This window comes from Bradyrhizobium sp. 132 (assembly GCF_023074185.1).
GTDB lineage: Bacteria > Pseudomonadota > Alphaproteobacteria > Rhizobiales > Xanthobacteraceae > Bradyrhizobium.
On sequence record NZ_JADPKY010000090.1, the window covers coordinates 1 to 56,615 of the forward strand.

Below are 56,615 nucleotides of genomic sequence, written 5' to 3' on the forward strand. Positions count from 1 at the left end.
ACGGCACGCCCGAGGAAATCAAGTCCAACGCCGCCGTGCAGGAAGCCTATCTCGGCGGTGTTCACGGAGAGATCGCCGCATGAGCCTGATCGAGGTCAACGGCCTGAACAGCTATTACGGGGACTCCCACATCCTGTTCGACGTCGCCATGCATGTGGAGCGTCATGAGGTGGTGGCGTTGCTGGGCCGCAACGGCGCCGGCAAGAGCACCACGCTGAAGAGCCTGATGGGCGTCGTGACGCCCCGCAGCGGCAGCGTGAAGTTCGACGGCATCGACATCGCCGGGCGCAAGAGCCACAGAATCGCGCAGGCCGGCATGCAGCTCGTGCACGAGGAACGCCGCATCTTCGGCGGCCTGTCGGTGGAGGAGAATATCATCCTCGCCGGGATCACTGCGCCGAAACGCTGGCCGCTCCAGCGCATCTACGAAATGTTTCCGCGGCTGAAGGAGCGGCGCAACAACCGCGGCACCGAGCTCTCCGGCGGCGAGCAGCAGATGCTCGCGATCGCACGGGCGCTGGTGCGCGATCCCAAGATCGTGCTGCTGGACGAGCCGTTCGAGGGGCTTGCGCCCGTCATCGTCCACGATCTCGTCAAGGCCTGCCGCGAGCTCGCGGCCGCCGGCCAAACCATCGTGCTGGTCGAGCAGAACCTGGCGGCCACGCTGGCGCTGGCGACGCGGATCTACATCATCAACAACGGTCACATCGTGCACGAGGGGCCGGCGCAGGAGCTCAAGGCCCAGCCGGAGCTGCTCCAGCGCTATCTCGGCGTCTAGATCGCGGCGATCATTCGCCTGGCGTGATCGGCGAGCACGGCCATGTCTTCCTTGCGCGTCTGCGCCGGCAGCAGCTCGATTCCGGCCCTGACCGGCATGACGTGCATGTGCAGGTGAAAGACCACCTGACCACTGGCCGGCTCGCTGAACTGCTGAAGGATGATGCCTTCGGCGCCGAAGGCCTTCATCGCGGCAATCGCGATCCGCTTGGCGGTTCGGGCGACCCCGGCGAGGTCGTCATCCGCGATATCGAGGATGCCGCGCGCCCGCGCCCGGGGAATGACCAGCGTGTGTCCGGGCGAGCGCGGCATGATGTCGAGGAAGGCGAGGCTGCGCTCGTCCCTGAAAACCTCGAAACAGGGTATCTCGCCGCGCAGGATCTTCGCGAAAACGTTCTGATCATCATAGGGCGCCATGGATCCCTCCTTCGCTGCGAGGCGCGATCTGACGCGCTCGTTTCCGTTGACGCAAGCAAGCCCGGCGATCTATCCACGGTGCCAGGCAGGATGGTTCCATTGGCGGCCGATTTCGAACCCGGACACAGTATCGAGAGTGCGCGGCGCGCGCTTGCGGCACGGCTGCAATCGGCCGGCATCGAGCAGCCCGCCCTTGATGCGCGCCTGCTCGTCGGAGCTGCGCTGAGGCTTGATCTGACCGGCTTGGTCACGCAGGCGGCCCGGCAACTCACAGCTGAAGAGGCCGCGCGGATCGAAGCATCCGCGAAGCGCCGGCTCGCCCATGAGCCGGTCGCCCGCATTCTCGGCGCTCGGGAATTCTGGGGCCTGCCGTTCCAGCTATCCGAGGCGACGCTGGTGCCGCGGCCGGACACCGAGACCGTGGTCGAACTGGCGCTCGAGATCTTTCGCGGCCTCACGATATCGGGGCCGCGCCCGCGCATCGCGGATATCGGCACCGGATCGGGCGCCATCCTGCTCGCGCTGCTGCACGAAATTCCCGGCGCCTTCGGTGTCGGCACCGATCTCAGCTTGACCGCGCTCAAGACCGCCAGAGACAACGCCGCAGCTCTGGGCCTCGCCGACCGCGCCAGCTTCGTCGCCTGCTCCTACGCTGCGGCGCTTCGCGGCCCGTTCGACCTCATCGTCTCGAACCCGCCCTACATCCCGTCAGCCGAAATTCCGAAACTGAGCATCGAGGTGCGCGAGCACGATCCGCATCTGGCGCTCGATGGCGGCAATGACGGTTACGACGCCTATCGCGCCCTGACCCCGCAGGCCGCCGAACGTCTCGCCCCCGGCGGAGCACTGATCGTCGAGGCCGGACAGGGCCAGGCCCGAAATATTGAAACCTTGATGACGGCTGCTGCGTTGGTGGTGGACAGTTCGCCCAAGGTCGATCTGGCGGGCATCCCGCGGGCGGTTTCGGCCCGAAAAATGCCCCCATAAAAGCCGGATTGGGCTGCAAAAAACCTCTTGGAATATCCCTTGGGAACGACTACCTTCCGATCAACAGATCGGTGCCGGCCCCGTAGACCTACGGGCGAAAGCCGGGCTCTCTCGAGCGAGAGCCTACCGATAAAGGTTCCAAACCGCAGGTCCTGTTGAGCGCGATGGCCATTGAGCTGCGCTGCTTACCGACCGCAACGTGAACGAAAGCCTGATATTGAGCTTTAAGACTTACGCAACAAAGCTAGGCTTGTTTCGGCAGGCGATATGAATGGGTTCGCTGGCGATAGATGCTGGCGGTGGGGAACGCGTCTTTGTTGAACGCGACGGTCGACGAACATCGGCAGGGATCAATCTGTTTGCGTGCGGTGCGCGCGAGCGATGTGAACCGCTGTCATCAGGTCACTCTCAGCAATCAGTGATGCGTGCAACCTTTAGGGCTGGAATTAAAGGCAGGACATGAGAAACGGTCAGAACAAGCAGCGGATGCGCAACCGCAACAACAATAGTAGCAACAATAACAACAACAATAACCGGCGCGGCCAGAACCCGATGACTCGGGTCTACGAGTCCAACGGACCCGACATCAAGATCCGCGGCACGGCTTCGCATGTCGCTGAAAAGTATCTTCAGCTCGCGCGTGACGCGCGCTCCTCCGGAGACCCCGTTGCGGCCGAGAACTACTACCAGCACGCCGAGCATTATTTTCGCCTGATCGCGACCGCTCAGGAGCAGTTCCGCCAGAACCAGCAGCCTCGCGGCGACGAGCCCATCAGCAACAGCAGCGGCGACGACAGCGAAGACGACGGCGAGAATTTCTCGAATTTTGGCCAGGAGCCGGGTTTCGTCCCGCAGCCGCCGCAGCCGACCTTCGTGCGCGACCGCGATGGCCAGCGAGATCATCAGCCGCGAGATCATCAGCCGCGCGACAACCAGCCTTATCAGCGCGACAACCAGCAGCCGCGCGAACATCGCGAGCGTGACCATCGTCCGCAGCCGCAATATCAACCGCAACCGCAGAACCAGCCGCAGCCCGTCGTCGTCGCCGAGGCTGGCAACGTCGATCGTCTTCCCTCCTTCATCACCGGCCCGCAGCCGCAGTTGAACGGCCCCCCGGGCGCCGGCCTTGAAGGCGCTGCTGGCGGCGAACGCTTTCCGCGGCGGCGCCGCCGGCCGAATGGCCCGCGCCCCGAGCGCGAAGCCGCTCCGGCGGCCTCGAGCGACGAAGTGGCCCCCGGCGAGTAAGCCGCAACCGTTTCGCCAGATATTCTGACCTGTATCGTCCCGGCCTTGCCGGGACGATTTTTTTAGAGCGTTTTCGAGCGAAGTGGATACCGGTTCGCGTAAAGAAAACGCGTCGAAACAAGAAACTAGAGCTCCGTTCCGATGCAATCGGAACGGAGCTCTAGCTGCGCGTCACGCTTGTCGAGGACGGCACCAGCACCGGTTTCGCCAGCGAGGGAATCAGCCGCGCCCGCTCGCGCTTGGCGGGGATCGCGCGGTAGACCTGCTTGGTCGCCTCGACGATGTGCACGCCCGCGAAGGGCAGCGACAGCGCCGCGCCGGCGCGCTCCCACATCTGTGCGGATTTCAGCACCCAGCCGCCGGCATAGGGCGGCATGAACAGCGCCTCGCCCCATGCGGTCGGGGTAAACCAGGTCTGGCGCAACAGGTCGGTGATCTGCGAGCGCGAATAGGGCCGGCCGTGACCGAACGGCGTGCTGTCGGTGCGGGTCCACACCCCGCGCCGGTTCGGGATGACCGCGATCATCCGGCCGGACGGCGACAGCACGCGCCAAGCCTCGCGCAGCAGCGCGGCCGGATCGTCCGACATTTCCAGCGCGTGGACCAGCAGGATGCGATCGACCGCGGCGTCGGGAAGCGGCAACGAGAATTCATCCACCAGCGAGGCGAGCGCCGGCCGTCCGGTCGGCCATTTCAAGACGCCCTGCGCCGACGGCATGAAGGCGATGCAGCGCTCCGCATCCTCGCGGAACAACCCGAGATAGGGCGTGGGATAGCCAAAGCCGAGCACGCGCTGGCCCTCGATACGCGGCCAGCGCTCCCTGATGCCGCGATTGATCATCTGCCGCGCCACAATCCCGAGGCGGCGGGAGTAGAACTCGCGGAGGTCGACGACATCAATGGTCATGAGGGCAATGTAACATGCACGAGGCGGACCCTGCGCGCTGAATATTGCATTGCCTGCGCAACGTTAACGCCATATTTGTCTGGCGGGGCTGAGCGCGAGGAGATGACATGGCTGCCGAAATTCGTACTTTCACCTGTTTAAACGACAATTTCGGTTATCTGATCCACGATGTGGAAACCAAGGCGACGGCGTCGATCGACGCGCCGGAGGCCGGTCCCATCCTGAAGGCGCTCGAGCGCGAGGGCTGGCAGCTGACCGACATCCTGATCACCCATCATCATGGCGATCATGTCGGCGGGGTGGCCGAGCTCAAGCAGAAATACAATTGCCGCGTCGTCGCGCCGCATGACAAGACGACTAAGATCGCAAACGTCGACTTGCGCGTCGCCAATGCCGAGATCGTCAAGGTCGGCAGCTTGCTGGGGCGCGTACTGGAGACGCCCGGCCACACGCTCGACCACATCTCCTACGTGTTCGACACCGAGAAGGCGCTGTTCGCCGCCGACACGCTGTTCTCGATCGGCTGCGGCCGCGTGTTCGAGGGCACCTATCCGATGATGTGGGATTCGCTTTTGAAGCTGCGTGCCCTGCCCGACGACTTCAATCTCTATTGCGGCCATGAATACACGGCATCCAACGTCAAGTTCGCGCTGGCCGTCGACCCCGACAATGCGGCGCTGCAGGCGCGCGCGGCGGAGGTGGCGAAGCTGCGGGCCGAGAACAAGCCGACCGTTCCCTCACTGCTTGGTGACGAGAAGCGAGCAAACGTGTTCCTGCGCGCCGACGAACCGTCGGTCGCAGCCAGGCTGCACATGAAAGGCGCGGATGCCGCCGCGGTGTTCGGCGAGCTGCGCGAGCGCAAGAACAAGTCTTGAAGATCAAATCCTGACGGGAATCGATGCCGACCGCAGCCGAGATCATCGCGCGCCTCGAACTCCGCCCGCATCCCGAGGGCGGGCATTACCGCGAGACGTTTCGCGACCAGACCACGGACGCCAGCGGCCGGTCGCGTTCGACCCTGATCTACTTCCTGCTCGCGCGCGGCGAGCGCTCGCACTGGCATCGCATCGATGCAGTCGAGGTCTGGCACTATTACGCCGGCGGCGCGCTGACGCTGCGGATCGCCCATGACGGCTGCTCCCAGCATGAAGTGCGCCTCGGCACGGACCTTGTGAGCGGTGAGCGGCCGCAGGCGATCGTGCCGGCGAATGCCTGGCAGACGGCCGAGACCACCGGCGAGTGGACGCTGCTCGGCTGCACCGTGGCGCCCGCCTTCGAGTTCGCAAAGTTCGAGCTCGCGCCCAAGGGCTGGGAGCCTTAAGGCACCACCGTTCCGGCTTGCCCCGGCATGACGCTACCGCTTCCGCAGCACCATGTCCTTTGCCGCGATCAGGCCGCCGCCGGCGATCAGGATCGCGGCGATGGCGATGTTGGCGCTGGCTTTTGCAAAACCGGCGGCGATCAGGAAGCCGGTCGAGAGCAGCGGCGTCGCGTAGGACGCGGCGCCGAGCACGCGGATGTCGCCGCGCTTCATGCCGATGTCCCAGGCGTAGAAGGCGGCACCGACGGGGCCGATGCCGAGCGCGATCACCGAGAGCCATTGCAGCGTGGTGTCCGGCCATACCGTGGTTTCAAGCAGGCCATGCATCAGCGCGGCAAGCACCGCGGTGGCGAGGCAGAATCCCGCGACCGCATCGGTCGGCACCGCCTTCAATCGGCGCGACAGCACCGAATAGGTCGCCCACACGAAGGCTGCGATGAAGGCCGCAGCCAATCCCGGCAATTGCTCCTGCGCGAAGCCGGAGGTGCTTCCGGCGAACAGCAGCACGGTGCCGGCGAGGCCGAGCACGGCGCCGACGATGTGATGCACGGCAAGCCGCTCGCCCGGCAGCAACGACGAGAACAGCACGATCAGGAGCGGCCACAGATAATTCAGCAGGCCGGCTTCAGCCGGCGGCGCGAAGCGCAGTGCGAGGAAATACAGCGCGTGGTAGCCGAACAATCCGCCGACGCCGACGGTCCACACGACCAGTGGCTGACGCAGGCTTTTGGCCGCCTCGCCGCGGCCGATCCAGGTGAGCAGACCGACCAGACCGCCGATCGCGAACGTCATCGCGGCCAGCTGGAACGCCGGGATCGTTCCGGTCGCCACCGTCATCACTGACAGCAGCGACCACATCAGGATCGCGGTCAATCCGATCAGCGTCGCAGTGCGGGCGGTCATCAATCGAGGGCTCTGAGGACGCGGATGCCCGGCACGAGGCCGGGCATGGCGTCTTCATTATAGTCTTGTTGCGCCAAACGCCATATCAGGCGTGGTACTGGCCGCCGTTGATGGTCAGCGTCGAGCCGGTGATGAAGCCGGCCTCGTCAGCTGCGAGAAACACCACGGCGCGCGCGATTTCCTCGGGTTCGCCAAGACGATTCACCGGGATCTGCGGGATCACGTTCTTTTCCAGCACGTCCTTGGGCACGGCCTGCACCATTTCGGTATTGATGTAGCCCGGCGCGATCGCATTGACGGTGATGCCGCCCTTGGCGTTCTCGATCGCAAGCGCCTTGGTGAAGCCGATGTCGCCGGCCTTTGCGGCGGAATAGTTAACCTGGCCGAACTGGCCCTTCTGGCCGTTGATCGACGAGATCGAGATGACGCGGCCGAACTTGCGGGCACGCATGCCTTCGATCACCTGGCGCGTCATGTTGAACAGCGAGCCGAGATTGGTGTTGATCACGGCGTTCCACTGGTCGAGCGTCATCTTGTGGAAGGCGGTGTCACGGGTGATGCCGGCATTGTTGACGAGCACGTCGATGGGACCGAGATCTGCCTCGACCTTCTTCACGCCTTCGGCGCAGGCGTCGAAATTGCTGACATCCCATTTGTAGACGGCGATGCCGGTCTCGGCCTTGAACTTCTCCGCCGCGGTGTCATTGCCGGCATAGCTCGCCGCGACCTTGTACCCCGCCGCCTTCAGCGCCTTGCTGATCGCCGCTCCGATGCCCCGCGTACCACCCGTCACCAATGCAACTCGTGCCATATCGTATTCCTTCCCTTGGACTCTTCCGACGTTTCTGAGTGATCGTTTTTAGTGATGGATTATGCGGCTGGTTGAACGAACATCAAGAACAAAACGCCCGGCGTTGAGCCGGGCGTTTGTATTTAGTCGAGGCTTGCGCGGTTGCGAAGAATATTTGATTTGCAACCGCTGCCTTTTTAATCGCGTGCAACGCACTCAGTCACGTGTGCAGCGCACGCGCAAATTACGCGTCAGTTACGCGTAAGCTATCTTCAGTCGCGCGCCAGACACATCGCGATACCCATGCCGCCGCCGATGCACAGCGTGGCGAGGCCCTTCTTCGAGTCGCGCTTCTGCATTTCGTGCAGCAGCGTCACCAGCACGCGCGCGCCGGAGGCACCGACCGGATGGCCGATCGCGATCGCGCCGCCATTGACGTTGACCTTGGAGGTATCCCAGCCGAGGTCCTTGTTGACGGCACAGGCCTGCGCCGCGAAGGCTTCGTTGGCCTCGATCAGGTCGAGATCTCCGACGTTCCAGCCAGCCTTCTTCAACGCGGCGCGCGAGGCCGGGATCGGGCCAGAGCCCATGATCTTCGGATCGACGCCCGCCTGCGCCCAGGACACGATGCGCGCGAGCGGCGTCTTGCCTTCCTTGGCGGCCTGCTTGGCAGTCATCAGCACCACGACAGCAGCGCCGTCATTGATGCCGGAGGCCGAACCCGCGGTAACCGTGCCGTCCTTTTCGAAGGCGGGACGGAGCTTCGCCATCGCATCGACCGTTGCGCCATGGCGCGGATATTCGTCGGCGCTGACGACGACATCGCCCTTGCGTCCCTTGATGGTGACGGGAACGATCTCGTCGTTGAATTTACCGGCCTTCTGCGCGGCTTCGGCCTTCTGCTGCGAGGCGACCGCGAACTCGTCCTGCTGGGCGCGGGTGATCTGCCACTGCCGCGCAACGTTCTCGGCGGTGTTGCCCATGTGATAGCCGTTGAAGGCGTCCCACAGGCCGTCCTTGATCATGGTGTCGATGAACTCGACCGCGCCCATCTTGACGCCGCCGCGCAGGTACTGGGCGTGCGGAGCCATGCTCATGGATTCCTGGCCGCCGGCGACCACGATCTCGGAATCGCCGTTGAGCAGCGCCTGGTAGCCGAGCGCGACCGTGCGCAGGCCCGACCCGCAGAGCTGGTTGACGCCCCAGGCCGGGCTCTCCACGGGAATGCCGGCCATGATCGAAGCCTGGCGGGCCGGGTTCTGGCCCTGAGCTGCGGTCAGGATCTGGCCCATGATGACTTCCGAAACTCGACCGGGCTCGATGCCACCGCGCTCAAGCGCGGCCTTGATGGCGATCGCGCCGAGATCATGGGCGGGAAGGGTCGCGAACGCTCCGTTGAAGCTTCCGACCGGGGTGCGGGCGGCGCTGACGATAACGACATCGTCTGACATGGGCATCTCCTGGGGGTTGAATGGGGGCAGACGGGGCTGGGGAAACGGCTCGCCAGTCTCGAACGGCATCCTGTTAACGTCGTTGAGGCAAGTCAATCGGCCGGCGGCCGAATTCATGCCGCAGCGCATTCAAAATAGCGTTCTTGGTGCTTTCGCAAGCACGTTTTTGCCGCCCGATTAACCGTGGCGTACAAAACGGTAGCGTGACCCCTTTGAAAATGCTTATTTTGTTGCGTTGCGTACTCTTCCCGCCCTGCGGCATTGCCCGACAGGTTCCCGTTCTCCGCGCTTGCAAGTGAGAGCCCATGGCGAAATCAGACCAACCCACCACCATCAAGAAATACGCGAACCGCCGGCTCTATAATACCGGGACGAGCACGTATGTGACGCTGGAAGACCTCGCCTCCATGGTCAAGGACGGGGAAGATTTCCTGGTCTACGACGCCAAGACCGGCGACGATATCACCCGCTCCGTGCTTGCCCAGATCATCTTCGAGCAGGAGAACAAGGCCGGCCAGAACCTGCTCCCGACCACCTTCCTGCGCCAGCTGATCCGCTTCTACGGCGACAGCATGCAGATGGTGGTGCCGAAATATCTGGAGCAGGCAATCGCGTCGCTCACTCAGGAGCAGGAAAAGTTCCGCAAGCAAATCGCCACCTCGCTGTCCGGAACTCCGTTTGCGCCGCTGGAGGAACAAGTCCGCCGCAACATGGAGTTGTTCCAGCAGACCTTCTCGATGTTCAAGCCTTTCGCGCCCACTCCGGGCCGCCCCGCGGGTTCCGCGGAGCCGGGCCCCGATGCGACCCCCGAAGTGCCAAAGGACAGCAATATCGACGATCTGCGCCAGCAGATGAAGGACATGCAGGAGCGCCTCGAGCGGATGTCGAAGAAGGACGAGTAGATCGTTCTTATGCGCCGGCTCCCCGGCAGGCCGGAGGACGCACGATGTCCGACCGAAGCACGCATTGGGACAATGTCTACGCCACCAAGGGCGAAGCCGAGGTCAGCTGGTTTCAGAACACTCCGGCGACCTCGCTCGCGATGATCAGAGCGGCCAATCCGGACCGCGAGGCCGCCATCCTCGACATTGGGGGCGGCGCATCGCGGCTGGTCGATGCTCTCCTGCTGGACGGATATCGCGACGTCGCCGTGCTGGATCTCTCCGCCAATGCGCTTGACGCGGCCAGGAAGCGAATCGGCGCAGCCGCTTCAATGGTCGACTGGATCGTTGCCGACGCCACGACATGGCGCCCGGCGAAGACATACGATCTATGGCACGATCGGGCGGCGTTTCACTTCCTGACCGAGTCCCCCGACAGGACCGCTTACATCGAGCGCCTGCGGTCGGCGGTTGCGCCCGGCGGCCACGTCATCATTGCGACGTTTGCGCTCGGCGGCCCTGAGAAGTGCAGCGGCCTGCCAGTGCAGCGTCATGATAGCGCGAGCCTTGCGGCGGAGCTCGGGCCGGCGTTCGAACTGGTCGAAACGCGCAACGAGGCGCATCAGACGCCATGGAATTCGACGCAGGCGTTTCAGTTCAGCCGGTTTAAGCGACGCAGCCAGCTCCCGCCGTTGCCAAGCCTGCCCCGGGCATGACGACGGAAAGTGCGGATCAAGCCGCCAGCTTCACCGCATGGGCAAAGTCCCAATAGAGCTTGCGCGCGCGAGTGTAGAGCGGGCCCGGCTTCAGCTCGCGATCGTCGATGCGGATCACTGGCGCGACTTTCGCGAAATTGCCCGTAGAAAAGATCTCGTCGGCGGCGAGGAAGTCGGCATAGCGCAGCGTCTTCTCGACCACGGTGACGCCGTCGGCACGAAGCAGGCTGATGACGCGCTGGCGCGTGATGCCGTTGAGGAAGGTGCCGTTCGGCACCGGCGTGCAGACCACGCCGTCCTTGGCCATGAACACGTTGGAATTGCCGAACTCCGCGACGTTGCCGAGCATGTCGAGCATCAGCGCGTTCTGGAAGCCGCGCGAGGCGGCTTCGGCCAGCGCGCGCGAATTATTCGGATAGAGGCAGGCGGCCTTGGCCTCGACCGGGGCGCATTCGGCGGTGGGCCTGCGGAACGGCGACAGCGTGATTGCGTTGCCGACCGGTTTTGGCATCGGCGCCTCGTAGATGCACAGGCACCAATCGGTGGTCTCGGGGTCGAACAGCACGCCACCGCCCGAGCCGTTCCGCGCCCAGTACATCGGACGGACATAGAGCTCGGCATTCGTCGCGAAGCGCGCGATGCCCTCGTTTGCGAGTGTCAGCCAGGTGCCGGTATCGACCACCGGCTTCAGGCCGAAGTTGATCGCGGATTGATTGGCGCGGGCGACGTGACGGTCGAGATCGGGCGCGACGCCTTCGAACGCACGCGCGCCGTCAAACACGACCGAGCCGAGCCAGGCCGCATGCGTGCGCGGGCCCATGATCGGCACATTGCCGTCATGCCATTTGCCCTCGAAGAAGGTCCAGCTCGGCGAATATTCGATGGGCTTTTTGATCTCGGCCATGACTGGCCCTCACCTTGGAGTCGTGCCGTATTATAGCGCCACTATTGGGCGCAATTTCTAAATGATTCCCTGCGGGAAAATGATGAGTTACCCTCTCCCACAAGGGAAACGGAAGCACCATGCCGCTCGATCCGCTCGCAAAGCGTTTGTTGACCATGATGGCTGCGGCCGCGCCGCGGGCGCGGAGCCGGCCGAGCGTGGAGGCGCGGCGCCAGTCATTGGCAAAGCTGATGCAGTTCGCGCGCACTGATGCACCTGACGTTACGACGTCGGACGGCGTGCTGCCCGGTCCCGGCGGCGCGCTGCCCTACCGCCTCTATTCACCCGCGAGCGCCGGTGATCACGCGCCCGGCTTCGTGTTCTTTCACGGCGGCGGGCTCGTTGCCGGCAGCATTGCCACGCATGACCGCATCGCGGCGGCGCTGGCGCATGCGACAGACTGCCGTCTCGTCTCGGTCGATTACCGGCTGGCGCCCGAGCACAAATTTCCTGCCGCCGTGGACGACGCGATCGCCGCGACCGAATGGGTGGCGCGCGAGGCCTCATCGCTCGGCATCGACGCCGAGCGGCTGGTGCTCGGCGGCGATTCCGCCGGTGCAACGCTCGCTGCGATCGTATGCCAGGAGGCGGCGCAGACCGCAGGCCTCAGCATCGTCGCGCAGTGCCTGATCTGTCCGGTGCTGGATTTCGAAGAGGCCTCACCTTCTCGCGAGGAATTCGCCGAAGGTCATTTGATCGATCGCGCCACCATCGAAGCCGACCTCGCCGACTATCTGCCCGAGGGCTTGGATGCCGCCGATCCCCGCATCTCGCCCCTGCGCATGACACGGCTCGCGGGTCTGCCGACCGCGATCATCCACACCGCCGAGTTCGACCCGATGCGCGACGAGGGCAATGCCTATGCGCGCAAGCTGCTCGCCGCGGGCGTCGCCGTCGAGCACGTCTGCCACGACGGCATGGTTCACAATTTCCACGCCATGGGCGCAATTTTGCCGCAGGCACAGCTCGTGCTGTCGCAGATCGGCGAGCAGATCAGGCGGGCGGTGGCGAAATAAAAGCGCGAATCAAACGCGCGCGTCGAGCACGGCCCTCGCTGCCACAACATATTCAGGCCAATGCGCGTCCGCATAACGCTCGGCCTGCCGCGCGCAGGTGACGTCGGGCGCATGCGCCGCCGCAATCACGCGCGCGAAGCGTTCTTCGGCAACCGTCACGTCACCAGGTTCGGCCGACGGTACTGCGGCGGCCACGGCATTCGGAGCGACAGCGAGGCCAGCCAGACCAGTGAGCAGGATGCGGCGTGACGTGTTCATGGCTGTCGTCCTTCCAATGTCCGGCCTGCACTCCGGCCGGCGAGTGTGTCGATGTGATCACGATAGGGTAACCGCGCGCAACCGCGCAGTCCACCGCTAGCGGATGATGCTTGACCAGACGCGTGATCACGTTCCATCTATCGAACGATTCCGTCATTAGGGCGTCAGGCGTCGGATTGTCACGTGTCCTATCATAGCCGATCGCGGCTTCAGACCATGCGCGCTGCCGCGACGGGACTGTTTTGTCTGACGATGTCGGCAGGCGCCGCCATTGCCGCCGATGAGGAAGAAGATGCGCCGGCAAAGCCGGCTGTGCCGAACATCTATCTCGATCTCCGCACGATCTATGCAACGATTCCCGCGGGCACGCTCGGGCTCGGCTTCGGCAGCACATCCTTGTCGGCTGCATTCGAAGCGCTGGCGGCGCGCCGGGGCGCGACCTTGCCGAGCGGCTTGCCGGCTGCGAAATCGATTGCCGTCGATCTGCCGCTGACCGTCGACGTCAGCGATCGCGTGTCGCTGTATGGCGGCGTGTCCGGCTCGACGACGGACCTAGGCGGCGGCTGGTCGGCGTTCGACGTCACGAGCTGGAACATCGGTGTGCAGGCCGATCTCTACCAACAGAACGGCGGGACGATCCCGACAATCACGTTGCAATCCACCCTGACGCAATCGGTGCCCAACGAGCAGGGCATGACGAATTCGTTCAACAACATCCTGGAGTTCGACTACGCGCTCGACGAGGACGAGACACGCGGATGGCTTGCCGGTGTGCAATACACCTACACCGACATTGCCAGTCCGGTCGTCCGCATCCGGCCGGACACCATCCTCTATGCCGGCGGCTACTACCAATGGCCGAGCAACTGGAAATTCACCGGACGCCTGGGCGTGCAGTCGTTCGGCGGGGCGCAGGTCGCGGGCCGGACGCTGGCGGCGCCCTTCACCCAGCCGATCCTGCGCCTCGATCTCGACCGCATGGACGACAACGACAACCGCCTGTTCGGCATCACCGCGCAGATCGCCTGGCTGCCGAAGCCGTCCTACCAGGTGACGTTGCGCACACCGCTCTACGCGGTGCGCAACTAGCCGCCTCGGTGGCGCGTCGTCTACTCCGGCACCGGCACGTCGAAGGTGTTCAGCGTGACCGAGACCATGCAATAGACGCCGACGAGATAGGACAGCTCGGCCGCGCCGTGCTCGCCGAACTCCTTCACCGCAGCCCGCCAGGTCAGTTCCGGCAGCACGCCGCCGCTGACCAATGCGGACGCCACGTCGTAGGCGACGGCCTCCTGCTTGGTGAGATCGACCGGCCGCTGTCCGGCGACGATGGTCGCGAGCTTCTCGTCGGAAAGGCCGCGCTGCTCGGCGACCAGGACATGCGCATAGAGCTCGTAGCCGGAGCGGAAATGCGAACCGGTGACGAGGATCGCGACCTCGCGCACCGGCGCCGGCAGCAGCGGATTCGCCGCGATCGCCTTGACCAGGTCCCACACCGGCTTGCCGAAGCGCGGCTCGCGGATCCAGGGATTCCACGGCCCGAGCAGCGCGCCGTCGTCGCGCATGTTCACAAAGCCCTTGAAGTGGTCCGTGATACCCGCCCGCATGTCGTCATAGAGCGGCTTCTGTTCGGCACTCAGGTCTTTCGGATCGAGAATGGGAAGGCGCACGGCGGGATCTCCTCGTTGAGAAGTGCTGACACTCACCTACGTTGTTGTGTGGAGCAAGTGAAGTTGCCGTGACGGCCGTGCGATTTTGCAAGTGGTGTAGAGACACCAGCACAACTGCTATGTCCCGTAATCTCTCATTGGCGAGGCATATGATCTCGAGAAACGAGGATGGAAAGAGGTCGCAAAAACCGATGCATGGCACGAAGGCGGGAGCTATCTGCTCCACTGTACACGTCTGGGTGGGCCGCGCGCGACCCACAGCAGGCGTCGCCCCTAATCGACGGCTTGCACATCCGTCTGTCAAAATTCCAGCGGCGCGTTGTCGACGACTTCCTTCATCACGAAGAAGGTGCGGGTCTGGCGAACGCCGGGCAGCGCGATGAGTTGCTCGCCATGGATGCGGTTGAAGTCCTCCATGTCGCCGACGCGAATCTTGAGGAAATAGTCGAAGTCGCCGGCGACGAGATGGCAGTCGAGCACGAATTTCAGCCTGGTGATCGCCTGCTCGAAGATCGCAAAGCTCTCCGGCGTCGAACGGTCGAGCACGACGCCGACCATCACCAGCGTGCCCTTTGCCACCTTCTTCGGCGCGACGATGGCGCGGACGGCTGCAATGAAGCCGTGCTCGAACAGGCGCTGGGTGCGGCGATGGCAGGTGGCGGGGCTGATGGCGACGGTTTCCGCCAGCTCGGCGTTGCTAAGCCGGCCGTTATTTTGCAGCAATCGCAACATCTTAAGGTCGATGCGATCGAGACGAGTGGACATGGAAGAAACTTCCGCCGTTAGGGCCAATCTCGAAAGGAATAGCACCCTTTGACGCCGGCTGTGCAAGATAGAGTGCGGTACAGACGCAATATTTGAAAGCACCTTTTCGCAGTGCGATGGTAGCCAATTTCCAGACACCAACGCCAATCGGGATGACCTGACGATGCTCGAAGAATTCGCGCGCTATCCGCTGACCTTCGGTCCGACCCCCATCGAGAAGCTGGAACGGCTATCAAAGCATCTCGGCGGCAATGTCGAGGTCTATGCCAAGCGCGAGGACTGCAATTCCGGCCTCGCCTATGGCGGCAACAAGCTGCGCAAGCTCGAATACATCATCCCCGACGCGATCGCCTCCAACGCCGACACGCTGGTGTCGATCGGCGGCGTGCAGTCCAACCACACTCGCATGGTCGCGGCGGTCGCCGCCAAGATCGGCATGAAGTGCCGCCTGGTGCAGGAGGCGTGGGTGCCGCATGAGGACGCCGTCTATGATCGCGTCGGCAACATCATGCTGTCGCGCATCATGGGCGCCGACGTGCGCCTGGTCGACGACGGCTTCGACATCGGCATCCGCAAGAGCTGGGAAGAGGCGATCGACGAGGTGAAGGCGGCGGGCGGCAAGCCCTACGCGATTCCCGCCGGCGCCTCCGTGCACAAGTTTGGCGGCCTCGGCTACGTCGGCTTCGCCGAAGAAGTGCGCAAGCAGGAAGCCGAGCTCGGCTTCAAGTTCGACTACATCGTGGTCTGCACCGTCACTGGCTCGACCCATGCCGGCATGCTGGTCGGCTTCGCCGCCGATGGCCGCGCGCGAAAAGTGATCGGCATCGACGCCTCCTTCACCCCGGCGCAGACGAAGGCGCAGGTGCTCTCGATCGCGCAGAACACGGCCAGGCTCGTCGAGCTCGGCAAGGATCTCGTCGCAGACGACGTCGTGCTGATCGAGGATTACGCTTATCCCGCCTATGGCGTGCCGTCGGAAGAGACCAAGGAGGCGATCCGTCTCACCGCGCGTCTGGAAGCCATGATCACCGACCCCGTCTACGAGGGAAAGTCGATGCAAGGCCTGATCGACCTTACGCGGAAGGGCTATTTCGAGAAGGGCGCGAAGATCCTCTACGCCCATCTCGGCGGCGCTCCGGCGCTGAACGGCTACGGGTATGCGTTCCGGAACGGGTAAGGTAGGCCGCACCTCGCGCCTCCACTCCGCTGTCGTCCCGGACAAGCGTAAGCGCAGATCCGGGACCCATAACTACAGGGAGGTGTTTGGCGAAGACTTGCAGCTCGGTACTCCTACCGATCGCAACCGATAAATCACGCGGTATGGATCTCGGATCTGCGCTCCGCTTCGCTGCGCTTGTCCGGGATGACGGCTGAGGTGTGGCGCGGCTACCGCGTCCTGACAATCTGCAGCAGCTCGTCGCCGTAATGCTCGAGCTTCTTGTCGCCGATGCCGGGCACATTGCGCAACTCGTCCAGCGTGGTCGGCCATGCGCGGACGATGCCGTCGATGGTGGCGTCGTGCAGCACGACATAGGCCGGCACGCCGCGCTCGCGGGCAATGTCCGAGCGCCACGCGCGCAACCGCGCGCGCAATTCAGGATCGACATCCCCCTGCGACGCGTCGGCCGCCGGCGCCAGATCACCGCGGCGGGCTTTCGTGCGGCTGCCACGGCTGCGGGTGGCGGGCGCCTCCTCGCGCAGCCACACCTCGGTCTCGCCGCGCAACACGCCGCGTGACTGTTCAGTCAGCTTGAGCGCCCCAAAAGCCTCGCTGTCGCTCTGCAAGTGCCCCATCGCCACGAGCTGCCGTAGCACCGTGCGCCACTGCTTCTCGTTGAGCTCGCGTCCGATGCCGAACACCGTAAGCTTGTCGTGGCCGAACTGCGTCACCTTCTCGGTGAGGCGTCCGATCAGCACGTCGATCAGGTGCATCGCGCCGAAACGCTGGCCGGTGCGGTAGGCGCAGGACAGGAGTTTTTGCGCCAGCACCTTTCCGTCGCGCATTTTCGGCGGCGTCAGGCAATTGTCGCAATTGCCGCAGCTATCGCCCATCACGATCTCGCCGAAATAGGCGAGCAGCCGCCGGCGCCGGCAGTGCGCTGTTTCGGCGAGGCCGACCAGCGCATCGAGCTTGCCGATCGAGACCCGCTTGAAGTCGTCGGAACCGCTCGACTCGTCGATCATGCGGCGCTGCTGCACGATGTCGGAGAGGCCATAAGCCATCCAGGCGGCCGATGGCTTGCCGTCGCGGCCGGCGCGGCCTGTCTCCTGGTAATAGGATTCGATGCTCTTGGGCAGGTCGAGATGGGCGACGAAGCGCACGTCGGGCTTGTCGATGCCCATGCCGAAGGCGACGGTCGCGACGATGACGATGCCGTCCTCGTTGAGAAAGCGATCCTGGTTGCGCGAGCGCACGCTGCTGTCGAGACCGGCGTGATAGGGCAGCGCCGCAATGCCGGCGTCCGCGAGCGCAGCCGCAACCTCCTCGACCCGTTTGCGGGACAGGCAATAGACGACGCCCGCATCTCCCGCGTGACGCTCCCGGATGAATTCCTTCAGTTGCGACACCGCGTTGCGCTTGTCGACGATCTCGTAGCGGATGTTGGGCCGGTCGAAACTGGAGACGAATTGCGGACTGTTCGCAAGCTTGAGCCGCTCGACGATCTCCTTGCGGGTCAACTCGTCCGCAGTCGCGGTCAGCGCGATGCGCGGCACGCCGGGAAAGCGCTCGGCGATGATCGAGAGGCCGACATATTCGGGGCGGAAGTCGTGACCCCATTGCGAGACGCAATGCGCCTCGTCGATCGCAAACAGCGCTACCTTCGCCCGCGCCAGCAGCGACAGGCAGCGCGGCGTCACCAGCCGTTCCGGCGCGACATAGAGCAGGTCGAGATCGCCCGCGATCAGGCGCCGCTCGATGTCGGAGGCTTCCTGCGGGGTCAGCGACGAGTTCAGCGCGGCGGCGTTGACCCCGGCTTCGAGCATGCCGGCGACCTGGTCGCGCATCAGTGCAATCAAGGGCGACACAACGATACCGCAGCCTTCACGCAGCAGCGCCGGCAATTGATAGCACAGCGACTTGCCGCCGCCGGTCGGCATCAGCACCAGGCAATTGCCGCCGTCGGTGACGTGCCGGATGATCTCGCCTTGCGCGCCGCGGAACCCGGGCAAGCCGAACACCGAATGCAGCACCGACAGCGCATCGCGGCCCTGGGCCGGCGCAGGCAGCTGAGCGGTGGAGGGAGAGGACATGGGCGTGATGAGACGTTGAGATTTCGGTCAACGCCAGTCGCATGCCGCTGGGGTCATGACAAGACTATTCGCGCGGCATCGGGCCTTCGTCCCCTCTCCACAAGGGGAGAAGGAAGAAGAAGCTACGCCCCGATCCTTCGCAGCGCTTCCGCGACCGTCACGATCGGCATGTCGCGCTTCCCGGCCGCCTGCAGCGCATGGCGCATCAGGTGCGGCGTGCAGCCATACGGGCTCGGCGCGTTGGCGACGTCATGACCGTAGAAGATCAGCCATCCGCCGCTGTCGACCGCCTCGTCGAAATAGCGATCGACACCCGCAACATCGATCTCGCAATCGACCAGGGGCGAGGCGCGCAGGAACTGGAGATCGATGACGTCGCGATTGACGCCGGGAAGGATGCCGCGCGCCGAGCGGAAGGTTTTGGCGAGCTGCGGTTTGCGCCAGACCGAGGCAATACCATAGGGGTAAGCGAAATTTTCCAGCGTAATCGAGGAATCAATATCGCGAAAATGGCCGCGGTTCCGGTCGATCTCGCGGGCCATGGCGGGCTCGTCGAGATTGACCGCACTCTGGTGCGAGAAGGTGTGGCAGGCGATCTCGTGCCCGGCGCGGTGAAGCCGCACCACGGCGTCGTTTGACAGGCCGTGCCAATGGTCCGAGGGGCGATCGACCAGGCTACCGGCGAGATAGAACGTGCCGCGGCCGCCATGCTGCTCCAGAAGCTCGGCGCCCTCGCCTGCGGCGCTATCGGGGGCGTCGTCGAAGGTGAAGCTCACCATGGGCGCATGCGCGGGCAGGCGGTGCGGCGCGGCACGGAAATGCCGGGCCAGCCGATTGCTCACGCGTCCCTGGAGTGCCGACCACACGAATCGCTTTCCCTGTTTGTGCCGCCCCGTCACTGAAGCATTCGTTCGCTGCTTGAGGCAAGCTTCACACTTGGTTAGTCCTAACGTCGAACCCGTTGTCCAGACCTAACGCACGAGCACCGACGCGTCGGCCTCGGCGCCGAGATATTGCAGCCAGTTCCGAAACAATGCCGCCGCGGCGCTGCCGGCGTCGATATCGGCACGCAAATTCAGCGCAGGCAGATCGTTGCCGAGCGTGGGGTGGCGCTGGTGCCTCGCCTGCTTCTCGAAGCGGCCAAGCTTCTCCTCGGTCGCAACGTCAAAATAGCTCGCGGGCAGATGCGGATAATTGTCGCGCTCGCGCGCGAGATAACGGCCGATGTCGCGCAGATATTCGCGCTGAAGCGACAGCGCGTCATATTCAGGGTGGCCTTGGAAAAACACGAAGCGGCTGGCATATTGCCGGACGAAGACATCGACGCCGACCTTTGCCGAACGGGTCAGCACCTGGTAGCCGGCCTGCGCGAGGTCGCCCTCGACGATCTCGTTGAGACGCGAATGCGAAACCTTGAGCGGCGCAGGCGCGGCGCGCGTCAGCGGATCGCCGGTCACGGCTTTGCAGTCGAAAATGCCGTGACATTTGGCCGGAAGCCGCCGCCGTTCGATACGATCGAGATGCAGCACCGCCGCATGCGCGGCGAGGCACGACCAGATCGTCGAGCGCGTGTTGACCTTGGCCCAGTCGATCAGCTCGGTGAGATCGCGCCAGTATGGCTCCTGGTCGAGCTCGGGCGCAACCGGCTCGGCGCCGGTCACGATCAGCCCGTCGAACTTGTGGCGCCTCAGCTCGGTGAGTTCCGAATATTCGCTCTCGACGTGCCACTTCGCTTCCGGCGAGCGCTTCACCGAGGGCAGCGAGAAGCAGTGGAAGCGGATGCGGCGCGGGCCCGCGGCGGCCTGGAGCAGCTTCATGAACTGCCGCTCGGTCGCCTTCAGCGCCGGATCCGGCATGTTGTTGATCAGGCCGATGGTGAGCTCGGCGCCGCCGCGCTCGCGCGCAAGATCGCCCTCTCCCGGCACCAGCGCCGGGCTCGATATGCCTTGATCCCTGTCGATCAAGATCGTCATCGCTGCCGCCGCCTACTCCGCGGCCTGGAGGCGCGCGGACGGGCAGGCCTTTTCCAGCGCTTGGCCGATGTCCTCAATGATATCGGCGGAATGTTCGATACCGATCGAGAGACGAATCGTTTCCGGCAAGACGCCAGCGACCCGCTGCTGCTCCGCCGACATCTGCCGGTGCGTGGTCGATGCCGGATGGCAGGCCAGCGACTTGGCATCGCCGATATTGACCAGGCGCGTGATCAGCTTCAGCGCATCGTAGAAGGACTTTCCTGCTTCCATGCCGCCCTTGATGCCAAAGGTGAACAGCGAGGACGCGTTGCCGTCGAGATATTTCTGCACCAGCGGATAATGGGGACTGTCCGGGAAACCGGTGTAGTTGACCCAGGCGACGCGCGGGTCCTTACGCAGGAATTCGGCGACCTTGCGGGCATTCTCGCAGTGGCGCTCCATGCGCAGCGCCACGGTCTCGATGCCCTGGATCAGCAGGAAGGCGTTGAACGGCGACAGCACCGAACCCATGGTGCGTTGATAGATGCTCCGCGCGCGCTCGATATAGGCAGTGCGGCCGAAGCGCTCGGCATAGACGAGGCCGTGGTACGAGGCGTCCGGCTTGTTGTAACCGGGGAAGCGGTCCGCGTACCTGGCCCAGGGGAAGTTGCCGGAATCGACGATGGCGCCGCCGAGCGTGGTGCCGTGGCCGCCCAGGAATTTGGTCAGCGAATGCACGGCGATGTCGGCGCCGTAATCGAACGGCTTGAGCAGGATTGGGGTTGCAACCGTATTGTCGACGATCAGCGGCACACCGTGCGCGTGAGCGATCTTTGCCAGCGCCTCGATATCGCAGACATTGCCGGCGGGATTGCCGATGGTTTCGGCGAACACGGCGCGGGTGTTCTCGTCGATCAGCTTTTCGACCGCCTCAGGCTTGTCGCTCTCGGCAAAGCGGCCGGTGATGCCCTGCCGCGGCAGGATGTGCGAGAGCAGCGTATGCGTGGTGCCGTAGAGCTGCGGCATGGAAACGATGTTGCCGCCGTGATCGGCGACGTTGACGAAGGCGAAATGCAGCGCCGCCTGCCCGGTCGCGACCGCAAGCGCGCCGACGCCGCCCTCGAGCTCGGCGATACGCTTTTCCAGCACCGCGCTGGTCGGATTGGCGATGCGGCTGTAGCGATAGCCTTCGGCCTCGAGATTGAAGAGCGCCGCGCCGTGATCGGCGCTGTCGAAGGCGTAAGCCGCGGTCTGGTAGATCGGCACGGCAACCGCGTGCGTGGTGGCTTCGGGCTCGTAGCCGGCGTGAATAGCGATCGTCTCGTTGCGCATCGTGCCACCTCCGCGTGGAGCGGGCCGCACTTATTGGCCTGTATGAGGCATGTGCGGTGTCCGCCGTCCCTCTGTTAGAGGCGGGTGGTAAAGCGGACAATAATTCGTCTAGAGATCGAGGAAGTAACCCTAACGATTGTTGGGGAATTGGCTAAAATTCGAGTCAAATTGGATTAATGAGTTTTTGCGCTGCTGGCTGAGCGGTTTCCTTCTCCCCTTTTGCAAGGGGAGAAGGTGAGGCCTTCGCTGTCTATCAATCCATCTGTTCCCACAGCCGATGGGCGAGCACGCCGGCCCGCTTCTCGATCGCGGCCGCCGCATCGAGCGCGAGGTCCTCGCGATAGCGCCCGGCGATGAGCTGCACGCCGATCGGCTTGCCATCGTGCAGCGTCACCGGCACCACGGCGCCCGGCAAACCCAGCACGTTGATCGCGGAGATGAAGCGGATCTCGCCCCAGAAGATCTCGCGCACGCGTTCGGCACTGACGGTGTCTTCACGCGGGCCCGGCGTCGGCTTCACCGTGGTCGGCGCCAGCACGACCGGATATTCCTCGAAGAACAGCTGCCAGGCGCGGATGTGGCCGTTGCGCGCGGCAGTCGCCTGCATCCAGGCCTTGAGGTCGAGCACATTGGCCTTGGCCTTCATGCCGCCCCACGCCTTGTGGAAGTCTTCAGACGTCACCTTCAGCATGCCGGCCTCCTGCAACACCATCGTCTCATTGGTGATGATGTCGCACCAGGTCTGCCAGACGCCGTCGATGTCGGGCACATCGACCTCGCTGACCCGATAGCCGGAACGCTCCAGATGATCGGCGGCCTGACGCAACGCCGTGCGCACGGACGGATCGACGTCCATGTCTTCAGGAATCTTGGCGAGCGCGACCTTGATCGGCCCCTTCGGCTTCGGTCCCACCAGCGGCGCCGGCACCCACCAGGGATCGCGCGGATCGCGCTGGCTCATCACTTCCAGCGCGAGCCTGATGTCGGCGACGTGGCGGGCGAGCGGCCCCTGCGCCGACATCAGATGCGCCAGCATCGGCCGCTCGGCGGTTGCGCTTGCGTTGAATGCCGGAATACGTCCCTGCGTCGGCTTGATGGTCGCAACGCCGTTGCAATGCGCCGGCCAGCGCAGCGAGCCGCCGATGTCGTTGCCGTGCGCGATAGTGCCGATGCCGGCGGCGACCGCCGAACCCGCGCCGCCCGAGGAGCCACCGCAGGTGATATCAGGATCCCAGGGATTGAGCGTCAGCCCGTGCAAGGGATTGTCGGTGAAGCCGCGGAAAGAGAATTCCGGGGTGTTGGTGAGGCCGATAACCACCGCGCCGGCCTTCTTCAGGTTGCGCACCACGGGCGAATCCGACGGCGCAACGAGATCCTTGTTCGCCGGCACGCCGTTGAAGTTCGGACGGCCTTCGTAATCGACATTCTCTTTGATCGTGATCGGTACGCCGTGCAGGAGGCCGAGTTCGCCGCCCTTCGCGCGCTGCTTGTCGGCCGCATGCGCCGCAGCCAGCGCCTCCTCCGAGAGATCGACGACGACGGCGTTCAGCCTCGGATTGACGGCACGCATCCGCTCGAGATGCGCCTCGACGGTCTCGACCGCGGAGATGGCGCCGGAGCGGATTGCGGCTGCGGTCTCGACCGCCGACCATTGCCAGGCCGGGCCCCTGGGACGGCGCGGTGCGGACGATTTGCGCGGAGTGGCCTTCTTGACCGGCTTCGTTGCAGCCTTCGCAAACACGCTTTTGCGAACGGCGCTCGTCTTGCCGGAGGTCTTTGCTGCTTTCTTCGCAGCACTTTTCTTCCTGGTCGCCGTTTTCTTCGCCACGTCGCGTCTCCTCAAATTGCGCCGCGGAAGTTATGGAGGTCACGCGCCCGTGTACAGGCGCGTTTCTGCATGGCGCGCCGGCGCGGCCGAAGGCGCGCGAGATACGCTCATGAACCTTTAGGTGTTTTCCCATGACCACGTATTGGCTGAACAACGGAACGCACTACCGCCAAGATTGCCGCGTCGCGACCGGGTTTTTGACGCCCCTATTTGGATAGCGACCAATCGGAGCATTTGCCTGCAGCCGCATAGCATCGCCATGTCGGCAACGATCGCCGATGGAAGGGTGTCGCGGACCGGATGGCGCCTCGCGCTCGACGAGCGGGGTATGCGACGTCTTGCCGTCCGAGAATTCCTCTAGCGTCAAGATGAAATCGAAATGGGAACGCCACGGAGTGAATTCGCGGTCGAACCTCTCATAGGACGCAACGAGCGATCTCTTGACGCCGAACACAGAGTCGGAATTGAGGTGCTGGGCATGGAGGACACCAAGCGCAGCGGCACCGCTTGCGCTCCTTGTCGCAGAACTTTTCGAAGGTGCTGGAGCGATGGCAAGGATCGGATACGCCGCAAAGGTTCATCACTTCTCGCCAGCCTACAGATCAAGAACCAGGCGATCGCCTTTGCAGCCACCACAGCATACCATCATCGATTTATTCGCGGCCTTTTCCTCGGCGCTCAACACAGAATCCCGGTGGTCCGGCTCGCCGGCGAGGACCTGCGTTTCGCATGAACCGCAAACACCCTGCTCGCACGATACCGGCACCTCGACACCGACCCGGCGGAGCGCATCGACGATGCGCTCGCCCGGCTCGACCCTGACGATGCGGCCGCTGCCGGCGAGTTCGACGTCAAAGCCACCGCTCCGCGCCGCTTCGTGCCTGGCCGAGAAATATTCGAGATGCACGCATTCCTTCGGTCGGACAGCGAAAATCCGTTCGAATGCTTGCATCATCGGCTTCGGCCCGCAGCAATAGAAATGCGTGTCCGCCGGCGCACCGGCCTCGATGCTTGCGAGATCGAGTACCGAGCCGGCCTCTTCGTCGATGTGGAGATGAACATTCGGATCACCCGACAATTCATCGAGAAACGCAACTTCGGATTCGGCGCGAGCCGCGAAGTAGAGTCGATGCGTCAAGCCGAGCTGCGCGGCGCGGCGCTTCATGCTGATGATGGGCGTGACGCCGATCCCGCCTGCGATGAACACGCTGTTCCGCGCGATTTCGACCAGCGGAAAGTTGTTGCGCGGTCCTGATATCCGGATGTCGTCGCCGACTCGCAGCTTCTCGAAAATGAAGGCTGAGCCGCCCAGGCCCGCGTGCTCGCGTTTCACGCCGATCTGAATTCTGCCCGCACCGCCCTTGCCGAGTACAACCGAATATTGCCGAGTCAAGCCGTTGGGCAGGTGCACGTCGATGTGCGCGCCCGGCGACGCCTCGGGCAAGGGCGAGCCATTGGCCGATCGCAATGTGACCAGCCATATGTCCTTCGCGACTTCGACGATTCCGGCGACGGTAACCGCGAGATGGTTGAGCGGCTCGGCCAGTGAAATCGGCTGATCGCGCTTGGCTTCCCGGTCCTCGCCTATCATGACCTCGACATGCATGGTCTTGAGACCGCGCAGCGCGTTGTTGATGCCCCATTGCTCGTCACGGATGACGAAACGGGTGACGCGCTTCGCCAGCGCCTGCAACAGGCATGTGATTTCGAGACGAGCAAGATGCATCCCGACGCAGATATGCGGGCCGAACCCGAAGCCGATATGGTCCCGTGTGTCGCGACGCACATCGAATATCTCGGGGCTTTTCCAGGCACGTTCATCCCGGTTCGCAGAGGCATAAAGCAGCAACATCCGCGTGCCCGCTGGCAACTCGACACCGTCGAACTCTGCATCCCGCGTGAGCACGCGGGTGAAGCCGCGCACGGGCGACTCCCATCGAATGCCTTCATTGATCGCGCCCGATATGAGGCTCCAGTCGCGTCGCACCAAGTCCCATTGATCCGGAAATCTTGCGAACGCGCGCACGATGTTCCCCGTGGCAAAGATGGTGGTGTCGAGGCTCGGGCTGATATAATCACGCATCATGGCCGGACATTTGTCGCGCGGAATATCACCACGTTCCGCCGCCCTCCAGATCGCGGCGGCCCAGCCATCGGGGCGCAGCGATCCGATCGTCGCCGGGTTCCTGCAATAGGCGTGCAGCTCTTCGATCTTCGGCATGGCCGCCTGCGCACGTCCATTCATGGGTCCGAGCGCGTCGAAGGTCGCGCCCGCCCATTTCAGCATGTTGCCGCGGCCTTCCTCAGGCAGACCGACAAGGCGCGAGACGATCGTGACCGGTAGATATTGCGCCAGTTCGCTCATGACTTCGAATTCGCCCAGCCGGACGAGACGCTCGACAACGGCCTCAGCCTCGTCCTTCACCGATGGCGATATTTTGCGCAGCGCGGGAACTGTGAGCGGCTCGCGGATAATCGAGCGCATGCGCGTGTGATCAGGAGGATCGCTTGTGATGGTGTTACCAAGGCCGGCGGTATTAAGTACATCGTTGGCAGCGACGCCCTTGGCGCTCGAAAACAGTTCGTGATTCAGCAGTGCAGCCTTCACATCGGCATGGCGACTCATGGTCCACAGATTGTGCTTAGGCAGATACACGACCGAGCCGAGTTCGCGGATGGCTCGATAATGATCGTAAGGATCGAGGATCACCTCGTCGGAGTAGAGGTCAACATCGTAAGATGACGAGTGGAGCGCACCGGGCGCATTCATATCGCGCTCTCCGTCCACGGATCGACTGCGAAGTTCTCCAGATTGGCGCGAAGAGCGCATTCGAGCTCTGCAAACGACACGTCCCGGACGGACCCGACGCCAGCGAGTTTTAGCGCATGTGCAGCCGCCTGCCCCATCGCGAAGCATGGACCCATCACGCGTACCGAGGCAAGCGCCGCCGTGTCTCCATCGATGCAGCGCCCGGCTGCGACGAGATTGTCGGCGTCGCGATGGATCATGCTGGAAAGCGGCACATAGTGCATGTGGTCTGGATCTTCAAACTCTTCCCAATAGACGCGCTCGGCGGAGTTGTGGGCCTCGACGGGCCAGGTGCAGCGAGCCACCGCGTCCTTCGGTCGCCGGCCGCCGCGCACTTCATCAAGGGTGAGATGATGATCGGCCACGTACCAGCGTGTCTGACGAATGCCTGGCTGCCCGTAAGATCGGATGCGGGCGTTGGCCATAACTTCAGGGTACTCCGATTTGAAGAATTCCATCAGCACATCGGCTTGGTCCTTGCCCGCCAAAGCCGCTTCGGCGGCGGCGATCGGTTCTGTGGGATTGGGGATGTGCGTCATGTTGACGGTTGCGATATCACGGCCGGGGTATTTGAAAATGAACCCGTCCCTGCGGGGCAAACCGAATTCGCTACTGCGGCGCCGCAAGGCTTCCTCGACCTTGAACCCGTCGATCAGGTCGGCCTTGTCAACTTCGAAGCCTTCTATGATGAACATCTGAGTTCCCCATTGTGCTTCGTCGGGTTCGCGCACCGGAAGTCCCGCGTGCCATGCGACGGTGGAATCTCCGGAAGCATCGATGAATCCGTGAGCGGAGATTTTGAGGTCGCCCCAGCGGGTCGCTACATCAAGCGTCGTGACCCGACGGTCCACCATAGAGGCGTTGCGGACCACGCCTCCGAGAACGAGTTCCACCCCGGCGTCGCGAAGCGCTCGTTCGGTCCAGCGTCCCGTCAACGCTTCATCATATTGCAGCACCAGCGTATTCAGAGCGCGACGCGCATGAATAGCATTGCGCTGCCAAAGGTCCTTCAGCAGGTCGTCGACAGGACCGAATGTGAGCCGACGTGGCTGCGGTCCATTGTCGTAGAGCCCGCAGATCGTTCCAAGCAATGTCCCGACCAACTGCCCGCCGACATTTGGCATCGCTTCAACAAGGACGGTCTTGAGACCGAGTCTTGCGGCTGTCAGTGCCGCCATCGAACCTGCAGCACCGCTGCCGACGACGCAAATGTCTGCTTCCAGTCTTGTGGCTCCAGACGTTTTGGAAACGATATGAGTTGCAGAGTTCATCGCCATTTCAGCAGCGCCTTTTCGAGCCGGCCGAGCAGCCAGGAAATCACCAGCCCTGTCGCCGAGAGCAGGAGAACGCCCGCAACGAGCCGGTCCGTCTGCATGAGATTTCCGGCGAGCAGGATCAGCGCGCCGATGCCATATTCGGCGCCGATCATTTCGGCAGACACCAGAAGGATCAGCGCGATCGCCGCAGTGATCCGAAACCCGGCAAGGACGCCGGGAAGCGAGCCAGGCAGGATGATCTTGAGCACTATGGAGCGCCAGGAAAGTCCGAAGCTTTGTCCCATGCGGATCAGGCCGCGCGGAACATTGTCCACCGCACTGAATGTGCTGATCACGGTCGGCGAGAAGACGCCGAGGACGATAACGGCGGTCTTGGAACTCTCTCCGATGCCGAGCCATACGATCAGCAACGGCAGGATGGCGATCATTGGAATGGGATAAAGCCCGGAGACGATGGGCAGCGCGCCGGCCCGGGCGATCGAGAAAACACCCATGGCGCAGCCGACGATCAGTCCCATGATCGTGCCGATGAGCCATCCGCTCGCCACGCGCGAGAGCGAAGCGGACACCTGGCTCGTGAAATCGTCGGCGGCCGCCATCTTGAGGAGTGCGCTTCCGACCTGAACCGGGCTGGGGAGGACCAACGGTGAAAGATATCCGGACGCTGCTGCCAGCTGCCAGATCGCCACAAGGCCGATGATCGCCGCCCAGCCGATCCAGGCATTCGGCCGAGGGTCGAATCCGCCACCACGGAATCTGACGACCGCTTCCGGGCCTTCATCCTTAGAACCCGTGGAGTTGCGCTGGGACGCGTCCTGCACCAGTTTGAGTGCGCTAGACATCGGCAACCTCGCGATCCGCCATCACGGCTTCTGCCTTGATCAGCGACCAGAGTTCATTGTGCAGTCTCGCCATTTCGGCCGCGGATTCCGGAAGCACACGCTGGTCGCGCGGGATGTCGACTGGGACGATCTTCTTGAGCCGGCCGGGCCTCCGCGAAAGCACGACGACCTTGTCTCCGACCCTCAGCGCCTCATCGAGGTTGTGTGTCACCCAGATGCCGGTGGCGGATTCGCGCCGGAAAATCTCGAGCAAGTCCTCGATCAGAAGGTCACGTGTCTGGGCGTCTAGCGCGGACAGGGGTTCGTCCAACAGCAACACCGCCGGGGTGACGGCAATCGCGCGCGCAATGCCGACACGTTGCTTCATGCCGCCCGATAGTTGCCCGGGCAAGGCCTCCGCGAAGTCCGAAAGCCCGCACATCGCTAGCGCGCGGCCGACGCGCGAGGCGAGTTCGCCTGCCGGAAGCTTGTGCTCTTCGAGCGCAAGGGCCACGTTTCCCCTGACCGTGCGCCAGGGCAACAAAGCGAAATCCTGGAACACGTAGGTCAGCGGATTGAGCGAACCCGCGGGAGGCGCCCCGCGCAGCCTGACTTCGCCGGATGAAGGCGCGATCAGCCCTCCGATGATGCCTAAAAGGGTCGATTTCCCGCAGCCCGAGGGACCAATCAGGCAGACCACCTCCCCGCTTTTGACATCAAAGCTGACGTTCTGAAGGGCATTGGTGCCGCCATACCAATGCGAGATCGCAGCAACCGACAGATCCATGGCTCGCTTCCTCTCTCGACTTCCTCAGGGAGGATCGACGGCTATTTAAAATTTTCCTTCACGACCTCTACGAAGGACGCATCGGCAACTTTGTCGACGGTGACGCCGGCATCGACAAAACCGCGGGCCTTGTACCAGTCGAGCTGCGCGGCGACGTTGGCGATATTGTAGCTGGCCTGCTTGTTGACATAGGGCAGGCCATCCATCACCACGGCCCGCGAGGTGTTGGTGTACTTTTCAATGATTGGGAAAAGCGCTTCAGCATCCTTGCCGAAGACATGCTTGCCACCGGCGTCGAGATGATTGAATGCGGCGTCGTATTCGGCCGTTGCGCGCTTATAGGCTTTGATGAAATGCTCGACCACGCTGCGGCGCTTGTCGATCATGTCCTTGGATGCGATGACGCCGGACACCTGCCACGGTGTTTCCGCCGCAACCCAACCAAGTAGTTTAACCGCGCCTCCCGCGCTCAGCGGATTGGCAACGAAGGATGGCAACGCCGCAGCATCGACCGCGCCAGACTTGACGGCGCCAACCATGTTGGCGACCGACTGCAGTGGAACGACCGAAACGGCCTTGTTGTCCCAGCCATATTTGTCGGTAAGCATTCCAACATTGTAGTGGAACGTCGAACCGAGCTGCGTTACCCCGAAACGCTTGCCCGGCAAGTCCCTGATGCTCCTGAGGCCTTTGTCGTAGGCCTCGTTGGAAGCAACGAAACCGATGAACTTATAGCCACGCTCCTCCCAGGCTTCCCCTGCGATGATGCGCAACGTACCCCGACCGGCCAGATTATACATGCCGGCCGTGAACCCGGTGACGCCGATATCGCAAGCGCCCGCCGAAACGGCCACGGCGACAGGCTGCGCGGCATCGAAATAGGCAAGGGTGATGTCGAGCCCTTCGTCTGCGTAGTAGCCTTTCTCGACGGCAATGAAATTTGCGGCCGACGAGGTGAACCTCAACCCACAGACCTTCACGGGATCGGCTGCGTGGGCGATCGAAGCCAGAGTCGAGATCGCGCAGGCCACAAGCCCAGCAATCGTGCGGTTTCTCATGAGAGATCCTCCCGTTTCCTTTTGGTTGGTTGGAAACAGAGAAGCCTGCTCAGGCCTATTGACACAATGAAAGCTTTTGCCATCTTCTATGCCTTGAAGGCATAGCAGTTGGTGACGACATGACTGCCGACAGGACGAGTGAAGATTCCGTCGAATACGGACAAGTCAGGAAGACCGCTGCGGACAGGCGGCGCCTGAGCCTCCGCCAGATTGAGGTGTTCCGGGCGGTTATGGCGTCAGGCACCTTGAATGGCGCGGCCAAAGTCCTGGCCACCACGCAGCCCAGCGTTTCGCGCATCGTGCAGCGTTGCGAGGACATTCTCGGTTTGACCCTGTTCAAGCGAACCAAGGGGCGGCTTGTCCCCACGGGGGAGGCCATTCGGCTGCTGGGTTTGGCAAGCAAGGTCTTCGATGAGCTGGACGAGCTAGGGAATGCGGTTGAGCGCCTCGTCAACGGAGACGGAGGACTATTTCGAATCGGCGCCACCGGCAGCCCGGGTCGTGCGGTGGTGCCCAACGTCATCGCCCGCATGCACGAGGCCCTTCCGAAGCTGCAGTTTCATATCGATGTTCTGATGTTGGAGCAGATCATCGACTACCTGCTCCTCCAAAAGGGAGAGTGTGTAGTTTCTATCTTTCCAGTAGCTCACCCTTTGATCGAAAGCGTGCCCGTGCGTCCATGCAAACTCGTTGCGCTTGTTCCGTCTGCTGATCCGTTGGCGGCTTTCGACAAACTGACGGCTACGGACCTCAAGGACAAGTTCTTGATCCTTTTTGAGCCTCATACGCCCCACGGCTCGATCGCGGAAAAGCAGTTTAGAGAAATTGGGATCGAGCCGCACGTTGGCATACGGGTCCGCCATATCGAAACGGCGATAGGCCTTGTGCACGAAGGCGTTGGGATAGCAATCGTCGACGATGTCGCGGTAGTCGGTGAGACCGGCCGACGCTTCAGCACGATAGACATCGATGGCAGTCCGGCCCTTTCGGTGCATCTGAGCTGGAACCGTGAACAGTCGCAGTCGCAGATGTTTCGGCATTTCAGGCGGCTGCTTCACCTACCCGCGCAATGAGGGACGACACCTGCCAGCACGCACTCGACATGCCAGCCGGAATCCGCCACCTGGACTTTCGCCGCCGGCGGTCCTTCTCGATACTGACTAATTTTCTTCTTAGTTTTGACGATTGGCGGAGAGAGTGGGATTCGAACCCACGGTACGGTTTCCCGCACACACGCTTTCCAAGCGTGCGCCTTAAGCCACTCGGCCATCTCTCCGGAGCGCACTCTCTTGAAGGGGCGCCGATGATTTTGCAAGGGATCGCGGGGAAATCGGGTGAAATTTCCGTAAGATCTTGTATTTCATAGATAATATCGGACGCGGCCTCAGCGCTCGGAACCCGCTACGGGCCGAACCGGCGGCGGGTTTGGTGCGACGATTCACTTGAAAATGCCCAACCACGACCGGGAGCACCATGACCATCCGTAACGCCATCATCGCGATGAGCCTGATTTCGGCCCTTGCCGCCGCCGTCGCCGGACCGGCCGCTGCACAAATCTGCACCCGGCAAGGGGTCGACGTGAGCTGCGACGACGGACGGCGCGGGATGCTTTCGGGCGATGCCATCCTCTGGCCCGACGGCACGCGCTCGAGCTCGACGCCGCACCAGAGCGTAATCATCGGCAACAAAAGCTCAGTGCATGTCGGGCCTGGCGTGTTTGTCGGCCAGGGCAAGGGCATGGTGCCGCTGGACGATCCGAACGCGCCGAACAAGCGGCAGTGCGCGATTTTGGAGGGCGTGTCGTATTGCTACTGAAGGGCTGTAGCCACTCACCTCGGCCCTTCCCATAAGAATCGGGCGAGCAAGAGCTAAATCAACCGCACACCTGAGATCGCGGACTTCAGCCAGCGCAACGCCTGAGGCGGCTGTGCTTCGAGCGGCGCCACCGCGGCCTTTTCGGTCCGGCACTTCTCCAGCTGGGCGACAAAATCCGCCGACCATCGCTGGATGGTGTGGCCGCGCAGCTTCTTCATCATCGCTTCCCAGCGCATCTTGCGCTCGGTGAGCGGCATCGCGGCCGCGACCGCGATCGCGCGCGCCATGCCGTCGATGTCGTGCGGATTGACCAGGAGGGCAGTGTCGAGTTCGTTGGCCGCGCCGGCGAATTTCGACAGCACCAGCACGCCGGGATCGGCCGGATTTTGCGCGGCGACGTATTCCTTGGCCACCAGATTCATGCCGTCATGCAGCGGCGTCACCACGCCGATCTGCGCGGTGCGGTAGAGACCCGAGAGCACGGCCTGGCTAAATCCCTTGTTGAGATAGCGGATCGGTGTCCAGTCGGCCTCGCCGTGGCGCCCGTTCACGTCGGACACGAGACGCGCGACCTCGCTCTGGAGATTGCCATAGGCCTCGATCGCACCGCGCGAGGGATTTGCGATCTGCAACAGCGAGATGCTGCGCGCAAACTGCGGATGCTCGGTCCAGAGCCGGTCGAATGCGCTGATGCGGTTGACGAGGCCCTTGGAATAGTCGAGCCGGTCGACGCCGATTGCCAGCCGCTCGCCGTTGAGGCTGCGGCGCAGCCGCGACACGTCCGGATGCGAAACCGACTTCGCCGCGTATTGCGCGAACTTCTCGGCATCGATGCCGATCGGAAAGACTTCGCAACGAGTTCGGCCATACTGCGAAATCGCGACCCCGTCCTCGACAACGAGGCCCAGTTCGCCCGCCACATAGCCGAGAAAATTCTGGCAATCGTCATTGGTCTGGAAGCCGAGCAGATCGTAGGCCAGCATCGCCGTGATCAGCTCGCGATGATTGGGCACGCCCTGCATCACCGCGGCGACCGGCCACGGCGTGTGCAGGAAGAAGCCGATCGGGTCATCGACGCCGAGATGGCGCAGTTCCGCGCCGAGCGCGAGGAAATGATAGTCCTGCACCCAGAACGCCGTTTGTGCTTTCCGGAAGCGCATCAAGGCGCGCGCCATGAAGGCGTTGACCTCGCGATAGCTCACATAGTCATCACGCGAGACGCGGATCAGGTCGCTGCGCGAGTGCAGCGCCGGCCACAAGGCTGAGTTGGCAAAGCCTTCGTAATAGCCGCCATAATGCGCCGCCGGCAGATCCAGCGTTGCGATCGCACCCGAACCCAGTGCTTCAATCTCGGCAAACGGTTCCTTTTGATGGCCATCCCGCACGCGACCTGAGGAACCCACCCAGATTGCGCCTGAATTCTCAACGACCGGAAGCAACGCAGCCGCGAGCCCGCCCGTCATCGGCTCGTTAGGTTTGCCGCGCGCAACACGATTTGAAACGACGATTAAGTTCACAGGTCGTCCCCTCCTGTTCATTCCACCCCATTTAACTGCCGTTCATCAATATGGTTCCTGATCATCATTTCTTCGGATTGAAACCAAAATCAGGCGCGCGCATTGGAACCAGTTTTTCCTGATGGGAACATGCCGATTTCGTTCAACAAAAACCGGTTTGGTGGCCGGGACATGCAGCACGAATAGCGCGCGCACCGGAACCATTGCGAGCGCCCAAATGTGGCTTCGAGATGTCGGTGCCTTATTCCAATCTTGTGTCGTCGAGCAGACGCGCGAGGAATGTGCGCACATCGTTCGGCGCATCGAAATGGCCGTCGACGCCGATGGCGCGGCGGCCCACCGAGAACGAGAGCCCGTTCATGTCGGGCATGATCGCGAACACGGTCTCGTCGGTGACGTCGTCGCCGATGAAGATCGGGCGGCGCCCCTTGAATGGCTCGTGCGTCATCAACTCGCGCACGCCGGTCGCCTTGGTGAAACCGGAATGCTTGATCTCGCAGACGAACTTGCCCGGCAGCACCTCGATCGGCGCATTGGGCAGATCGGCGCGGATCAGCGAAACGGATTCATAGATCGCTTTCTCCGCATGCGGCGCGAGGCGGTAGTGCAGCGCCAGCGAATAACCCTTGTCCTCGAGCAGAATGCCGGGACTGAGCTTGGCAACCGCTGCGAGCCGCCGCTTCAACTCCTTGTCCAGCGGCGGCGCGCTGACGGCATCGGCTTCGTTATCCACCGAAAGCCGCATCTCCGCGCCGTGGCCGGCGACGGCGCGAAATACATCGGGCGCGAAGATCAGATCGATGTCGTTGAGCGAACGGCCGCTGACCATCGCCAGCGCGCCCGACGTGCGCTCCGTCAGCCGGTTCAGCGTTTCCGACAGGCTTGGCGGCACCCACACCTCACGCGGCGTCGGCATCAGGTCGAGCAGCGTCCCGTCGATGTCGAGCAGAATCGCTGTCTCGTTGAGATGCGGCACGAGTGCGTGAGGCACCGGCACCGCATCGGGCGCTTCAATGTCGACCATGGTGCGCTTTTGATCCAGTTCAGCCAGTTCCGATTTCATAGTCTACTCCATAGATGCAAGCGGCCGCGCGATTTCTTCGAGCGATTTGCGTTCCGCTGAGACGGCATAGCGCCATGCCACGATCGCGGCCGCGATCATCAGGAATGACCCCAGCAAATAGCCGGCGAACACGCTGGTGCGTGATCCCGTGTCGATCAGCGCGCCGAATAGCGCGGGGCCGATCACGCCGCCTATGCCGGTGCCGACCGCGTAGAAGACCGCGATCGCCAGCGCGCGGACCTCCAGGGGGAACGTCTCGCTGACTGTGAGATAAGCGGCGCTCGCTGCGGGCGAGGCAAAGAAGAAGATCACCATCCAGGCGATAGTCTGTCCCTGTGCGCTCAGCGCACCGATCGAAAACAGATAGCCGGACAGCGCCAGCAACAGGCCCGACGCGCCATAGGTGAACATGATCATGATGCGGCGGCCGAGCGTATCGAACAGCCGGCCGAGCAGCAGCGGACCAAGGAAATTGCCGGCGGCGAAGGGGAGCAGATACCAGCCGACATGATCGGCGCTGATCCCGTAAAAATCGGTCAGCACCAGCGCGAAGGTGAAGAAGATGGCATTGTAGAAGAAGGCCTGCGCGATCATCAGCACGAGGCCGACCATCGCCCGCTGGCGATAGACCGAGAACAGCGTGTGCACGACCTCCCGGATCGGCGTGTGATCGCGCATCTTCAGCCGGATCTTGGTGAAGCGCCCGTCGCTCGTATCCTGGTCGCGCCCGATCACCGAGCGCTCGATCTCGTCGACGATCTTGTGGGCCCGGTCGGGATGACCGTGGATCATCAGCCAGCGCGGACTCTCCGGAATCCACATCCGCATCAAGAGCACGACGAGACCGATGGCCGCGCCGATGAGATAAGCAAGACGCCAGCCGAGATCGGGACCGATCACAGCGGGATCGAGCAGCACGATGGCCGCCACCGCGCCCATGGCAGCACCGATCCAGAAGCTGCCATTGATGACGAGATCGGTCCAGCCGCGATAGCGCGCCGGTACCAGTTCCTGGATGGTCGAATTGATCGCGGTGTATTCGCCGCCGATGCCCGCGCCGGTGAGGAAGCGAAACAGCGCATAGCTCGCGACGTTCCATGACAGAGCCGTCGCGGCCGTTGCCGAGAGATAGAGCGCAAGCGTGATGAAGAACAGCTTCTTGCGGCCGATGCGGTCGGTCAGCCAGCCGAAACCGAGCGCGCCGAGCACAGCACCCGCAAGATAGGCGGAATTGGCAACGCCGAGATCGAGATTGGAGAAACGCATCGTGGGACTCTGCTTCAGCGCGCCGGAGAGCGCGCCGGCCAGCGTCACCTCGAGGCCATCCAGAATCCAGGTGATGCCGAGCGCGAGCACGACGCGCGTGTGAAAGCCGCTCCACGGCAGCGCGTCGAGTCGCGAGGGAATGCTGGTCTCGATGATGCGATCGACCGCAGCCGCCGTGGAGACCACAGGTCCATCATTCGGCGCTGCGCTTCGCTGCAATTCCATCGCGTTGTTGCATCTGACCAATGGACGCCCCGGCACGGGAGGTGGACGCGGTCGATCCGATCAAAGGGGTGCGGCATTCCGCCTGCCACCTGCGACAACGTCTGCGGCGAGGGCAGGTTCCCTTGGAACGACCGTTCGCGCCGCTGGTTTTCGGTGGAGCCGCAAGGAGTTGGCGCATGGCTCATGTCAGAAGGAAGACACATTCTCGCAAAACAGCGGCGCGCAAGGGCACCAAACGCGCCTCACCGAAACGCTGGTCACAGCGGGTGACGAAGGAGAGCGACGCGCTCGACCTCAAACACGGCGTGTTCAAGCTGACAAGCGCGAAGAAGATCGCGACTTCGCTGAAACGCTCGGCCGAGCACAGCGCGCGCCGCAAGACCGGCGCCTATCGCTCGGCGCTGTCGATGCTGACGTTCTACATCAACCGCGCTGGCAAGACGCTGCCGCAGACGCAGCGCACGCGGCTGGAGCGAGCAAAGGTGGAGCTGAAGCGGGTGTTCGGGAGGGAGTGAGCGCGGAAAGCGCGCCGCTCGCTCTGCCGTAACGAAGCCCTACGCCGCCCGGATATTCCCCATGAAGCGGTCGAGCTCGGCGCGCAACCGGGTGCTTTCGGATGACAGCGTCTTGGCCGAGTGCAGCACCTCTTCCGAGGCCGAGCCGGTCTCGGCGGCGCCGCGATTGACCTGACCGATGTCGGTGGCGGCGGTCTGGGTGCCCTGTGCGACGGTCTGGACGCTGCGCGCGATTTCTTGCGTCGCCGCGCCCTGCTGCTCGACTGCGCTCGCAATCGACGTCGAGATCGACGAGATCTGGCCGATGGTGGCGCCGATCTCCTTGATCGCCGCAACCGATTCGGCAGTCGCGCCCTGCATACCCGTGATGTGCGAGGAGATCTCGTCGGTGGCCTTCGCGGTCTGGCTCGCGAGCGACTTCACTTCGCTGGCGACAACTGCAAAGCCGCGGCCGGCTTCACCGGCGCGTGCCGCCTCGATGGTGGCATTGAGCGCCAGAAGGTTGGTCTGCTCGGCAATCGCCGTGATGAGCTTGACGACCTCGCCGATCTGCTGGGCGGCGTGCGAGAGCTTGCCGATGCGACCATCGGTCTCCTTCGCCTGCACCACGGCAGCTTCGGCAATGCGGCTGGAATCGCGCACCTGGCGGCCGATCTCTTCGACCGAGGCCGAGAGCTCTTCCGTCGCGGTCGCGACCGACTGCATGTTGCTGGAGGCCTGCTCGGAGACGTCGGCGACCTGGCTCGACAGGCTCTGCGTGGTCTCGGCGGTGCGGGTCAACGTCGAGGCCGCCGATTCCAGCTGCACGGCGGAGGCCGAGACGTTGGAGACGATGGCGCCGACCGCGCTCTCGAAATCGTCGGCGAAACGAATCAGCTCGGAACGGCGGCTTGCGGCCTGCTCCCTGTTCTGGACTTCGCTCGCGGCGGCGTCGCGCTCGGCCTTGGCCACGGCCTGCACCTTGAACTCCTCGACCGCGCCGGCCATCTCGCCGACCTCGTCCTTGCGGCCCAGGCCCGGCAGCACGACGTCGAAATTACCCGAGGCAAGCTCGCGCATCGCCTTGCACATCGCGATCATCGGACGCGAAATGCCGGTGCCGAGCAGGAAGGCGAGGACCGCGCCGAGCAGCGTGCCGCCGATGGCCAGCATCAGCACCAGTTGCTCGGTCTTCCCGATGGTCGCTTCCGATTCGGATTCCAGCCGCTGCTGTTCGGCGACGAGGTCCGCCTTCATGGCGGTGGCACCCTGAAGGATCGCTCCGGCCGAGCCGCTCATCTCGGTGACGAGATCGTCGACCATCTTGGCGTTGGCGATCAGCTTCTCCAGCGCTTCGCGATAGGCCCCTAACAGCGCCTTGGCCTCCTTCAGGCCGGCGACGATCTTGTCGTCCATGGAATAGACAGCGCCGAGCGAGTTCTCGACGAATTTCAGCCGCGCCAGCGCGCTGGTCGCAATCGCCTGCTCGGACGTCAGCACGAAATTGGTCGCCGCCGCGTTCGCGGTCTGGAACTGGGCGTTGACCTGCTTGGTGCCGAACTCGATCGACTGCGCCTCGGAATCGGAGGCGTTGTTGCCGATGTCGTCGAGCTTGTATTTCAGGAGGTTGGCGTTGCGCGTAAGCTGGTTCTGCACCAGCAGCGCGCTGTCACGCTTGGCCTGAAGGACCTTTGCGAAGGTCGCGGAGAAGTTGGAAAACTCCTTGGCGAGCTTGCCCAGGCTTTCCTGGCGCGCCGGCCTCTTGGCGCTCCTGGTGGCCTGGTCGATGGCGTTCTTGAGGTTGGCCTCGGTGTCCAGCGCCGCCTTGGCGTCGTCCTCCTTGCCGGTGACGACGAAATATTTGACGGCCGAGCGATAGGCGAGCAGCTCGCGGTCGATATTACGGGCGAGATCGGCCTCGGTGACGCTGGCGCGGTAGGACCCGACCCCGGACGAGACCCGCTCGAAGCCAAAATACGAGAAGGCCATGCTGCCGGCGGAGATCACCAGCACGGCGGCAAAACCCAGAATGATCTTGGCCCGGAACCTGAGGGTCGGCATTATAGTGCGCTTCGAGGACGACGCGATACGCCCGGACATTCCTACCCCCATTTTCTGTTCAGCCGCGATCCGGTGGCGCCCCGCCCCCTGACCTGGCTGCGCAAAACTAAGGCAGAATCGATAAGGGGCGGTAAATTCGGCGCGCCCCGCAGATTTTCGGCTCAACCGGCCAAGGCGGCCCGCATGGGGATATAGAGGCTGGCATCCCACGTCGGCCCGGCGCGGCGTTCCGGATCCCGTCGACTCTTCCCCCAAATCAACGCAGGCCCGTCTGGATCAATGACTTTTCCATGACGAAGGCGACCAAAAATCCTAGTTGCAAAGTTCCGGGTCGCTGTCTCTAATTGGAAACAATCAAAATCAATCCCGGGAGGACTTCAACCGTGTCTACAGTCAAACTGACGGTGAACGGCAAGGCCGTTGCTGTCGACGTCGAGGACCGCACGCTGCTGGTCCAGCTGCTGCGCGAACACCTCAACCTCACCGGAACCCATGTCGGCTGCGACACCAGCCAGTGCGGCGCCTGCGTCGTCCACGTGGACGGCAAGGCGGTGAAATCCTGCACCATGCTGGCGGGCCAAGCCGACGGCGCCAGCGTCACCACCATCGAAGGCATCGCCAAAGGCGACGAACTGCACCCGATGCAGGCCGCGTTCCGCGACAATCACGGCCTGCAATGCGGCTATTGCACGCCGGGCATGATCATGTCGGCGATCGACATCGTGCATCGTCATGGTGGCGAGCTCGACGAGACCACCGTCCGTCACGAGCTCGAAGGCAATATCTGCCGCTGCACCGGCTATCACAACATCGTCAAAGCCGTGCTGGATGCGGCCGGGCGCATGAAGGTCTCGCAGGCGGCCGAGTAAGCGGCGCGCCTCGAAATAAGAACCACCGCTGCCGCTTTCGAGGGAAAGCGCGGTGAAAACAAATTCCGGTCGGGAGGACCAAACATGGGTGTTGAAGGCATTGGCGCGCGCGTCGTGCGCAAGGAAGACAAGCGTTTCATTACCGGCAAGGGCCGCTACGTCGACGACATCAAATTGCAGGGCATGACCCACGCCCATTTCATCCGCAGCCCGCACGCGCATGCCAAGGTGAAGGGGATCGATTCCTCCGCCGCCCTGAAGATGCCGGGCGTGGTCGCGGTGCTCACGGGACAAGAGATCGTCGACGACAAGGTCGGCAACCTGATCTGCGGCTGGGCCATCACCTCCAAGGACGGCAGCCCGATGAAGATGGGCGCATGGCCCGCGATGGCGCCGGAGACGGTGCGTTTCGTCGGCCAGGCCGTCGCAGTCGTGATCGCCGAGAGCAAGAACCTCGCGCGCGACGCGGCCGAAGCCGTGGTCGTGAACTACGAAGAACTGCCCGCGGTCGCCGACGTCCACGCCGCGATCAAGTCCGGCGCGCCGCAGCTGCATCCCGAAGCCCCCGGCAACCAAGTCTATGACTGGGTGATCGGCGATGAGGGCGCCGCGGACGCCGCCATCGCCAAGGCCGCCAACGTGGTGAAGCTCGACGTCACCAACAACCGCCTTGCGCCGAACGCGATGGAGCCGCGCGCGGCCATTGCCGATTACGATTCGGCGGAGGAGCATTTCACGCTCTACACGACGTCGCAGAACCCGCACGTGGCCCGCCTCGTGCTGTCGGCGTTCTACAACATCGCCCCTGAGCACAAGCTGCGCGTGATCGCGCCCGACGTCGGCGGCGGCTTCGGCTCCAAGATCTTCATCTATCCCGAAGAGATGGTGGCGCTGTGGGCCTCGAAGAAGGTCGGCCGTCCCGTGAAATGGACCGGCGACCGCACCGAGGCCTTCCTCACCGATGCGCATGGCCGCGACCACGTCACCCATGCCGAGATGGCGTTCGACGCCAACAACAAGATCACCGGCCTCAAGGTGAAGACCTACGCCAATTTCGGCGCCTATATGTCTCTGTTCTCGTCGTCGGTGCCGACCTATCTCTACGCGACGCTGCTGTCGGGTCAGTACAACATCCCGGCGATCCATGCCGAGGTGGTCGGGGTTTACACCAACACCACGCCGGTCGACGCCTATCGCGGCGCAGGCCGCCCCGAGGCGAGCTATCTGATCGAACGTCTGATGGAGACGGCGGCGCGGCAATTGAAGGTCGATCCGGCCGCGCTGCGCAGGTTGAACTTCATCACCCAGTTCCCGCACCAGACGCCGGTCATCATGGCCTATGACGCCGGCGACTTTAACGCCTCGCTCGATGCCGCGATGAAGGCGATCGATTATGCCGGCTTCGCCGGGCGCAAGGCCAAGGCGAAAGCCGACGGCAAGCTGCGCGGCATCGGCGTGTCCTGCTACATCGAGGCTTGCGGCATCGCGCCGTCCAAGGCGGTCGGCAGTCTCGGTGCCGGCGTCGGCTTGTGGGAATCGGCCGAGGTGCGCGTCAACCCGGTCGGTACCATCGAGGTCCTCACGGGATCGCACAGCCACGGCCAGGGTCACGAAACGACGTTCTGCCAGCTCGTCGCGGAGCGCCTCGGCGTTCCGATCAGCCAGGTCTCGATCGTCCATGGCGATACCGACAAGGTGCAGTTCGGCATGGGCACCTACGGCTCGCGTTCGGCAGCCGTCGGTCTCACCGCGATCCTGAAGGCCATGGAGAAGATGGAGTCCAAGGCCAAGAAGATCGCCGCGCATGCGCTGGAAGCCTCGGAGGGCGACATCGTCATCGAGAACGGCGAGTTCAAGGTGGCCGGTACCGACAAGGCGATCGCCTTCCCGATGGTCGCGCTCGCGGCCTACACCGCGCACAACCTGCCTGACGGAATGGAGCCGGGCTTGAAGGAAAGCGCCTTCTACGACCCGACCAACTTCACCTTCCCCGCCGGGGCGTACATCTGCGAGCTCGAAGTCGATCCCGGCACGGGCAAGACCACCTTCGTCAACTTCGTCGCGGCCGACGATTTCGGCCGGCTGATCAATCCGATGATCGTCGAGGGACAGGTCCATGGCGGCCTGGCCCAGGGCATTGGGCAGGCACTGCTCGAGCACGCGATCTACGATGCCAACGGCCAGCCGGTCACGGCCTCGTTCATGGATTACTCCATGCCGCGTGCCGACGATTTGCCCTCGTTCAACCTCTCCCACACCACGACGCTGTGCCCGGGCAATCCCTTGGGCATCAAGGGTTGCGGTGAGGCCGGCGCGATCGGCGCCTCCGCGGCCGTGATCAATGCGATCACGGATGCGATCGGCAAGAACAATCTGGAAATGCCCGCAACCCCTGACCGGGTGTGGCGCACGATCCACGCGGCTTAAGGGAGAGGAACGAAGATGTACCAGACCATTTATCATCGCGCGTCCTCGGTTGACGAAGCCGTCAGCCTGTTCGCCAAGAGCACCGAGGCGAAATTCCTCGCCGGCGGCCAGACGCTGCTGCCGGTCATGAAGCAGCGCCTCGCCAGCCCGTCCGACGTGATCGATCTCGGCAAGATCAAGGAGCTGCAAGGCGTCGAGCTCTTAGGCGACGTGCTGACCATCAAGGCCGGCACGACCTATTTCGACATCATGCAGAATGCCGATGTGAAGAAGGCGATCCCTGCGATTGCCTATCTCACGTCGATGCTCGGTGATCCCGCCGTACGCTATCGCGGCACGATCGGCGGCTCGATCGCCAACAACGATCCCGCCGCGGATTATCCGGCCGCGCTGCTCGCGCTCGGCGCCACCGTGAAAACCAACAAGCGGTCGATTGCGGCGGAGGATTTCTTCCAGGGTCTGTTCACCACGGCGCTGGAAGACGGCGAGATCATCACCGCCGTGTCGTTCCCGGTTCCGGCGAAGGCAGGCTACGAAAAGATGCGGCACCCGGCCTCCCGCTTCGCACTGACCGCCGTGTTCGTGGCACAGACGAAGTCGGGCGAGATTCGGGTGGCCGCCACAGGCGCTTCGGAGAGCGGCGTGATGCGGGTCCCCGCGATCGAAGCAGCGCTGAAGGCGAACTGGTCACCTTCGGCGATCGACAGCGTCAGCATTTCGGCGAGCAATTTGCTGGCCGACATCCACGGCACCGCCGAGTACCGCGCCAACTTGATCAAGGTGATGGCGCAACGCGCGGTGGCTGCGGCCGGCTGATAGCGCCTCGACGCAAATTTTCCGCGGCGCGCACTTCGGTGCGCGCCGTTTTTATTTTGGCCACGCGGCATGAAAACCGCTTGCCTCACCGGCGTGAAGGCGAGAAAAGTTAATCAGCCAATTAACTCGCCCCACAGAGAACGCCTCGGCGCTCGCCGACCATCGGCAATACGCGCCTTGGATCCGAGGAAACAAAAACGTGCTCGATCAACCAGCCCCCACCTCTTCCGTCCGCACCTCTGGCCCGCTGTCGGGCTTCCGCATCGTCGAATTCGCGGGCATCGGCCCCGGACCGTTCGCCTGCATGATGCTGGCCGACATGGGCGCCGACGTCGTCACCCTCGACCGCGTCGGCGCGAAGAAGAGCATGAAGTCGGTGGCGGGGCGCGGCCGCAAGGTGATCGAGCTCGATCTCAAGGACAAGGCGGCCATCGCGGAAGTGCTCGACCTGCTTGCAAACGCCGACGCGCTGGTCGAGGGATTTCGCCCCGGCGTGATGGAGCGGCTCGGGCTCGGCCCCGACATTGTGCTCGCGCGCAATCCAAAACTGGTCTACGGCCGCATGACCGGCTGGGGCCAGCAGGGCCCGCTCGCCAATGCCGCAGGCCACGACATCAACTACATCTCCATCACCGGCGCGCTCGCCGCGATCGGCACCAAGGAAGCGCCGGTGCCGCCCCTCAATTTGGTCGGCGATTTCGGGGGCGGCGCACTCTATCTCGTCGTCGGCGTGCTTGCGGCGCTGCTGGATGCCTCGAGGTCCGGCAAGGGCCAGGTCGTCGATGCCGCGATGTGCGACGGCGCGGCATCGCTGATGTCGTTCTTCTTCGACATGACCACGCTCGGCCGCTGGACCGAAGGCCGCAACCAGAATTTTCTCGATGGCGGCGCGCATTTCTACGGCGTCTACGAATGCGCTTGCGGCCATTTCGTCTCGATCGGCTCGATCGAGCCGCAGTTCTACGCGCTGCTGCGCGAGCATGCGGGCCTGACAGACGCCGATTTCGATGCGCAGATGGACCGCAAGGCCTGGCCCGCGCTGAAGCAGAAGTTGCAGGCGGTGTTCAAGAGCAAGACGCGTGAGGACTGGTGCAAGATCATGGAAGGCAGCGACATCTGTTTCGCGCCGGTGCTGACCATGTCGGAAGCGACCGAGCATCCGCACATGGTCGCCCGACAGGTCTTTGTCGAGCGCCACGGCGTGAAGCAGCCGGCGCCGGCGCCGCGGTTCTCGCGGACGCCGTCGGCGGTGCGCGAGCCGGAAGGGGCGGAGATCGGCGCGGTGACGAAGGCGTGGAAGGCTGAGAAATAAGGGCCGCGGTTGCGTCAAATTCCGATGTCGTCCCGGCGAAGGCCGGGACAACATCTGTTGGGATGCGACAGCCTACGCCGCATCCACCTTCAACACCCCGCGCCGGATCTGGTCTTCCTCGATCGATTCGAACAGGGCCTTGAAATTGCCCTCGCCAAAACCGTCGTCGCCCTTGCGCTGGATGAACTCGAAGAAGATCGGGCCGATCGCGTTGGCCGAGAAGATCTGCAGCAGCACCTTGGTCTGGCCGCCTTCGACGACACCCTCGCCGTCGATCAGGATGCCATTGGTCTGAAGCCGCGCAATGTCCTCGCCGTGCTTCGGCAGGCGCGCGTCGATCCGCTCGAAATAGGTCACGGGCGGCGCCGGCATGAAAGGCAGGCCGGCTTCGCGTAGGCCTTCGATGGTGCGGTAGATGTCGCGGCAGCCGCAGGCGATGTGCTGGATGCCCTCGCCGCGGTAGATATTCAGATATTCCTCGATCTGGCCGGCATCGCCGGCGTCCTCGTTGATCGGAATTCGGATCTTGCCGTCGGGGCTGGTCAGCGCGCGCGAGAACAGGCCTGACGCACGGCCCTCGATGTCGAAGAAGCGGATCTGGCGGAAGTTGAAGAGCTTCTCGTAAAAGCCGGTCCAGACGTCCATGCGGCCGCGATGGACGTTGTGGGTGAGGTGATCGAGGTAGAACAGGCCGGCGCCTACCGGCTGCGGATCGCGCGCACCCAGCCATTCGAACTCGCTGTCATAGGCCGAACCCGTGGCGCCGTAGCGATCGACGAAGTAGAGCAGGCTGCCGCCGATGCCCTTGATCGCGGGGACGTCGAGCGTCTTCTGCGCGGATGACGCGTCGGCAGGTTCGGCCCCGAGCGAAATCGCGCGGTCATAGGCCTTCTTCGCATCGACCACGCGGAACGCCATCGACGGGGCACAGGGGCCGTGTGCGGCGACAAAGTCGTAACCGTGGCTGCCGGGCTCCTCGTTGACAAGATAATTGATGTCCCCCTGGCGATAGACCGTTATCTTTTTGCTCTTGTGGCGCGCGACGGGCGCATAGCCCATCAGCTTGAACAGGGCGTGCAGCTCTTCGGGATTGGGGTGCGCATATTCGACGAACTCGAACCCGTCGGTGCCCATCGGATTGTCGGCGGTAACAGTGGCCGGCGGTGCATCGTGCGGAAACGGTCCCATGGCGCTCTCCCAAATTTGCTGCTGCCATGAACTATCCTTCACGGGGCGTGCAATGAGCGTGCAAACGGGACGCGTTTTGACTATCATATGCACGATCTGTGCATGAAATAGAAAAATTACGCATGATTTCGGTAGACGCCTTCGACCTCAGGATCCTGGGCGCGCTCCAGGACGACGGCCGCCTCACCAACCAGGAACTGGCGGACCTCGCAGGGCTCTCGGCCTCGCAATGCTCGCGCCGGCGGATGCGGCTGGAGGAGGAGAAGGTGATATCAGGCTATCACGCCGATCTCTCCAGCGAGGCGCTCGGCTTCGGCGTGATCGCCTTCATCCAGGTGACGCTGGCGACCCACTCGCCGGATAACTCGAAACGCTTCCGCACGCTGGTCAATCGAATCGACGAGATCCAGGAGGCCTATTCGCTCACCGGCGACGCCGACTATGTACTGAAAGCCGTGCTGCGCGATCTCAAGGGTCTCTCCAATCTCGTCAACGACGTGCTGATGCCGCACCAGAGTGTAGCGCATGTGCGCTCCTCGATCGTGCTCGACAGGTTGAAGGAGAGCACGCGTCTGCCGCTGAAGGAAATCAAACCCGGCTGAAATCGAGGGAAATCCGGCATTCGCGCTGCGCGCGCGATCTGCGATGATCCCGGCCGACCTGCGGAGACTCAGCCATGGCCCTCCAGCTTCGACCGAACTGCGAATATTGCGACCGCGACCTGCCGCCGAACGCGACCGATGCGCGGATCTGCTCCTATGAGTGCACGTTCTGTGCGGACTGCGTCGAGACGAAGTTGTCCAACGTCTGCCCGAACTGCGGCGGCGGTTTTGCGCCGCGCCCGATAAGGCCAACGCAGGAATGGCGACCGGGCGTGTGCACGACGAAGCAGGCGCCGTCGGACAAGCGGGTGCATTTGAAGTACAGCCAGGAGGATGTCGCCGCGCATTGCGCGAGAGTCAAAGACGTACCGGCTGAGAGGCGATAGGCTCTCTCCACGCCGTCATTGCGAGGAGCCCTTGCGACGAAGCAATCCAGAATTCTCTCCGCGGAAAGATTCTGGATTGCTTCGCTACGCTCGCAATGACGGGTTTATGGGATGGCGCCACTTACTCCGCCGCCAAAACCGTCCCCTCGACCTCGCCGAAACCGACGCGATAGCCCTCGCCCTGGCACCAGCCGCGCATGATGAGGCTGTCGCCGTCTTCCAGGAATGACCGCTTGATGCCGCCGGGCAATTCGACCGGCTCGGTGCCGTTCCAAGAGATCTCCAGAAGACTGCCGCGCTGGCTTTTCTCCGGGCCGGAGATCGTGCCGCTCCCCAGGAGATCTCCGACATTCATGGCGCAGCCGGAGGAGGCGTGGTGCATCAGTTGCTGCACCGAGGACCAGTACATGTACTTGAAGTTGGTGCGACTGATGCCGGCAGGCGCGTTGGCGCCGGCGGCGCGCAAGGAGACGTCGAGCTCGAGATCGTAGTTCTGCGGCCTGCCCTGCTTGAGATAATCGAGCGGCGCTGGCTCCTGCTCGGGCCCCTTCAGCCGGAACGGCTCCAGCGCCTCGCGCGTCACCACCCACGGGCTGATCGAGGTCGCGAACGCCTTGGCGAGGAACGGACCGAGCGGCACATATTCCCATTGCTGGATGTCGCGCGCGCTCCAATCGTTAAGCAGCACGAAACCAAAAATCATCTCCTCGGCCTGTTGCTCCGTGAGCATGCCGCCCATGGCTGAGGGCTGGCCGACCACGACACCCATCTCCAGCTCAAAATCGAGCCGCTTGCACGGGGCGAAGCTCGGCACCTCGACGTTCGGCGGCTTCAGCTGCCCGCGCGGGCGCTTCACCTTGGTGCCGGAGACCACGACGGTGGAGGCGCGCCCGTTATAGCCGATCGGCATATGGAGCCAGTTCGGCTGCAGCGCATTGTCCTTGCCGCGGAACATGACGCCGACATTGGTGGCGTGCTCTTTCGAGGAATAAAAGTCGGTGTAACCTGAGATCGTGAACGGCAGATGCAGTTTTGCATCACGCATCGGCACCAAGGCCTGCTTGCGCAGCTCCTCATTGTCGCGCAGCTCCGGATGATCGTGACGCAAAAGCTCGCTGATCCGCGCGCGCGTCTTCGTCCAGACCTTCGGTCCCAGCGCCAAGAAAGAATTGAGCGACGACGTCGAGAACACGCCAAGCGGCCCGACATCGAGGCGCGAATCCTGCTCGAGCTCCCAGAGATCAAGCACGCAATTGCCGATCGCCACGCCGACGCGCGGCGTCGGATTGGCCGCGGTCGAGAACACCCCGTAAGGCAGATTCTGGATCGAAAAATCGGAGGTGGGATCGACGTCGATGAAGGAGCGGAGGCTGGGGTCGTTGGGATGGGACACGGGATTCTCCGAACTCGAGACCGCCATGGCCGGGCTTGTCCCGGCCATCCACGATCTTTCTTCTGCGTTTCAACACGTGGATGCCCGGACATCTAGCGCGAAGACGCGCTTCGCGCTTCTGTCCGGGCATGACGACGGAGTGGGTGGCGCGGCGCTACGGCCTGCTCGGATCGAACCGCTTCGCGAGCCCCTTCCAGCAATCCGCGTAGTCGTCCTGCAACGTTGCGGCATTCGCCGCATGCGCGGTGACGCGTTGCGGGTAGCGGGTCTCGAACATGAAGGCCATGGTGCCCGTGAGCTTCACCGGCTTCAATTCGCCGTTGCTGGCGTGCTCGAAGGCGTCGCGGTCGGGACCGTGCGGCAGCATGCAATTGTGCAGCGAGATGCCACCCGGAACGAAACCCTGCGGCTTGGCGTCGTAAATCCCGTAGATCAAGCCCATGAACTCGCTCATGATGTTCATGTGATACCAGGGCGGGCGGAAAGTGTTGTCGGCGACCAGCCAGCGCTCGGGGAAGATCACGAAGTCGATATTCGCCGTGCCCGCCGTCTCCGACGGCGAGGTCAGCACGGTGAAGATCGAGGGATCGGGATGATCGAAGCCGATCGCGCCTACGGGAGAGAAGGTGCGCAGATCGTATTTGTAGGGCGCGTAATTGCCGTGCCAGGCGACCACGTCGATCGGCGAATGGGCAAGCTGGGTCTTGAACAACGAGCCGCCCCATTTCACAAAAAGCTCGGTCGGTGTGTCCTTGTCCTCGTAGTGCGCGACCGGCGTCAGGAAGTCGCGCGCATTGGCGAGGCAATTGGCGCCGATCGGCCCGCGCTCCGGCAGCGTGAAGGCGCCGCCGTAGTTTTCGCAGAGATAGCCGCGCGCCGGCCCGTTCGGAATCTCGACGCGGAATTTGACTCCGCGCGGAATTACAACGATCTCGCCGGGCTCGGCGTCGATGCGACCGAACTCGGTCACAACGCGCAGATTGCCCTGCTGCAGCACGAACATAAGCTCGCCGTCCGCATTGTAGAAGTGCTGGTCCACCATCGACTTGGTAATGAGATAGATATGCGCGGCCATGCCCGCCTGGGTGTTGACGTCTCCGGCCGTGGTCATGGTCTGCACGCCCTGAAGGAAAGTCATGTCCTCCTTCGGGATCGGCGCCGGGTCCCAGCGCAACTGCGCGATCGGCAGATCGTGTTCATGGCACGGCGCCGAACGCCACAGGCCCTCGTCGGCCCTCTCGAAACGGCCCGAATGTTTCACCGACGGGCGAATGCGATAGAGCCATGAGCGCTCATTGGTGCCGCGCGGCGCCGTGAAGGGGGAGCCGGACAACTGCTCGGCATAGAGGCCATAGGCGCAGCGCTGCGGCGAGTTGCGCCCGATCGGAAGGGCGCCCGGCAGCGCCTCGGTCTCAAAGCTGTTGCCGAAGCCGGACATGTAGCCCGGCGTGACCTGGGCCGAGCTGCGAATGACCTGATCGGGCGAGGTGTTGATGTTCATGACTATCCTCCTTGCAGGGCGGCCCACATCTCCTGGTCGCGCTTGTCGGTCCAGATCACGGGGTCGTCGATCCCCGAGGCCTCGTCGAAGGCGCGCGATACATTGAACGGTAGGCAGTGCTCGTAGATGGCGAAGCCCTTGAATTTCGGATCCATCACCTCGCGCGTCGCGGCCATCGATTCCTTCAGCGTGCGGCCCTTGGCCACCGAGATTTCAGCGGCGCCATAGAGCGATGTGACAAAGTCGCGCGTCATCGCGATGGCTTCGCGCACCGTGGCTACCCCGTTGAGCGCATCGCCGCGGCCCGGCGCGATCGCCTTGGGATTGAAGTTGCGGATCTCGTTCAGCGTCAGCGGCCATTCGCGCAAATGCGCGTCGCCGCAATAGCAGGCCGAGTGATATTCGATGAGATCGCCGGAGAACATCACCTCGGCATCGGGCACCCAGGCGACGATGTCGCCCGAGGTGTGGCCCGCGCCAAGCTGCATCAGCCGCACCTCGCGCTTGCCGAGATAGATCGACATCTCGCCTTCGAAGGTCAGCGTCGGCCAGGTCAGGCCGGGAATGCTCGAGGCGTCCTGGAACAGGCGCGGGAAGCGGCCATATTCGGAATCCCAATCCTGCTGGCCGCGCTCCTCGATCAGCCGATGGGTCTCCTGCGAAGCGACGATGCCCTGCGCCTTGTAGGCGGAGGCGCCGAGTACGCGCACGGCGTGATAATGCGACAGCACGACATATTTGATCGGCTTGTCGGTGACGGTGCGGACGCGCTCGATCACCTTGTTGGCCATCGCCGGCGTCGATTGCGCGTCGAACACCAGGCAGCCGTCGTCACCGACGATGATTGCCGTATTCGGGTCGCCCTCCGCCGTAAAGGCGTAGAGATCGGTGCCGATCTCCGAAAAGGTGATCTTCTTCTCGGAGAGATCGCCGGTGGACGCGAAGTTCTTCGCCATTAATTCGTTCCTTTGGACATTCGTTATTGCTGTTGTTGCTGCTGCTGCTGGCCATCGATCATGCGCCGCTTGGCGAGCAAAATCGCGTCCCGCAGCACCTCGATATCGCCGATATGATTGGCGAGGATCAGCACCAGCGCCGCGTCGAAATCGGCGCTTTGCTCGTCGGTGAAGCCACGATGCGCCTCGACGATGGCGCGAAAGGCGTCGTCGGGCTGCGCAAAGTTGGAGCTGGTGGAAAGCGGCATGCGAATCCTCAATTCAAGCCTTGCTCATTCAAGCCTTGGGCGCGTGACAGCGCTGCCGCGACGCCAGCGCGCGTCGGGTGGCGAAATCGCGCCGCGACATAACCGTCCGGCCTTAGTAGGTAGGCTGAGCCTGGTTCCGCATCATAGCGCTTTGCGGTGAGCCCCGCCGGATCCGCGAGCCCGTCCTCACCGCCGATGCAGATGTCCTTCACACCAACAGGCGCCTCAAACGCCGCGCCATTGCTGAACGACAGCAATGTGAAATCCGTTCCGCCCTGACTGAATGCATCCGTCAAATAGGCTTGCTCGCCAGCGCGCGTCGCAACGGGGGCATCGAGCATCGAACAGCCGGGGAGCGGTCCACCACGCCACGCATCCGCATCGGGCGACAACAGCGGCGAGTCATAGCTGCACGGCACCGAGAGCCTGCCGCCATTGACCATGCGCTTGCCGAACTCGGTCTCTTTCGCCAGCGACAGCACCGCCTTGCGCAGCCGCGCCTCCTGGCGCGTGTTCGGCGCCATGAAATCGGTCGAGCGGGTGGATTCGCGGATGTTCTCGTCGGCGGCGAGACTGCGCTCGACATGATAGCTCTCGAGCAGGCTCGCGGGCGAGGTCCCGCGCAGCACGCGGTCGAGCTTCCAGGCGAGGTTTTCGGCGTCCTCAAGTCCGGAATTGGCGCCGCGCGCGCCGAACGGCGAGACCTGGTGCGCGGAGTCTCCCGCAAAAATCACACGGCCATGGAGGAAGCGGTCCATCCGCCGGCACTGGAATTTGTAGAGCGAGATCCACTCGAACTCGAACTTGTCGTGGCCGAGCATGCGCGCGATCCGCGGCCGCACGTTCTCGGGCTTCTTCTCGGTGAGAGGATCGGCGTCGCGGCTGAGCTGGAGGTCGATGCGCCAGACATCGTCGGGCTGTCGGTGCAACAGCGCCGAACGCCCCGCATGAAACGGCGGATCGAACCAGAACCAGCGCTCGGTCGGAAATTCCGCGGTCATCTTGACGTCGGCGATCAGGAACTGATCCTCGAACACCTGGCCGGCGAAGTCGGCGCCGACCATCTGCCGCAGCGAGGAGCGCGCGCCGTCGCAAGCGATGACATATTGTGCGTGCAGGTAATAGTTGCCTTCGGGCGTCACGATGGTCAGCGCAACGGAATCGTTGCGTTGCTCCAGCGCCGTCACCTGGTTGCGCCAGCGCAGGTCGATGCCCGGGAGGTCCTGCACGCGATCGGCCAGGTAGGCTTCCGCGTAATATTGCTGGAGGTTGATGAAGGCAGGCCGCTTGTGACCGTCTTCCGGCAGCAGGTTGAACTGGTAGAGCTGGGACTCGCCGTGGAAGATGCGGCCGACGCTCCAGACCACGCCCTTCTCGACCATGCGGTCGCAGACGCCGAGCCGATCCCAATATTCCAGCGAACGTTTCGAGAAGCAGATCGCGCGCGAGCCTTCGCCGATACGATCGGCGTCATCCAGAAGGACGACGCGCTGGCCGCGCTGGGCGAGGTCGATCGCCAGCGACAGCCCGACCGGGCCAGCGCCAACGATCACGACCGGATGCTCGGCCGGGCCCTGGCCGGGACGATTCTGATCGGGGTGGCGGCGATAGCCGAACTGGGTTTTGGCCTGCTGGGTCTTGGCTTGCGCCATGCGCTAACCTCGGCTCTGGTCAGGAGAGGACCGATCTGCTAGATAGTCTCACGTGCAACCATTTTGGACCGGTGCCGGCCGGCCGTCAACTGGAATTCGGAGCGCTCTCCTTGGCGAGGACATCCAGCGACATCGCGCTGAAGACACGGGTGGACGAGGCTTTGCCCATTCCACAAATACGGCTCGACCTGTTCAAGTTCGCGCCGTTCCGGTTGAACCGGCTCGCGGCGGAGGTCAGTGCCGCGCTTTCGGTCGAATATCAGGAACGTCACGGCCTCGATATCCCGGCCTGGCGCGTGATCGCGACGCTCGGCTTCCGCAACGATGCCTGCAGCGCGCAATACGTCGCGCAATGCACCCGCACGCATAAATCCACCATCAGCCGCGCGGTGACCATGCTGCTGCACCAGGGGTTGATCGAGCGCGTCGAGAACGAAGCCGACCGCCGCGAATTCCGCCTGCGGCTGACAAAGAAGGGGCGCACGCTCTACGAGGAGCTGTTTCCGCAATTGCTGCGGCGGGAAGACGAGATCCTCGCCTGCCTCACCGCGCAGGAGCGCAAGCAATTCTCAGCGCTGCTCGGCAAGATCGAACAGAGCCTCGACCTGATCCAGACCAGCGAAGAGGCCGACGCCAAGCAGGCGTATTGATCACTTCGCAAACGACCGCGACGGCGGCAAATGCAGCGCCCAGGCATCGACCTTGTCGCTGGCGCGCGGATAGATCTCGGTCACGATCGGATCGTGGCCGGGAATGAACCGGTCGGGATGGCCGGCGAGCCGCTCGATCATCTCCCAGCCCTGCGCCATGTCGCCGATGTTGTAGACGATCGGAAAAGGGCTCCGGCGCTGGAGGTTGGCGTAATAATGCGCGGCATCGGACGCCAGCACCACCGGTCCGCGCGCGGTCTCGACCCTCACCACCTGCAAGCCGTCCGAATGGCCGCCGACGCGGTGGACGGTGACGCCGGGCGCGACCTCGCCGTCGCCGGAATAGAAATTGACGCGCTCGCCATAGACATGGCGGACCATCTGCGTGACGTGCTCGACCGAGAACGGATGTCGCAGCAGTCCGTTGCACATGCAGCGGCCCGTCGCGTAAGCCATCTCGCGCTCCTGGAGATGGAAGCGCGCGTTCGGGAAGCGGTCGAGATTGCCGGCGTGGTCGTAATGCAGATGTGTCACGATGATGTCGCGAATGCTCGATGCCGCGACACCAAAGCGCTCCAGTGCATCGACCGGATTGAGCGTCAGCTTGCGCGCCCGCGCGGTCGCTTCCTCGGCATTGAAGCCGGTATCGACCAGGATGTCGCGGCCGCCACCGCGGATCAGCCAGACGAAATAGTCGAGATCCTGCGCCGCGCTGTCATGCGGATCGGGCGCAAGGAAGTTCATATTGGGGGTGCGCGGCGACATCGTCGCATAGCGCAGTGCGTAGATTTCGTAGGCGTTTCCCATGCTCTTGATCTTGCTCTTTTTCCGGATGGACCTTCAGGGGCGATCGATGGCACCAAGCCATTGTCCGCCGCAAAGGTCAAACATCGGAGGTTGCGATGGACGCCGGTCGGCAATGTGAGACCAATCACATTGTTGTCGCCATGGCTGCCCTAACATGCAGCCGTAATGGCAACCAGAATGCATCGAGTGGAATCGTGACTGCCCGTTTATTCCCCCGCAACGTGCCCATGCGTCGCGGTCAATTGTCGCGATACCGCCGAATTTGCAAGCAGTTGACGCCTCCCTTCCCCGGTTTGATAATGCACATTGCGTAAGTTAAGGTCGCCGCGGCGCAAGCTGGTAACGGCGCCTTTTTGGCTGGACCGCGCTGATTATGAAAATTCGCTTCCTTTTACTTCTGCCCTTGCTCGTGTCGCTCATCCCGACCGCTCCGTCGCTTGCGGCCGGCGATCGCTTTGCGCTGGTCATAGGCAATGCCAAATATCCGGACGCCGACGCCCCGCTGAAGGAACCGCTGAACGACGCGCGCGACGTCGCCGACGAGCTCAAGCGCGATGGCTTTTCCGTCGAGATCAATGAGAACCTGACCGGCGACGGCATGCGCCGCGCCTTCGACAAGCTGTACGGCAAGATCAAGCCGGGGGCGGTGGCACTGGTGTTCTTCAGCGGATTCGGCATCCAGTCGGCGCGGCAGAGCTATTTGCTGCCGATCGATGCGCAGATCTGGACCGAATCCGACGTGCGCCGCGACGGCATCAGCCTCGAAACCGTGCTTGGCGAGCTCAACACCCGCGGCGCCGGCGTCAAGATCGCGCTCATCGATGCTTCCAGGCGCAACCCGTTCGAGCGCCGGTTCCGCAGCTTCTCGGCCGGCCTCACCCCTGTTATCGCGCCGAACGGAACGCTGGTGATGTATTCGGCGGCACTGGCCTCGGTGGTGTCGGATGCCGGCGGCGAGCACAGCCTGTTCGTCCAGGAACTCCTCAAGGAAATCCGCGTCCCCGACCTGATGGCCGAGGAGACGCTGAACCGCACCAAGATGGGCGTCACCCGCGCCTCGCGCGGCGAGCAGGTGCCGTGGATATCCTCTTCACTGGCCGAAGATTTCTCGTTCATTCCGAGGGCCGGCGGATCGCGTCCGACAACGACGACGCCGCCCGCGGCTCCCGCTCCGCCGCCGGTCGTCGCCAACAACCCGCCGCCGGCTCCGCCTGCGCCACCGCCACCTGTGCTGCCGAAACCGGCCGACACGACGGCTGCTCCGTCACCGAAGCCGCAGGTCGACGCCGCCTTGCCGCCTCCTCCACCGCCGGTGAAACCGGCCGATCCCGTCACCGCTCCGAGCATGGATAGCGGGCCGAGTGCGGCCGTGCTGGCGGAGGACCCCACCATCAAGGGCCTGACGGCCAAGATCGCGGCCAATCCGGACGACGTGAACGCGCTTTACCGGCGCGGCCAGGTCTATGCCAGCAAGGGCGCCTATAACCTCGCCATCAAGGATTTTGACGAGTCGCTCCGGATCAACCCGAAGGACGTCGAGGCTCTGAACAACCGCTGCTGGACCCGCACCGTGGTCGGCGACCTCCAGGGCGGGCTGAAGGATTGCAACGAGGCCCTGCGGCTGCGACCGAACTTCGTCGACGCGCTGGACAGCCGGGGGCTCGTCAATTTGAAATCGGGAGCGGCCAAGAACGCCATCGCCGATTTCGACGCGGCCCTGAGGATCAATCCGCGCCTGACTTCCTCGCTGTTCGGACGCGGGATCGCCAAGCAGCGCAACGGCTCGGCCCAGGAAGGTGCGCTCGACATCGCCAATGCCAAGGCGATGGACCCGAACATTGTTCAGGAATTCGCAAGTTACGGAGTGCGTTGATATTTTTTAAGTCGAGGCCGATGTGCCTCGAACCCTCGGCGGCCCGGCGAAGACTAATCGGACGGATGCCGCAGGCCGCCTTTGGGGGGCTTATTGCAGGGATTTTGGAACCGCGCGAGCTGGCTGCTCAGGAGGGACTTGCTATGAGATTGGCTGCAAAGGGACTTACCGCAATCCTGTCCATCATCACCGTTGGCGCCGCGCTGTCGCTGACGATCCCGCTGGCATTCGCGGGCGACGACGGCAACAGCAAGAACGTCACCGATGACGAGATCGTCCGCGCGCTGGCGCCGCCGCCGAAAAAGCCGCTGACCCGCGGCCTTTCGATCGCTCCGCAGGCCGATCCCGCACCGAGTGCGGCGGAGACCAAGCTGATCCAGTCCGTACGCGGCCGCTCGACTCGTTCGCTGTCGTCGACCGAGCGTGAAGAAATCGCGTCGGTGGCCAAGGACAAGCCGAACATCGATCTGGAAATCACGTTCGACTACAACTCGGCCAATATCAGCACCAAATCGGTTGCCTCGGTACAGGCGCTCGGCCGCGCGCTGACCAGCCCCGACCTGAAAGGCTCGACCTTCGTGGTCGCCGGCCACACCGATGCCGCCGGCGGCGAGACCTATAATCAGGAACTGTCGGAGCGCCGCGCGGATTCGATCAAGCGCTACCTGGTCGACAAGTACAGCATCTCCGCAACCGACCTCGTCACCGTCGGCTACGGCAAGAGCAAGCTGAAGGACCCGGCCCAGCCGATGGCGGAGGTCAATCGTCGCGTGCAGGTCGTCAACATGGAAAACAAGACCACCGCATCGAAGTGACCACGACGTAATCCTTTGAAGTGACAAGTCGTGATGTGGTGTAAAGTCTCGCTTCCGGAGCGCGTCCCGCAGCCTTGCGGGACGCTGCTTTATTTCAGGGAAACGCTCTCTATGGGCCGAGTGCGGATGGCCGTGAGCCAGGCCAGGACGATCCGGCGATGAATCTCTCCGAATATCTCAAGCCGGCCGGAACGGTGGTCTTCGTCGTTGCGCTCGGCGTCGGCTATTATCTGTTCGAGCACCGGCATCGCCCCGAGGCCAAGGAAACGCCGAGCGAGGCGCTGGTCATCGTGACGAAGTCGACCAATGCCTGCTTCTCCGACCTGGTCCGGGTGACCGGCTTCTTCGTGCCGCGCCGCGAAGCCGTGGTCGTCGCCGATCAGGAGGGATCCAGGGTCACCGACCTCTTCGTCACCGAAGGCACGCTGGTCACCGACAATCAGGAGCTGGCGCGCCTGACGGCCCCGCCCCAGATCCCGGGCCAGCCGCAGCGGCCCGGCCCGCAAGGTCCGG

At 63.5% G+C, this 56,615-nt stretch carries 53 protein-coding genes, 1 tRNA gene and 1 pseudogene (1 of these 55 running past the window's edge); 23 read left to right on the plus strand and 32 right to left on the minus strand.

Annotated features, from left to right (window positions below; all coding sequences use genetic code 11):
• The first annotated feature begins 79 nt into the window (after positions 1–79).
• On the plus strand, positions 80–778 hold the full coding sequence (locus IVA74_RS15040; RefSeq protein ID WP_247344941.1) for an ABC transporter ATP-binding protein: 699 nt from the start codon (positions 80–82) through the stop codon (positions 776–778).
• Here the strand turns inward: IVA74_RS15040 and IVA74_RS15045 are convergent.
• The gene (locus IVA74_RS15045; RefSeq protein WP_247344943.1) at positions 775–1,194 is read right to left on the minus strand and encodes an HIT family protein; all 420 of its coding nucleotides are present in this window, start codon (positions 1,192–1,194) and stop codon (positions 775–777) included. The two genes, IVA74_RS15040 and IVA74_RS15045, sit on opposite strands and share 4 nt — an antisense overlap.
• A gap of 90 nt (positions 1,195–1,284) precedes the next feature.
• Here IVA74_RS15045 and prmC point away from each other — a divergent pair, with 90 nt between their 5' ends.
• Entirely contained in the window at positions 1,285–2,181 is an 897-nt protein-coding gene (gene prmC, locus IVA74_RS15050; RefSeq protein ID WP_247344946.1) for a peptide chain release factor N(5)-glutamine methyltransferase, read from the plus strand.
• Positions 2,182–2,640: 459 nt separating this feature from the next.
• Positions 2,641–3,426: a DUF4167 domain-containing protein gene (locus IVA74_RS15055; protein WP_247344948.1), complete on the plus strand. Its 786-nt coding sequence runs from the start codon at positions 2,641–2,643 to the stop codon at positions 3,424–3,426.
• Positions 3,427–3,586: 160 nt separating this feature from the next.
• On the opposite strand, the gene IVA74_RS15060 is transcribed toward IVA74_RS15055, so the two are convergent.
• On the minus strand, positions 3,587–4,333 hold the full coding sequence (locus IVA74_RS15060; protein WP_247344951.1) for a methyltransferase domain-containing protein: 747 nt from the start codon (positions 4,331–4,333) through the stop codon (positions 3,587–3,589).
• Between the two features lie 107 nt (positions 4,334–4,440).
• On the opposite strand from IVA74_RS15060, the gene gloB reads away from it, so the two are divergent.
• Complete coding sequence (gene gloB / locus IVA74_RS15065; RefSeq protein ID WP_247344954.1) at positions 4,441–5,208, plus strand: hydroxyacylglutathione hydrolase; 768 nt, start codon at positions 4,441–4,443, stop codon at positions 5,206–5,208.
• Positions 5,209–5,231: 23 nt separating this feature from the next.
• On the plus strand, positions 5,232–5,654 hold the full coding sequence (locus tag IVA74_RS15070; protein ID WP_247344957.1) for a cupin domain-containing protein: 423 nt from the start codon (positions 5,232–5,234) through the stop codon (positions 5,652–5,654).
• 33 nt (positions 5,655–5,687) lie between these two features.
• Here the strand turns inward: IVA74_RS15070 and IVA74_RS15075 are convergent, their stop codons facing one another.
• The 3 genes from IVA74_RS15075 to IVA74_RS15085 all read right to left on the minus strand — a co-directional run bounded on the left by IVA74_RS15075 (position 5,688) and on the right by IVA74_RS15085 (position 8,798).
• Entirely contained in the window at positions 5,688–6,557 is an 870-nt protein-coding gene (locus IVA74_RS15075) for an EamA family transporter (protein WP_247344960.1), read from the minus strand.
• Between the two features lie 85 nt (positions 6,558–6,642).
• Complete coding sequence (gene phbB, locus IVA74_RS15080) at positions 6,643–7,368, minus strand: acetoacetyl-CoA reductase (RefSeq protein WP_247344963.1); 726 nt, start codon at positions 7,366–7,368, stop codon at positions 6,643–6,645.
• A 251-nt stretch (positions 7,369–7,619) separates the two neighbouring features.
• Positions 7,620–8,798, minus strand: a complete 1,179-nt coding sequence (locus IVA74_RS15085) for an acetyl-CoA C-acetyltransferase (RefSeq protein WP_247344968.1) — start codon at positions 8,796–8,798, stop codon at positions 7,620–7,622.
• 305 nt (positions 8,799–9,103) lie between these two features.
• On the opposite strand from IVA74_RS15085, the gene phaR reads away from it, so the two are divergent.
• Positions 9,104–9,700 (plus strand): polyhydroxyalkanoate synthesis repressor PhaR, encoded by a 597-nt coding sequence (gene phaR / locus IVA74_RS15090; protein ID WP_247344971.1) that lies wholly within the window; start codon positions 9,104–9,106, stop codon positions 9,698–9,700.
• Positions 9,701–9,744: 44 nt separating this feature from the next.
• On the plus strand, positions 9,745–10,395 hold the full coding sequence (locus IVA74_RS15095) for a class I SAM-dependent methyltransferase (protein WP_247344974.1): 651 nt from the start codon (positions 9,745–9,747) through the stop codon (positions 10,393–10,395).
• A 16-nt stretch (positions 10,396–10,411) separates the two neighbouring features.
• On the opposite strand, the gene IVA74_RS15100 is transcribed toward IVA74_RS15095, so the two are convergent.
• Positions 10,412–11,299 carry a branched-chain amino acid aminotransferase gene (locus IVA74_RS15100; protein ID WP_247344978.1) on the minus strand — a complete coding sequence of 296 codons (888 nt, stop codon included), beginning with the start codon at positions 11,297–11,299 and terminating at the stop codon, positions 10,412–10,414.
• Between the two features lie 119 nt (positions 11,300–11,418).
• Between IVA74_RS15100 and IVA74_RS15105 the strand changes: the two genes are divergently transcribed.
• Complete coding sequence (locus IVA74_RS15105) at positions 11,419–12,354, plus strand: alpha/beta hydrolase (protein WP_247344981.1); 936 nt, start codon at positions 11,419–11,421, stop codon at positions 12,352–12,354.
• Positions 12,355–12,363: 9 nt separating this feature from the next.
• On the opposite strand, the gene IVA74_RS15110 is transcribed toward IVA74_RS15105, so the two are convergent.
• The gene (locus IVA74_RS15110) at positions 12,364–12,612 is read right to left on the minus strand and encodes a hypothetical protein (protein WP_247344985.1); all 249 of its coding nucleotides are present in this window, start codon (positions 12,610–12,612) and stop codon (positions 12,364–12,366) included.
• A 216-nt stretch (positions 12,613–12,828) separates the two neighbouring features.
• Here IVA74_RS15110 and IVA74_RS15115 point away from each other — a divergent pair, with 216 nt between their 5' ends.
• Complete coding sequence (locus IVA74_RS15115) at positions 12,829–13,701, plus strand: hypothetical protein (protein ID WP_346730949.1); 873 nt, start codon at positions 12,829–12,831, stop codon at positions 13,699–13,701.
• 20 nt (positions 13,702–13,721) lie between these two features.
• Here IVA74_RS15115 and IVA74_RS15120 read toward each other — a convergent pair whose 3' ends face one another.
• Positions 13,722–14,282 (minus strand): carboxymuconolactone decarboxylase family protein, encoded by a 561-nt coding sequence (locus IVA74_RS15120; RefSeq protein ID WP_247344992.1) that lies wholly within the window; start codon positions 14,280–14,282, stop codon positions 13,722–13,724.
• A gap of 300 nt (positions 14,283–14,582) precedes the next feature.
• Complete coding sequence (locus IVA74_RS15125) at positions 14,583–15,047, minus strand: Lrp/AsnC ligand binding domain-containing protein (protein ID WP_247344995.1); 465 nt, start codon at positions 15,045–15,047, stop codon at positions 14,583–14,585.
• 163 nt (positions 15,048–15,210) lie between these two features.
• On the opposite strand from IVA74_RS15125, the gene IVA74_RS15130 reads away from it, so the two are divergent.
• Positions 15,211–16,224, plus strand: coding sequence for a 1-aminocyclopropane-1-carboxylate deaminase (locus IVA74_RS15130; protein ID WP_247344998.1), 1,014 nt, complete (start codon positions 15,211–15,213; stop codon positions 16,222–16,224).
• 209 nt (positions 16,225–16,433) lie between these two features.
• Here IVA74_RS15130 and recQ read toward each other — a convergent pair whose 3' ends face one another.
• The 11 genes and pseudogenes from recQ to IVA74_RS15185 form a co-directional block, all read right to left on the minus strand.
• Positions 16,434–18,299 (minus strand): DNA helicase RecQ, encoded by a 1,866-nt coding sequence (recQ, locus tag IVA74_RS15135; protein WP_247345001.1) that lies wholly within the window; start codon positions 18,297–18,299, stop codon positions 16,434–16,436.
• A gap of 122 nt (positions 18,300–18,421) precedes the next feature.
• Positions 18,422–19,165: a polysaccharide deacetylase family protein gene (locus IVA74_RS15140; RefSeq protein ID WP_247345003.1), complete on the minus strand. Its 744-nt coding sequence runs from the start codon at positions 19,163–19,165 to the stop codon at positions 18,422–18,424.
• Between the two features lie 105 nt (positions 19,166–19,270).
• Positions 19,271–20,272, minus strand: coding sequence for a homoserine O-succinyltransferase (locus tag IVA74_RS15145; RefSeq protein WP_247345006.1), 1,002 nt, complete (start codon positions 20,270–20,272; stop codon positions 19,271–19,273).
• Positions 20,273–20,284: 12 nt separating this feature from the next.
• A complete protein-coding gene (locus IVA74_RS15150) occupies positions 20,285–21,586 on the minus strand; it encodes an O-acetylhomoserine aminocarboxypropyltransferase/cysteine synthase family protein (RefSeq protein WP_247345009.1) in 1,302 nt (433 codons plus the stop codon).
• 253 nt (positions 21,587–21,839) lie between these two features.
• Positions 21,840–23,414 carry an amidase family protein gene (locus IVA74_RS15155; RefSeq protein WP_247345012.1) on the minus strand — a complete coding sequence of 525 codons (1,575 nt, stop codon included), beginning with the start codon at positions 23,412–23,414 and terminating at the stop codon, positions 21,840–21,842.
• Between the two features lie 361 nt (positions 23,415–23,775).
• Positions 23,776–23,886 (minus strand): annotated as a pseudogene (locus tag IVA74_RS15160) (6-chlorohydroxyquinol-1,2-dioxygenase); the annotation flags it as partial.
• 123 nt (positions 23,887–24,009) lie between these two features.
• Positions 24,010–26,184, minus strand: coding sequence for a cytochrome P450/oxidoreductase (locus tag IVA74_RS15165; RefSeq protein WP_247345015.1), 2,175 nt, complete (start codon positions 26,182–26,184; stop codon positions 24,010–24,012).
• Positions 26,181–27,500, minus strand: coding sequence for an FAD-dependent oxidoreductase (locus IVA74_RS15170; RefSeq protein WP_247345018.1), 1,320 nt, complete (start codon positions 27,498–27,500; stop codon positions 26,181–26,183). The genes IVA74_RS15165 and IVA74_RS15170 overlap by 4 nt, the downstream gene beginning before the upstream one ends.
• Positions 27,491–28,342, minus strand: a complete 852-nt coding sequence (locus tag IVA74_RS15175; protein WP_247345021.1) for an ABC transporter permease — start codon at positions 28,340–28,342, stop codon at positions 27,491–27,493. The genes IVA74_RS15170 and IVA74_RS15175 overlap by 10 nt, the downstream gene beginning before the upstream one ends.
• Positions 28,335–29,108, minus strand: a complete 774-nt coding sequence (locus IVA74_RS15180; protein ID WP_247345024.1) for an ABC transporter ATP-binding protein — start codon at positions 29,106–29,108, stop codon at positions 28,335–28,337. Before IVA74_RS15180 ends, IVA74_RS15175 begins: the two co-directional genes overlap by 8 nt.
• A gap of 41 nt (positions 29,109–29,149) precedes the next feature.
• Positions 29,150–30,139: an ABC transporter substrate-binding protein gene (locus IVA74_RS15185; RefSeq protein WP_247345027.1), complete on the minus strand. Its 990-nt coding sequence runs from the start codon at positions 30,137–30,139 to the stop codon at positions 29,150–29,152.
• Between the two features lie 146 nt (positions 30,140–30,285).
• Here IVA74_RS15185 and IVA74_RS15190 point away from each other — a divergent pair, with 146 nt between their 5' ends.
• Entirely contained in the window at positions 30,286–31,239 is a 954-nt protein-coding gene (locus IVA74_RS15190) for a LysR family transcriptional regulator (protein ID WP_247345031.1), read from the plus strand.
• Between the two features lie 113 nt (positions 31,240–31,352).
• Here IVA74_RS15190 and IVA74_RS15195 read toward each other — a convergent pair.
• Positions 31,353–31,442 (minus strand) — tRNA-Ser (locus tag IVA74_RS15195).
• Positions 31,443–31,639: 197 nt separating this feature from the next.
• Between IVA74_RS15195 and IVA74_RS15200 the strand changes: the two genes are divergently transcribed.
• Positions 31,640–31,981: a hypothetical protein gene (locus IVA74_RS15200; RefSeq protein WP_247345034.1), complete on the plus strand. Its 342-nt coding sequence runs from the start codon at positions 31,640–31,642 to the stop codon at positions 31,979–31,981.
• Positions 31,982–32,034: 53 nt separating this feature from the next.
• On the opposite strand, the gene IVA74_RS15205 is transcribed toward IVA74_RS15200, so the two are convergent.
• From IVA74_RS15205 to IVA74_RS15215, 3 genes are all read right to left on the minus strand, one after another.
• Positions 32,035–33,498: a trehalose-6-phosphate synthase gene (locus IVA74_RS15205; RefSeq protein WP_247345037.1), complete on the minus strand. Its 1,464-nt coding sequence runs from the start codon at positions 33,496–33,498 to the stop codon at positions 32,035–32,037.
• Positions 33,499–33,739: 241 nt separating this feature from the next.
• Positions 33,740–34,561, minus strand: a complete 822-nt coding sequence (gene otsB / locus IVA74_RS15210; protein ID WP_247345041.1) for a trehalose-phosphatase — start codon at positions 34,559–34,561, stop codon at positions 33,740–33,742.
• A 3-nt stretch (positions 34,562–34,564) separates the two neighbouring features.
• Positions 34,565–36,052 (minus strand): MFS transporter, encoded by a 1,488-nt coding sequence (locus IVA74_RS15215; protein ID WP_247345044.1) that lies wholly within the window; start codon positions 36,050–36,052, stop codon positions 34,565–34,567.
• Between the two features lie 176 nt (positions 36,053–36,228).
• Here IVA74_RS15215 and IVA74_RS15220 point away from each other — a divergent pair, with 176 nt between their 5' ends.
• Positions 36,229–36,567: a DUF3175 domain-containing protein gene (locus tag IVA74_RS15220; protein WP_247345211.1), complete on the plus strand. Its 339-nt coding sequence runs from the start codon at positions 36,229–36,231 to the stop codon at positions 36,565–36,567.
• 39 nt (positions 36,568–36,606) lie between these two features.
• Here IVA74_RS15220 and IVA74_RS15225 read toward each other — a convergent pair whose 3' ends face one another.
• Entirely contained in the window at positions 36,607–38,646 is a 2,040-nt protein-coding gene (locus IVA74_RS15225) for a HAMP domain-containing methyl-accepting chemotaxis protein (protein ID WP_247345047.1), read from the minus strand.
• 344 nt (positions 38,647–38,990) lie between these two features.
• On the opposite strand from IVA74_RS15225, the gene IVA74_RS15230 reads away from it, so the two are divergent.
• From IVA74_RS15230 to IVA74_RS15245, 4 genes are all read left to right on the plus strand, one after another.
• Positions 38,991–39,476, plus strand: coding sequence for a (2Fe-2S)-binding protein (locus IVA74_RS15230; protein ID WP_247345050.1), 486 nt, complete (start codon positions 38,991–38,993; stop codon positions 39,474–39,476).
• A gap of 84 nt (positions 39,477–39,560) precedes the next feature.
• Positions 39,561–41,903, plus strand: coding sequence for a xanthine dehydrogenase family protein molybdopterin-binding subunit (locus IVA74_RS15235; protein ID WP_247345052.1), 2,343 nt, complete (start codon positions 39,561–39,563; stop codon positions 41,901–41,903).
• Positions 41,904–41,918: 15 nt separating this feature from the next.
• Positions 41,919–42,719, plus strand: coding sequence for a xanthine dehydrogenase family protein subunit M (locus tag IVA74_RS15240; protein WP_247345055.1), 801 nt, complete (start codon positions 41,919–41,921; stop codon positions 42,717–42,719).
• 199 nt (positions 42,720–42,918) lie between these two features.
• A complete protein-coding gene (locus IVA74_RS15245; protein ID WP_247345058.1) occupies positions 42,919–44,031 on the plus strand; it encodes a CaiB/BaiF CoA-transferase family protein in 1,113 nt (370 codons plus the stop codon).
• A 72-nt stretch (positions 44,032–44,103) separates the two neighbouring features.
• Here IVA74_RS15245 and hppD read toward each other — a convergent pair whose 3' ends face one another.
• Positions 44,104–45,219 (minus strand): 4-hydroxyphenylpyruvate dioxygenase, encoded by a 1,116-nt coding sequence (hppD, locus tag IVA74_RS15250; protein WP_247345061.1) that lies wholly within the window; start codon positions 45,217–45,219, stop codon positions 44,104–44,106.
• A gap of 122 nt (positions 45,220–45,341) precedes the next feature.
• Between hppD and IVA74_RS15255 the strand changes: the two genes are divergently transcribed.
• On the plus strand, positions 45,342–45,821 hold the full coding sequence (locus IVA74_RS15255) for an Lrp/AsnC family transcriptional regulator (RefSeq protein WP_247345064.1): 480 nt from the start codon (positions 45,342–45,344) through the stop codon (positions 45,819–45,821).
• A 74-nt stretch (positions 45,822–45,895) separates the two neighbouring features.
• The gene (locus IVA74_RS15260) at positions 45,896–46,207 is read left to right on the plus strand and encodes a DUF1272 domain-containing protein (protein ID WP_247345067.1); all 312 of its coding nucleotides are present in this window, start codon (positions 45,896–45,898) and stop codon (positions 46,205–46,207) included.
• Positions 46,208–46,328: 121 nt separating this feature from the next.
• Here IVA74_RS15260 and fahA read toward each other — a convergent pair whose 3' ends face one another.
• The 5 genes from fahA to IVA74_RS15285 form a co-directional block, all read right to left on the minus strand.
• Entirely contained in the window at positions 46,329–47,600 is a 1,272-nt protein-coding gene (fahA, locus tag IVA74_RS15265; protein WP_247345070.1) for a fumarylacetoacetase, read from the minus strand.
• A 154-nt stretch (positions 47,601–47,754) separates the two neighbouring features.
• Entirely contained in the window at positions 47,755–49,101 is a 1,347-nt protein-coding gene (gene hmgA / locus IVA74_RS15270; protein ID WP_247345074.1) for a homogentisate 1,2-dioxygenase, read from the minus strand.
• Between the two features lie 2 nt (positions 49,102–49,103).
• Positions 49,104–50,057 (minus strand): MBL fold metallo-hydrolase, encoded by a 954-nt coding sequence (locus IVA74_RS15275; RefSeq protein ID WP_247345077.1) that lies wholly within the window; start codon positions 50,055–50,057, stop codon positions 49,104–49,106.
• Between the two features lie 23 nt (positions 50,058–50,080).
• Entirely contained in the window at positions 50,081–50,305 is a 225-nt protein-coding gene (locus IVA74_RS15280; RefSeq protein WP_247345080.1) for a DUF2783 domain-containing protein, read from the minus strand.
• Positions 50,306–50,313: 8 nt separating this feature from the next.
• The gene (locus IVA74_RS15285; RefSeq protein ID WP_247345083.1) at positions 50,314–51,957 is read right to left on the minus strand and encodes an FAD-dependent oxidoreductase; all 1,644 of its coding nucleotides are present in this window, start codon (positions 51,955–51,957) and stop codon (positions 50,314–50,316) included.
• Positions 51,958–52,067: 110 nt separating this feature from the next.
• Between IVA74_RS15285 and IVA74_RS15290 the strand changes: the two genes are divergently transcribed.
• The gene (locus IVA74_RS15290) at positions 52,068–52,607 is read left to right on the plus strand and encodes a MarR family transcriptional regulator (RefSeq protein WP_247345086.1); all 540 of its coding nucleotides are present in this window, start codon (positions 52,068–52,070) and stop codon (positions 52,605–52,607) included.
• Here the strand turns inward: IVA74_RS15290 and IVA74_RS15295 are convergent, their stop codons facing one another.
• The gene (locus IVA74_RS15295; protein WP_247345089.1) at positions 52,608–53,414 is read right to left on the minus strand and encodes an N-acyl homoserine lactonase family protein; all 807 of its coding nucleotides are present in this window, start codon (positions 53,412–53,414) and stop codon (positions 52,608–52,610) included.
• 373 nt (positions 53,415–53,787) lie between these two features.
• Between IVA74_RS15295 and IVA74_RS15300 the strand changes: the two genes are divergently transcribed.
• The 3 genes from IVA74_RS15300 to IVA74_RS15310 all read left to right on the plus strand — a co-directional run.
• Entirely contained in the window at positions 53,788–55,287 is a 1,500-nt protein-coding gene (locus IVA74_RS15300; protein ID WP_247345093.1) for a caspase family protein, read from the plus strand.
• Positions 55,288–55,430: 143 nt separating this feature from the next.
• A complete protein-coding gene (locus IVA74_RS15305) occupies positions 55,431–56,102 on the plus strand; it encodes an OmpA family protein (protein ID WP_247345096.1) in 672 nt (223 codons plus the stop codon).
• A gap of 158 nt (positions 56,103–56,260) precedes the next feature.
• On the plus strand, positions 56,261–56,615 hold the 5' portion of the coding sequence (locus IVA74_RS15310) for an efflux RND transporter periplasmic adaptor subunit (RefSeq protein WP_247345100.1). 575 nt of this gene lie beyond the right edge of the window; 355 of the gene's 930 nt are visible here — the first part of the coding sequence; its start codon is at positions 56,261–56,263; the stop codon falls past the right edge of the window.

Coding starts and splice junctions, on each gene's coding strand:
- IVA74_RS15075 (WP_247344960.1), bottom strand. CDS start 6,557: ATGACCGCCCGCACTGCGACGCTGATCGGATTGACCGCGATCCTGATG.
- IVA74_RS15055 (WP_247344948.1), top strand. CDS start 2,641: ATGAGAAACGGTCAGAACAAGCAGCGGATGCGCAACCGCAACAACAAT.
- phbB (WP_247344963.1), bottom strand. CDS start 7,368: ATGGCACGAGTTGCATTGGTGACGGGTGGTACGCGGGGCATCGGAGCG.
- IVA74_RS15145 (WP_247345006.1), bottom strand. CDS start 20,272: ATGACGATCTTGATCGACAGGGATCAAGGCATATCGAGCCCGGCGCTG.
- IVA74_RS15110 (WP_247344985.1), bottom strand. CDS start 12,612: ATGAACACGTCACGCCGCATCCTGCTCACTGGTCTGGCTGGCCTCGCT.
- gloB (WP_247344954.1), top strand. CDS start 4,441: ATGGCTGCCGAAATTCGTACTTTCACCTGTTTAAACGACAATTTCGGT.
- recQ (WP_247345001.1), bottom strand. CDS start 18,299: ATGTCCTCTCCCTCCACCGCTCAGCTGCCTGCGCCGGCCCAGGGCCGC.
- IVA74_RS15045 (WP_247344943.1), bottom strand. CDS start 1,194: ATGGCGCCCTATGATGATCAGAACGTTTTCGCGAAGATCCTGCGCGGC.
- IVA74_RS15200 (WP_247345034.1), top strand. CDS start 31,640: ATGACCATCCGTAACGCCATCATCGCGATGAGCCTGATTTCGGCCCTT.
- IVA74_RS15175 (WP_247345021.1), bottom strand. CDS start 28,342: ATGTCTAGCGCACTCAAACTGGTGCAGGACGCGTCCCAGCGCAACTCC.
- IVA74_RS15260 (WP_247345067.1), top strand. CDS start 45,896: ATGGCCCTCCAGCTTCGACCGAACTGCGAATATTGCGACCGCGACCTG.
- IVA74_RS15280 (WP_247345080.1), bottom strand. CDS start 50,305: ATGCCGCTTTCCACCAGCTCCAACTTTGCGCAGCCCGACGACGCCTTT.
- IVA74_RS15115 (WP_346730949.1), top strand. CDS start 12,829: ATGCGCGCTGCCGCGACGGGACTGTTTTGTCTGACGATGTCGGCAGGC.
- IVA74_RS15105 (WP_247344981.1), top strand. CDS start 11,419: ATGCCGCTCGATCCGCTCGCAAAGCGTTTGTTGACCATGATGGCTGCG.
- IVA74_RS15060 (WP_247344951.1), bottom strand. CDS start 4,333: ATGACCATTGATGTCGTCGACCTCCGCGAGTTCTACTCCCGCCGCCTC.
- IVA74_RS15295 (WP_247345089.1), bottom strand. CDS start 53,414: ATGGGAAACGCCTACGAAATCTACGCACTGCGCTATGCGACGATGTCG.
- IVA74_RS15235 (WP_247345052.1), top strand. CDS start 39,561: ATGGGTGTTGAAGGCATTGGCGCGCGCGTCGTGCGCAAGGAAGACAAG.
- IVA74_RS15180 (WP_247345024.1), bottom strand. CDS start 29,108: ATGGATCTGTCGGTTGCTGCGATCTCGCATTGGTATGGCGGCACCAAT.
- IVA74_RS15305 (WP_247345096.1), top strand. CDS start 55,431: ATGAGATTGGCTGCAAAGGGACTTACCGCAATCCTGTCCATCATCACC.
- IVA74_RS15275 (WP_247345077.1), bottom strand. CDS start 50,057: ATGGCGAAGAACTTCGCGTCCACCGGCGATCTCTCCGAGAAGAAGATC.
- phaR (WP_247344971.1), top strand. CDS start 9,104: ATGGCGAAATCAGACCAACCCACCACCATCAAGAAATACGCGAACCGC.
- IVA74_RS15255 (WP_247345064.1), top strand. CDS start 45,342: ATGATTTCGGTAGACGCCTTCGACCTCAGGATCCTGGGCGCGCTCCAG.
- IVA74_RS15150 (WP_247345009.1), bottom strand. CDS start 21,586: ATGCGCAACGAGACGATCGCTATTCACGCCGGCTACGAGCCCGAAGCC.
- hppD (WP_247345061.1), bottom strand. CDS start 45,219: ATGGGACCGTTTCCGCACGATGCACCGCCGGCCACTGTTACCGCCGAC.
- IVA74_RS15085 (WP_247344968.1), bottom strand. CDS start 8,798: ATGTCAGACGATGTCGTTATCGTCAGCGCCGCCCGCACCCCGGTCGGA.
- IVA74_RS15040 (WP_247344941.1), top strand. CDS start 80: ATGAGCCTGATCGAGGTCAACGGCCTGAACAGCTATTACGGGGACTCC.
- IVA74_RS15240 (WP_247345055.1), top strand. CDS start 41,919: ATGTACCAGACCATTTATCATCGCGCGTCCTCGGTTGACGAAGCCGTC.
- IVA74_RS15285 (WP_247345083.1), bottom strand. CDS start 51,957: ATGGCGCAAGCCAAGACCCAGCAGGCCAAAACCCAGTTCGGCTATCGC.
- hmgA (WP_247345074.1), bottom strand. CDS start 49,101: ATGAACATCAACACCTCGCCCGATCAGGTCATTCGCAGCTCGGCCCAG.
- otsB (WP_247345041.1), bottom strand. CDS start 34,561: ATGAAATCGGAACTGGCTGAACTGGATCAAAAGCGCACCATGGTCGAC.
- prmC (WP_247344946.1), top strand. CDS start 1,285: ATGGTTCCATTGGCGGCCGATTTCGAACCCGGACACAGTATCGAGAGT.
- IVA74_RS15220 (WP_247345211.1), top strand. CDS start 36,229: ATGGCTCATGTCAGAAGGAAGACACATTCTCGCAAAACAGCGGCGCGC.
- IVA74_RS15165 (WP_247345015.1), bottom strand. CDS start 26,184: ATGAATGCGCCCGGTGCGCTCCACTCGTCATCTTACGATGTTGACCTC.
- IVA74_RS15225 (WP_247345047.1), bottom strand. CDS start 38,646: ATGTCCGGGCGTATCGCGTCGTCCTCGAAGCGCACTATAATGCCGACC.
- IVA74_RS15100 (WP_247344978.1), bottom strand. CDS start 11,299: ATGGCCGAGATCAAAAAGCCCATCGAATATTCGCCGAGCTGGACCTTC.
- IVA74_RS15095 (WP_247344974.1), top strand. CDS start 9,745: ATGTCCGACCGAAGCACGCATTGGGACAATGTCTACGCCACCAAGGGC.
- IVA74_RS15300 (WP_247345093.1), top strand. CDS start 53,788: ATGAAAATTCGCTTCCTTTTACTTCTGCCCTTGCTCGTGTCGCTCATC.
- IVA74_RS15170 (WP_247345018.1), bottom strand. CDS start 27,500: ATGGCGATGAACTCTGCAACTCATATCGTTTCCAAAACGTCTGGAGCC.
- IVA74_RS15125 (WP_247344995.1), bottom strand. CDS start 15,047: ATGTCCACTCGTCTCGATCGCATCGACCTTAAGATGTTGCGATTGCTG.
- IVA74_RS15215 (WP_247345044.1), bottom strand. CDS start 36,052: ATGGAATTGCAGCGAAGCGCAGCGCCGAATGATGGACCTGTGGTCTCC.
- IVA74_RS15130 (WP_247344998.1), top strand. CDS start 15,211: ATGCTCGAAGAATTCGCGCGCTATCCGCTGACCTTCGGTCCGACCCCC.
- IVA74_RS15070 (WP_247344957.1), top strand. CDS start 5,232: ATGCCGACCGCAGCCGAGATCATCGCGCGCCTCGAACTCCGCCCGCAT.
- IVA74_RS15190 (WP_247345031.1), top strand. CDS start 30,286: ATGACTGCCGACAGGACGAGTGAAGATTCCGTCGAATACGGACAAGTC.